General features: G+C 58.6%; 48 protein-coding genes and 1 pseudogene (1 of these 49 running past the window's edge). 22 read left to right on the top strand and 27 right to left on the bottom strand.

The window, feature by feature from the left end:
* On the bottom strand, positions 1-1,040 hold the 5' portion of the coding sequence (locus tag PHX60_RS09775) for a restriction endonuclease (RefSeq protein ID WP_300077088.1). It extends 19 nt beyond the left edge of the window; 1,040 of the gene's 1,059 nt are visible here — the first part of the coding sequence; its start codon is at positions 1,038-1,040; its stop codon lies beyond the left edge, outside the window.
* Positions 1,041-1,058: 18 nt separating this feature from the next.
* Positions 1,059-3,953 (bottom strand): DNA topoisomerase III, encoded by a 2,895-nt coding sequence (locus PHX60_RS09770; RefSeq protein ID WP_300077087.1) that lies wholly within the window; start codon positions 3,951-3,953, stop codon positions 1,059-1,061.
* A gap of 126 nt (positions 3,954-4,079) precedes the next feature.
* On the opposite strand from PHX60_RS09770, the gene PHX60_RS09765 reads away from it, so the two are divergent.
* The 3 genes from PHX60_RS09765 to PHX60_RS09755 are packed head-to-tail and all read left to right on the top strand — an operon-like array spanning position 4,080 to position 6,409.
* Positions 4,080-4,610: an SET domain-containing protein-lysine N-methyltransferase gene (locus tag PHX60_RS09765; RefSeq protein ID WP_300077086.1), complete on the top strand. Its 531-nt coding sequence runs from the start codon at positions 4,080-4,082 to the stop codon at positions 4,608-4,610.
* Positions 4,607-5,491, top strand: a complete 885-nt coding sequence (locus PHX60_RS09760) for a biotin--[acetyl-CoA-carboxylase] ligase (protein ID WP_300077085.1) — start codon at positions 4,607-4,609, stop codon at positions 5,489-5,491. The genes PHX60_RS09765 and PHX60_RS09760 overlap by 4 nt, the downstream gene beginning before the upstream one ends.
* 15 nt (positions 5,492-5,506) lie before the next feature.
* Positions 5,507-6,409, top strand: coding sequence for an SPOR domain-containing protein (locus PHX60_RS09755; RefSeq protein ID WP_300077084.1), 903 nt, complete (start codon positions 5,507-5,509; stop codon positions 6,407-6,409).
* Between the two features lie 68 nt (positions 6,410-6,477).
* Here PHX60_RS09755 and PHX60_RS09750 read toward each other — a convergent pair whose 3' ends face one another.
* Genes PHX60_RS09750 through PHX60_RS09730 form a run of 5 tightly spaced genes read right to left on the bottom strand, consistent with a single transcriptional unit; the run spans position 6,478 to position 11,632 of the window.
* Positions 6,478-6,792, bottom strand: coding sequence for a helix-turn-helix domain-containing protein (locus PHX60_RS09750; RefSeq protein ID WP_300077083.1), 315 nt, complete (start codon positions 6,790-6,792; stop codon positions 6,478-6,480).
* Positions 6,776-7,087 carry a type II toxin-antitoxin system RelE/ParE family toxin gene (locus PHX60_RS09745; RefSeq protein ID WP_300077082.1) on the bottom strand — a complete coding sequence of 104 codons (312 nt, stop codon included), beginning with the start codon at positions 7,085-7,087 and terminating at the stop codon, positions 6,776-6,778. The genes PHX60_RS09750 and PHX60_RS09745 overlap by 17 nt, the downstream gene beginning before the upstream one ends.
* Positions 7,088-7,141: 54 nt before the next feature.
* Positions 7,142-7,903 (bottom strand): 16S rRNA (adenine(1518)-N(6)/adenine(1519)-N(6))-dimethyltransferase RsmA, encoded by a 762-nt coding sequence (rsmA, locus tag PHX60_RS09740; protein ID WP_300077081.1) that lies wholly within the window; start codon positions 7,901-7,903, stop codon positions 7,142-7,144.
* 12 nt (positions 7,904-7,915) lie between these two features.
* A complete protein-coding gene (locus PHX60_RS09735; protein ID WP_300077080.1) occupies positions 7,916-9,304 on the bottom strand; it encodes a peptidylprolyl isomerase in 1,389 nt (462 codons plus the stop codon).
* Between the two features lie 15 nt (positions 9,305-9,319).
* Complete coding sequence (locus tag PHX60_RS09730) at positions 9,320-11,632, bottom strand: LPS-assembly protein LptD (protein WP_366144376.1); 2,313 nt, start codon at positions 11,630-11,632, stop codon at positions 9,320-9,322.
* A 320-nt stretch (positions 11,633-11,952) separates the two neighbouring features.
* Between PHX60_RS09730 and PHX60_RS09725 the strand changes: the two genes are divergently transcribed.
* Genes PHX60_RS09725 through PHX60_RS09715 form a run of 3 tightly spaced genes read left to right on the top strand, consistent with a single transcriptional unit; the run spans position 11,953 to position 14,182 of the window.
* Positions 11,953-12,225: a hypothetical protein gene (locus PHX60_RS09725; protein ID WP_300077079.1), complete on the top strand. Its 273-nt coding sequence runs from the start codon at positions 11,953-11,955 to the stop codon at positions 12,223-12,225.
* A 51-nt stretch (positions 12,226-12,276) separates the two neighbouring features.
* A complete protein-coding gene (locus tag PHX60_RS09720) occupies positions 12,277-13,401 on the top strand; it encodes a phosphotransferase (RefSeq protein WP_300077078.1) in 1,125 nt (374 codons plus the stop codon).
* Positions 13,402-13,438: 37 nt separating this feature from the next.
* Positions 13,439-14,182 carry a 16S rRNA (uracil(1498)-N(3))-methyltransferase gene (locus PHX60_RS09715; RefSeq protein WP_300077077.1) on the top strand — a complete coding sequence of 248 codons (744 nt, stop codon included), beginning with the start codon at positions 13,439-13,441 and terminating at the stop codon, positions 14,180-14,182.
* A 12-nt stretch (positions 14,183-14,194) separates the two neighbouring features.
* On the opposite strand, the gene PHX60_RS09710 is transcribed toward PHX60_RS09715, so the two are convergent.
* Complete coding sequence (locus PHX60_RS09710; RefSeq protein WP_300077076.1) at positions 14,195-14,344, bottom strand: DUF3149 domain-containing protein; 150 nt, start codon at positions 14,342-14,344, stop codon at positions 14,195-14,197.
* 17 nt (positions 14,345-14,361) lie between these two features.
* On the opposite strand from PHX60_RS09710, the gene PHX60_RS09705 reads away from it, so the two are divergent.
* The 7 genes from PHX60_RS09705 to PHX60_RS09675 all read left to right on the top strand — a co-directional run bounded on the left by PHX60_RS09705 (position 14,362) and on the right by PHX60_RS09675 (position 22,279).
* Entirely contained in the window at positions 14,362-14,544 is a 183-nt protein-coding gene (locus PHX60_RS09705) for a hypothetical protein (protein WP_300077075.1), read from the top strand.
* Between the two features lie 62 nt (positions 14,545-14,606).
* The gene (locus PHX60_RS09700) at positions 14,607-16,820 is read left to right on the top strand and encodes a malate synthase G (protein WP_300077074.1); all 2,214 of its coding nucleotides are present in this window, start codon (positions 14,607-14,609) and stop codon (positions 16,818-16,820) included.
* 94 nt (positions 16,821-16,914) lie between these two features.
* Positions 16,915-17,334, top strand: coding sequence for a hypothetical protein (locus PHX60_RS09695; RefSeq protein ID WP_300077073.1), 420 nt, complete (start codon positions 16,915-16,917; stop codon positions 17,332-17,334).
* Between the two features lie 42 nt (positions 17,335-17,376).
* Positions 17,377-19,086 (top strand): arginine--tRNA ligase, encoded by a 1,710-nt coding sequence (gene argS / locus PHX60_RS09690; protein WP_300077072.1) that lies wholly within the window; start codon positions 17,377-17,379, stop codon positions 19,084-19,086.
* A 334-nt stretch (positions 19,087-19,420) separates the two neighbouring features.
* Positions 19,421-20,857 (top strand): RNA-guided endonuclease IscB, encoded by a 1,437-nt coding sequence (gene iscB, locus PHX60_RS09685; protein ID WP_300077071.1) that lies wholly within the window; start codon positions 19,421-19,423, stop codon positions 20,855-20,857.
* A complete protein-coding gene (locus PHX60_RS09680; RefSeq protein ID WP_300077070.1) occupies positions 20,857-21,579 on the top strand; it encodes an SPOR domain-containing protein in 723 nt (240 codons plus the stop codon). The genes iscB and PHX60_RS09680 overlap by 1 nt, the downstream gene beginning before the upstream one ends.
* 58 nt (positions 21,580-21,637) lie before the next feature.
* Positions 21,638-22,279: a thiol:disulfide interchange protein DsbA/DsbL gene (locus tag PHX60_RS09675; protein ID WP_300077069.1), complete on the top strand. Its 642-nt coding sequence runs from the start codon at positions 21,638-21,640 to the stop codon at positions 22,277-22,279.
* A 33-nt stretch (positions 22,280-22,312) separates the two neighbouring features.
* Here PHX60_RS09675 and PHX60_RS09670 read toward each other — a convergent pair whose 3' ends face one another.
* The 8 genes from PHX60_RS09670 to PHX60_RS09635 all read right to left on the bottom strand — a co-directional run bounded on the left by PHX60_RS09670 (position 22,313) and on the right by PHX60_RS09635 (position 32,839).
* Positions 22,313-23,164 carry a protein-glutamate O-methyltransferase CheR gene (locus PHX60_RS09670; RefSeq protein WP_300077068.1) on the bottom strand — a complete coding sequence of 284 codons (852 nt, stop codon included), beginning with the start codon at positions 23,162-23,164 and terminating at the stop codon, positions 22,313-22,315.
* 8 nt (positions 23,165-23,172) lie between these two features.
* Complete coding sequence (locus PHX60_RS09665) at positions 23,173-23,730, bottom strand: chemotaxis protein CheW (RefSeq protein ID WP_300077067.1); 558 nt, start codon at positions 23,728-23,730, stop codon at positions 23,173-23,175.
* A gap of 23 nt (positions 23,731-23,753) precedes the next feature.
* A complete protein-coding gene (locus PHX60_RS09660) occupies positions 23,754-25,715 on the bottom strand; it encodes a methyl-accepting chemotaxis protein (RefSeq protein WP_300077066.1) in 1,962 nt (653 codons plus the stop codon).
* A 49-nt stretch (positions 25,716-25,764) separates the two neighbouring features.
* Positions 25,765-28,068, bottom strand: a complete 2,304-nt coding sequence (locus PHX60_RS09655) for a chemotaxis protein CheA (protein WP_300077065.1) — start codon at positions 28,066-28,068, stop codon at positions 25,765-25,767.
* A gap of 114 nt (positions 28,069-28,182) precedes the next feature.
* Positions 28,183-29,568: a DNA repair protein RadA gene (gene radA / locus PHX60_RS09650; RefSeq protein ID WP_300077064.1), complete on the bottom strand. Its 1,386-nt coding sequence runs from the start codon at positions 29,566-29,568 to the stop codon at positions 28,183-28,185.
* 64 nt (positions 29,569-29,632) lie between these two features.
* Positions 29,633-29,839 carry a hypothetical protein gene (locus PHX60_RS09645; protein WP_300077063.1) on the bottom strand — a complete coding sequence of 69 codons (207 nt, stop codon included), beginning with the start codon at positions 29,837-29,839 and terminating at the stop codon, positions 29,633-29,635.
* Positions 29,818-30,243 (bottom strand): barstar family protein, encoded by a 426-nt coding sequence (locus PHX60_RS09640; RefSeq protein ID WP_300077062.1) that lies wholly within the window; start codon positions 30,241-30,243, stop codon positions 29,818-29,820. Before PHX60_RS09640 ends, PHX60_RS09645 begins: the two co-directional genes overlap by 22 nt.
* 286 nt (positions 30,244-30,529) lie before the next feature.
* Positions 30,530-32,839 carry an NADP-dependent malic enzyme gene (locus PHX60_RS09635; RefSeq protein ID WP_300077061.1) on the bottom strand — a complete coding sequence of 770 codons (2,310 nt, stop codon included), beginning with the start codon at positions 32,837-32,839 and terminating at the stop codon, positions 30,530-30,532.
* Positions 32,840-33,076: 237 nt separating this feature from the next.
* On the opposite strand from PHX60_RS09635, the gene PHX60_RS09630 reads away from it, so the two are divergent.
* The 4 genes from PHX60_RS09630 (at position 33,077) to pap (ending at position 37,510) form a co-directional block, all read left to right on the top strand.
* The gene (locus tag PHX60_RS09630; protein WP_300077060.1) at positions 33,077-33,535 is read left to right on the top strand and encodes a cytochrome c; all 459 of its coding nucleotides are present in this window, start codon (positions 33,077-33,079) and stop codon (positions 33,533-33,535) included.
* A gap of 145 nt (positions 33,536-33,680) precedes the next feature.
* A complete protein-coding gene (locus PHX60_RS09625; protein ID WP_300077059.1) occupies positions 33,681-34,256 on the top strand; it encodes a cob(I)yrinic acid a,c-diamide adenosyltransferase in 576 nt (191 codons plus the stop codon).
* Complete coding sequence (locus tag PHX60_RS09620; protein ID WP_300077058.1) at positions 34,253-35,818, top strand: methyl-accepting chemotaxis protein; 1,566 nt, start codon at positions 34,253-34,255, stop codon at positions 35,816-35,818. Before PHX60_RS09625 ends, PHX60_RS09620 begins: the two co-directional genes overlap by 4 nt.
* 102 nt (positions 35,819-35,920) lie before the next feature.
* Entirely contained in the window at positions 35,921-37,510 is a 1,590-nt protein-coding gene (gene pap, locus PHX60_RS09615; protein ID WP_300077057.1) for a polyphosphate:AMP phosphotransferase, read from the top strand.
* Between the two features lie 134 nt (positions 37,511-37,644).
* On the opposite strand, the gene PHX60_RS09610 is transcribed toward pap, so the two are convergent.
* From PHX60_RS09610 to dnaN, 3 genes are all read right to left on the bottom strand, one after another.
* Positions 37,645-40,500 carry a DNA methyltransferase gene (locus PHX60_RS09610; protein ID WP_300077056.1) on the bottom strand — a complete coding sequence of 952 codons (2,856 nt, stop codon included), beginning with the start codon at positions 40,498-40,500 and terminating at the stop codon, positions 37,645-37,647.
* A 76-nt stretch (positions 40,501-40,576) separates the two neighbouring features.
* Complete coding sequence (locus PHX60_RS09605) at positions 40,577-44,920, bottom strand: DNA gyrase subunit B (protein ID WP_300077055.1); 4,344 nt, start codon at positions 44,918-44,920, stop codon at positions 40,577-40,579.
* An 87-nt stretch (positions 44,921-45,007) separates the two neighbouring features.
* Complete coding sequence (gene dnaN / locus PHX60_RS09600) at positions 45,008-46,117, bottom strand: DNA polymerase III subunit beta (RefSeq protein ID WP_300077054.1); 1,110 nt, start codon at positions 46,115-46,117, stop codon at positions 45,008-45,010.
* Between the two features lie 191 nt (positions 46,118-46,308).
* On the opposite strand from dnaN, the gene PHX60_RS09595 reads away from it, so the two are divergent.
* Complete coding sequence (locus PHX60_RS09595; protein WP_300077053.1) at positions 46,309-46,443, top strand: hypothetical protein; 135 nt, start codon at positions 46,309-46,311, stop codon at positions 46,441-46,443.
* A gap of 147 nt (positions 46,444-46,590) precedes the next feature.
* On the opposite strand, the gene trpD is transcribed toward PHX60_RS09595, so the two are convergent.
* Both trpD and queA read right to left on the bottom strand, forming a co-directional pair.
* Entirely contained in the window at positions 46,591-47,622 is a 1,032-nt protein-coding gene (trpD, locus tag PHX60_RS09590; RefSeq protein ID WP_300077052.1) for an anthranilate phosphoribosyltransferase, read from the bottom strand.
* A gap of 53 nt (positions 47,623-47,675) precedes the next feature.
* A complete protein-coding gene (gene queA / locus PHX60_RS09585; RefSeq protein ID WP_300077051.1) occupies positions 47,676-48,815 on the bottom strand; it encodes a tRNA preQ1(34) S-adenosylmethionine ribosyltransferase-isomerase QueA in 1,140 nt (379 codons plus the stop codon).
* Between the two features lie 179 nt (positions 48,816-48,994).
* Between queA and PHX60_RS09580 the strand changes: the two genes are divergently transcribed.
* From PHX60_RS09580 to PHX60_RS09570, 3 genes are all read left to right on the top strand, one after another.
* The gene (locus PHX60_RS09580; protein WP_300077050.1) at positions 48,995-49,780 is read left to right on the top strand and encodes a ParA family protein; all 786 of its coding nucleotides are present in this window, start codon (positions 48,995-48,997) and stop codon (positions 49,778-49,780) included.
* Between the two features lie 8 nt (positions 49,781-49,788).
* Positions 49,789-50,547: a 16S rRNA pseudouridine(516) synthase gene (locus tag PHX60_RS09575; protein ID WP_300077049.1), complete on the top strand. Its 759-nt coding sequence runs from the start codon at positions 49,789-49,791 to the stop codon at positions 50,545-50,547.
* Between the two features lie 101 nt (positions 50,548-50,648).
* A complete protein-coding gene (locus tag PHX60_RS09570; RefSeq protein WP_300077048.1) occupies positions 50,649-51,788 on the top strand; it encodes a diguanylate cyclase in 1,140 nt (379 codons plus the stop codon).
* A 31-nt stretch (positions 51,789-51,819) separates the two neighbouring features.
* Here the strand turns inward: PHX60_RS09570 and PHX60_RS09565 are convergent, their stop codons facing one another.
* From PHX60_RS09565 to PHX60_RS09545, 5 genes are read right to left on the bottom strand one after another with little or no spacing between them, the layout of a single operon-like run.
* The gene (locus PHX60_RS09565; protein ID WP_300077047.1) at positions 51,820-52,161 is read right to left on the bottom strand and encodes an STAS domain-containing protein; all 342 of its coding nucleotides are present in this window, start codon (positions 52,159-52,161) and stop codon (positions 51,820-51,822) included.
* A gap of 32 nt (positions 52,162-52,193) precedes the next feature.
* Complete coding sequence (locus tag PHX60_RS09560; RefSeq protein ID WP_300077046.1) at positions 52,194-52,643, bottom strand: ATP-binding protein; 450 nt, start codon at positions 52,641-52,643, stop codon at positions 52,194-52,196.
* 10 nt (positions 52,644-52,653) lie between these two features.
* Positions 52,654-54,624 carry a SpoIIE family protein phosphatase gene (locus PHX60_RS09555; protein WP_300077045.1) on the bottom strand — a complete coding sequence of 657 codons (1,971 nt, stop codon included), beginning with the start codon at positions 54,622-54,624 and terminating at the stop codon, positions 52,654-52,656.
* A gap of 6 nt (positions 54,625-54,630) precedes the next feature.
* A complete protein-coding gene (locus PHX60_RS09550) occupies positions 54,631-55,086 on the bottom strand; it encodes a phosphate ABC transporter substrate-binding protein (protein ID WP_300077044.1) in 456 nt (151 codons plus the stop codon).
* Between the two features lie 9 nt (positions 55,087-55,095).
* Complete coding sequence (locus tag PHX60_RS09545) at positions 55,096-56,484, bottom strand: hypothetical protein (RefSeq protein ID WP_300077043.1); 1,389 nt, start codon at positions 56,482-56,484, stop codon at positions 55,096-55,098.
* A 149-nt stretch (positions 56,485-56,633) separates the two neighbouring features.
* Between PHX60_RS09545 and PHX60_RS09540 the strand changes: the two genes are divergently transcribed.
* Entirely contained in the window at positions 56,634-57,344 is a 711-nt protein-coding gene (locus tag PHX60_RS09540) for a hypothetical protein (RefSeq protein WP_300077042.1), read from the top strand.
* 188 nt (positions 57,345-57,532) lie between these two features.
* Here the strand turns inward: PHX60_RS09540 and PHX60_RS09535 are convergent.
* Positions 57,533-57,671 (bottom strand): annotated as a pseudogene (locus tag PHX60_RS09535) (IS5/IS1182 family transposase); the annotation flags it as partial.

Genomic DNA, 57,671 nt, shown 5'->3' with positions numbered 1-57,671 from the left:
TTGCAGTCGGGATAATGGACGCAGCCCCAAAAGCGTTGGCCCGCCTGTGGCCCTTTGCGCGCCAAACGTAGCAACATCGGGGCAGCACAGACTGGACAGGTCGGTGCGCCTTGCGCCGCCGCTGGGGCGCGCGGTGGCTGGCTGGGGCGCTGGGGCGCGGTGCGCTCTGGGGCGGCTGGCGCTGGCCGTCGGGTTGGTAGCGCCACGGATGCGGGTGGCACGGGTGTGGTGGCGGCAGGGGTAGTACTAGGGGCCGCTGCGCGCCGGGGCGGAGTAGGCACCGCTGCCGGAGGCGTTTGCGCCACTGGCACCGTTTGCGCGGGTCGTTGTCGAAAAATCTCTTTGGCTTGGGTTTGGTGCAACCATTGCAGCAGCGCGGGGCCATCAATCAGCGACAGGTTGCGCCCTTGGGCAAACTCGATGGCCGGTTTGGTAAAGCGCCCTGAAGTGACGACAAAACCGCCATCGGCACCTTTGGCGGTCATCAGGCCGAACATTTCGCGCACTACCTCGACACTGACGCGAAAGGCTTTCCACTGTTTGCACTGCACCAAAAATTTTTCGCCATTGCGGCGCAAAATCAAATCAATGCCGCCATCGGCACCACCGCCGCCGGTTTCTTCGACTTGGTAGCCCAAGCGCCGAAAGACTTCGCCCACCAGCACTTCAAATTCTTGCCAGGTGATGTCATCGAGTGCATCAGCCGCCGGGTTGGCAGTGACTTGTTGCAGCAGCTCGGCGCGCTTGCGTTGCTCGCGCCAGGCCAACCAAGCCCCAGCCAAGCACAGTGCAGGCAGCAGATACTGCCCCAGCGTGGCCAGCCCACGCGCCAGCAAGGCCCCAGCGTGCTGGTACAAGCTGGCCAAGCTATGCACGTCGGGCTGGGGCTGGCTGGCAATGTAGTGCAGCCCGATATAAAACGCCAGCGCCAGCAATACCCCCAGCCACCACGGCAACCACGCGGCCACGCCAATGGCACTGCGCGTGATGGCTTGCAGCTCGCCCCAGGTGGTCGGGTCTTCTTGTTTGCGACGTGCCATCGCCCAGCCTCCGCCGCTTTAGCCCAGATGTTTGCTGACAATGCCCGCCAGCTCAAACATGCTAATTTGGGGTTTGCCAAACACCGGCAACAGTTTGGCATCGGCATTGATAAGCTGTTTGTTGCTGGCCTCTTGCAGTTGGTGTGTACGCACATAGTCCCAAATCTTTTTCGTGACATCAAGGCGGGCCATAGGTTCGGCACCAATCACGGCGGCCAGCGCAGCACTGGGCAGTTTGCCGGGAGTAGGGGCACGCGGGGTTTTGGCCGCTTTTTTGGCAGGCGCTTTTTTGGCTGGGGCGGCTTTGCTGGTTTTGGGGGCAGTGGCTGCCCCGGCCTTGGGGGGGTATTTGCTGACGCGCGGTTCAAATTCAAAATTCACTTTGCCTGCGGCCTTGTCCCAAACCAAGAAGGCCTTGAACGCGCGGCGGGTGCGCGGGCTGAAGAATTGCTCTAACAAGTCTGTTTTGCCACTGCTGAGCAATTTGTGCATCTGCTCGCGCGCCACGGCTTGTTGCAAGATGACGGTGCCACTCTTAAAGTTGCAGGTGGCTACCGGCTGGGCGGCGGTGGCTACGGCGCGGCTGCACACATAGTGGCTGCCGTGTTCATAGACGGGTGCGCCGCACTGCGGGCAAGCCCCCAAAGATTCTTGAGCGGCAAAGTCCACCAGCTCGCCGCTGTCGGCAGCGTTTTTGTCATCCCCAAAATCAAACTCTAGTTTGTAGTTGTGCGCTTCGTCGTCGTAGGTCAGGGCGATTTCGGCGGTGAAGGGCCAACCGGCCTTGGAGCGAAAACCCTCCAGTGGCCCCAAGCGGCGCTGCGCCAGCAGTTGCTCGGCCTCTTGCGGCTCAAAGGTGCGGCCAGCAGGTGATTTGCCAAACGAGAAGCCGCAGGGCTCGGCCCCCGGTTTGCCCACGCAGGCATAGCGGCGGTAGTTCTCTTTCACTGCGCCGCCACAGTTGGGGCAAGGGGCTTGCAATTGCACATAGTCGCCGGGGATGGTGTCGCGGTCGTACTCTTTGGCTTTTTTCACCATGCGCTCGGTCATGGCGGCAATTTCGGCCATGAAGCTGTCGCGGCTGAGTTGGCCTTTTTCCATCTGCGCTAACTTGTATTCCCATTCGCCCGTTAAGTCGGCGCGCGAGAGTTCTTTGACATCCAAGCCGCGCAGCAGCGTCATCAATTGGAAGGCTTTGGCCGTGGGGATGATTTCACGCCCTTCGCGCAGCATGTATTTTTCGGTCAGCAGTCCTTCGATGATGGCAGCGCGCGTGGCAGGCGTTCCTAAGCCTTTGTCGCGCATCGCCTCGCGCATGGTTTCGTCTTCCACCTGCTTGCCGGCGCTTTCCATCGCCCCCAGCAGGGTGGATTCGGAATAACGCGCTGGCGGGCGGGTTTTGAGGGCTTTGGGGTCCACTTGTTGCGCCAAGGGCTGCTCGCCTGCTTGCACCGGCACCAAATGTTGGCCTTTGTCGCCGTCTTTGGCATCGGCGGTTTCGCTGGCGGCATCTTTGCCGTAAATGGCCAACCAGCCCGGTTTGACCAATACTTTGCCCTCGGTTTTGAAGTGGTAGCTTTGTCCGGCCTGTTCTACTTTGCTGATGCGCGTAGTGACCAAGTATTCGGCACTGGGAAAGAACACCGCCATAAAGCGGCGCGCCACCAAATCGTAGAGTTTTTGTTCGGCCTCGCTCAAATCACCGGGGGCTTGCAAGGTCGGGATAATGGCAAAGTGGTCGGACACTTTGCTGTTGTCAAAAATGCGTTTGTTCAGGCGGATATAGCCTTGGTTGAGCGCGGTTTGGGCGTGCGCTGCCAAGTGGCCCATGCCGCTGCCCGCCAGCATGGCAAAGGTTTGCTGGGCCACGGGCAGGTAGTCTTCGGGCAGGGCGCGCGAGTCGGTACGCGGGTAGGTCAGGGCTTTGTGGCGCTCGTACAGGCTTTGCGCCAGCGCCAGCGTGGTTTTGGCCGAAAAGCCAAACTTGCTGTTGGCCTCGCGCTGCAAGCTGGTCAGGTCAAACAGCAGGGCGCTGGCTTGGGTGGCGGGCTTGCTCTCTTCTGTCACTTGGGCCGGGCGGCCACGCGCGGCAGCGGCAATCGCTTGCGCTTGCTGGGCCGACCAAACCCGGTCGGCGCGTTGCTCGGGGTCGTCGGTTTTTTTCCATTGGGGGTCAAACCAGCGGCCGGGGTAGTCGCCCGCTTGGGCGGCAAAGCTGGCATGGATTTCCCAATAATCGCGGCTGACAAATTTGCGGATTTTTTCTTCGCGTTCCACCACCAACGATAGCGTAGGCGTTTGCACCCGGCCCACCGTGGTTAAAAAGAAGCCGCCATCGCGCGAATTGAAAGCCGTCATGGCGCGCGTGCCGTTGATGCCGACCAGCCAATCGGCCTCGGAGCGGCTGCGCGCTGCATCGGCCAAGCCTTGCATTTGGGCGTTGCTACGCAACTGCTGAAAGCCATCGCGAATCGCTTGCGGGGTCATGGATTGCAACCACAAGCGCTGCACCGGCTTACCCAGCGGTTTGCTGCCGCCCGCGTATTGCTCAATCAGCCGGAAGATTAACTCGCCTTCGCGCCCGGCATCGCAGGCGTTAATCAGCTGCGTCACATCCTTGCGCTTGGCTTGTTTGACCACCGCATTCAGGCGTGCCTTGGTTTTTTCTACCGGCTTCAAATCAAAGTAGGGCGGAATGACGGGCAAATGGGCAAAGCTCCATTTGCCGCGCTTCACGTCAAACTCCTCGGGGGCTTGGATTTCGACCAAATGGCCCACTGCGCTGGTAACAACGTAGTGTTCGTTCTCAAAATGGTCATCGTGCTTGTCAAACTTGCCCGCTACGGGGGTCAGGGCGCGCACAATGTCTTGGGCTACCGAAGGTTTCTCGGCAATGACCAGGGTCTTGCTCATGGGCTAATTTCTCTCTATCGGAAAATGGAGGCACCGGCTATGTTGGCCGGGCGCTCCTACAATCTGGGTTTTCGCGCGTACACGCGCACGCGCATGTGTGCCCATTAAACTTAACAGAGTTTTGCTATGCCCCGCACCGCGCCTCCTATCAGCCCTTCTGCGCGCCGCCGCATCCAGACCCGCCGCTCGGGGGTGCATGGCAAAGGCGTATTTGCCCTGCAAGACATTGCACCGGGCGAAGTGATTATCGAATACACCGGCCAAATTATCAGCTGGGAGGAGGCGCAAAACCGCCACCCCCACGACCCGCTGCAACCCAACCACACCTTTTATTTTCACATTGACGAAGACCGGGTGATTGATGCCTTGGTGGGGGGCAACTCCGCGCGTTGGATTAACCACAGCTGCCAACCCAACTGCTACGCCGATGAGCGCGGTGGGCGTATTTTTATCACCGCCTTGCAAGCAATTGCGGCAGGCGAAGAGCTGAACTACGACTATGGCCTCATCATCGAGGAGCGCTACACCGCCAAACTCAAAGCCCAATACCCTTGCTACTGTGGCAGCAGTGTCTGCCGGGGCACCTTGCTGGCCCCCAAGCGCGGCTGGCGGCCCCCGATGCCTGGCAGTTTTCAGGAGCAAGGCGATAGCGTATGAGCCAGCAACCTCAAACCCAAACTCCACCCCTGCGCTGGCCCGCCGAAGCCCTGTGGGAGGCCATCGCGCCACAATGGCCGAGCTTTAGCGTCGAAGTGCTGCCGCGCATTGATTCGAGCAACTCCGAGCTGATGCGCCGCGCGCGCGCTGGCCAGTGCGAGCCGATTTTGCTGGTGGCCGAACAGCAAACCGCCGGGCGGGGGCGCTTGGGCCGCCAATGGCTGGGCCAGCTGGGCGATTCTTTGCTGTTCTCGCTGGGGTTGCCATTGGCACCACAAGACTGGTCGGGCTTGTCGCTGGCGGTGGGCGTGAGCGTGGCCGAGAGCCTGCAAGCCGTGTTGCCCCCTTTGGGCAGTGGCCAACCGCGCCTGTGCCTCAAATGGCCCAATGATTTGTGGCTGTGTGATGGCCGCAGTGACCGCAAATTGGGCGGCATTTTGGTCGAGACCGCCAATTTTGTGCCGATGCAAACCGATGCCCGCCACCCGACACGCCCAGCGGCCACCCGCTATGTGGTGATTGGTATCGGCCTGAACCTGCGTCCCCAAGACAGCACCGGGCTGTCTTTGCCAGCGGCTTGCCTGCAAGAAATTCATGCCGAGATGGATGCCCCTGGTGCTTTGCTGCAAGTCGTGCCCGCGCTGGTGGCGATGCTGCAATCTTTTGAAGCCTATGGTTTTGCCCCGATACAGGCACGGTTTGAGGTGCGTGATGCACTGCAAAACCGCAGCGTGGTGTTAAGCGATGGCCAAACCGGCAGCGCGCACGGCGTGGGCGAAGATGGGGCCTTGCGCGTCATGACGACCCAAGGAATGCAGCACATCACCAGCGCTGAAGTCAGTGTACGCCCGGCCTATGCTGCCGCCACTTTGTCCATCTGAGGCGTGTTTGTTGCCATGTTACGTTCTACCGTTTTAATTTTGGCGCTGGCCAATGCTGGCTACTACGCTTGGTCACATGGGCTGCTGCCGCTGGGCAACACCACGACAGCCACCGAGTCTGAGCCGCAGCGCGTGGCCCAGCAACTGCACCCCGAAGCCCTGCGTATCGTGCCTAAAGCAGGCGCGCTGGCCGCCAGCACCGAAGAAGAAGCTGTTGAACCGGATCCAGCGCTGGAGGCGCCCCCTGCAACGATAGAGCCACAGCTGCCTACGATTACCCCCCCCACAGAGCCAGCCACTGCGCCCGTGGCCGCCAGCGCCGCACCCGCAACGCCGCCTGCACCCTTGCCAGCACTGGCGGCGGCGGTGCCAGCAGCGGCAGCAGTCACAGCCGCAGCGGCAGCAGCGGCACCCGTGGCCAAAAAAGAAGTCAAGCAGGAAGTCAAGCCTGCTGCCCCCCCCACCATTTGTTTGCAAGCGGGTGCCTTCAACACGGCCCAAGCCGAAGTGCTGCGTAAAGCCTTGGGTGGATTGCCTGCGGGCAGTTGGAACCTTAGCAGCGCCACCTTGCCCGGACGCTGGATGGTCTATATGGGGCGCTTTCCGGACCTTGAATCGCTGAACAAAAAGCGCAAAGAGCTGCAAGAGCGCAACATCAGCTACGACCGCCCACGCATCGCCGCCCTGGAGCCGGGCCTGTCTTTGGGCCGCTACTCCAGCGAGGAGGCGGGCGAACGTGCCTTGGCTCAACTCAACGCCAAAGGCATACGCAGTGCCAAGGTGGTGCAAGAGCGCGCCGAAACCCCGGCTTTTGTGTTACGCCTACCCACCGTGGCCCCCGATGCCCGCCAGCGCATCGCCAGCACTTTGCGCCCGGCTTTGGCTGGCAAAACCTTGCGCCCCTGCGCGGGGGATTAACGAATCAAGGTAAGCGGCAGCTGGAGGCCGTCCGCTTGAGCGCCGGGTTAGGCACTGGTTATGCTGCGCTATTGACCTACAACGGCAAGCACGGCCTTGGGATTGGTGCTGGCAATTGCGAGCAAAGTGCGGGCTGCACCGCTAGGCTGCTTGCGTCCTTGCTCCCAACCTTGCAGCGTTCGTACGGAAACGCCCATGAGTGCTGCAAACTGGGATTGAGAAAGACCCGTCTTTTTGCGTGCTTCGATGACAGGTGAAGTCACCACATTGAGCTGACTAGACTTCATTTCGTAGATAGCCTGGAGCAGGTCTGCGGCAAGGTCACGTTCAGCTTCGTATGCAGCCAGTTCTTTGTCGGTGAGGGGCTTATTCTTCGAGGGCACGTCGAATCTCCTTGAGCTTGGGGCCTGTGAGGTTATCTGTTTTCGACTTGGCATAAAGCGTCAGTAAAACGACCTCACCATTTACTGTGCGAGTGAAGTAAATCACCCGCACACCACCAGATTTGCCCGAACCAGTCCGAGACCATCGCACCTTGCGAATACCACCAGATTCGGGCACAACATCTCCGGCAGTCGGGTGATCAGCAATGTAAGCGGCAAAAGCACCTCTCTCTTCCTCTGTCCAATAGAGCGGCCATTGCTTCTGAAAGAGCATCGTTTGAACGACTGTTAGCATGCGCGGACGATACTCCCTAGGAGTAGGATTGTCTAGTACTTCCGTCTGATAGGCCTAACTCAGGCTGGCCGCCAAGGCGACAAATTCGGCCACCGGCACTTCTTCGGCGCGGCGTTGCACATCAAACTGGCCGGTAAAGCCTTTTTCGTCCAGCCAGCGCCCCAAGGTGTGGCGCAAGAGTTTGCGCCGTTGGCTAAAGGCTACCTGCACCAGCGTTTCTAGCAATTTGGGGTTCAGGGCCACGGGCTGAGCGCGCGGCACCATGCGAACCACCGCGCTGTCTACACGCGGTGGCGGGTCAAAACTCTCGGGCGGGACAAACAGCACGTTTTCCATCGCATAACGCCATTGCAGCATCACCGAGAGGCGGCCATAGTCGCTGGTGGCGGGGTGGGCCACCATGCGGTCTATCACTTCCTTTTGCAGCATAAAGTGCTGGTCGGCAATCACATCCACAAAGGGCAGCAGGTGGAACAAAATCGGCGTAGAGATGTTGTAGGGCAGGTTGCCCACCACGCGGATTTGGGGCGCGGCCAGCGTTTGCGCTACTTGGGCAAAATCCACTTTCAGCACATCGGATTCAATCACGTTGAGCTGGCTGTGCAGGCGCAGGCGCAATGCCAAATCGCGGTCCAGCTCAATCACCGTCAGGCGGCCTAGGCGCTCGACCAAGGGCTGGGTCAGGGCAGCCAAGCCGGGGCCAATCTCTACCACCGACTGGCCCGGTTGCGGGTCTATGGCATCGACGATGGCATCAATGATGCCCCGGTCAGACAGAAAATGCTGACCGAAGCGTTTGCGGGGTATGTGTTTCATCAAGATGGGCGCTTAGGGGGCGTCGCGGTATTCAACATAGGCGCGGGCGCGCAGTTCTTGCGCCCACTGGCGGTAAGCGTCTTCGGTTTTTTTCTCGCGCAGGGCGTAGCGCGCCATTTCGCGTTGCTCACGCGGGCTGGGTTGCACTTGGCGGCGTTCCATCAGTTGGATAAGGTGGACACCAAAACGCGATGCCAAGGGCTGGCTGATTTCGCCCGGTTGCAGCGCATTGAGTACCGCTTCAAACTCGGGCACGTAGCGCCCCGGTGCGGCCCAACCCAAATCGCCGCCTTCTTTAGCGCTGCCATCTTGCGAGTGTTCGCGCGCCAAATCAGCGAAATCGGCCTGTCCGGCCAGCACGCGGCGGCGGTAATCGGCCAAACGCGCGGCAGCAGCGGCCTCGCTCAGTTGCGGTGTGGCGCGCAGCAAGATATGGCGCGCGCGGTTTTGCGTAATCGGCGGCAGTTTGCTGTTGCTGGCCTTGTCCACCACCTTCAGGATGTGGAAACCCGCCGCCGAACGCAGTGGTCCCGCCACGCCACCAATAGACAGGTTTTGCACCGCCTGAGCGAACAGTTCCGGGTAACGCTCCGCCGGGCGCAGCCCCATCAGGCCGCCTTGGGCGCGCTCGGGGCCAGCGGAATGCTCACGCGCCAGCGCTGCAAAATCTGCCCCAACGCGCGCTTGCTCGGCCACCTGTTGCGCCAAGGCTTGGCGCTGGGCCAGCCCTTCGGGGCTGGGGTTTTCGGGTACGGCTATCAGGATGTGACCTAGGTTGAGTTCTACGGCCAGCGCTTGGCCGCCGGTTTGTTCGCGCAGGAAGGCATCGGCCTCGACATCCGTCACGCGCACGCGCGCATCGACTTCGCGCTCGCGCAGGCGCTGTTGCAATAGCTGGCGGCGCAGGTCTTGGCGGAAACGCTCGGGTGTCACCCCATCTTGGGCCAAGCGGTGCAGCATTTCTTCGCGGCTAACGCTGTTTTGGCTGGCCACCAATTGCTCGGCTTGGGTCACGGCCAAGTCATCGACCTTGATGCCGTTTTGCTCAGCTTGCTGTAATTGGATTTTTTCCAAAATCAGGCGCTCTAGCACTTCGCGCTCTATCAGGGCGCGCGGTGGTGGGTTGGGTTGACCGGCCAGTTGTTGCAACACTCTGGCCAGCCGGGTTTGCAGCTCGTTGTAGGTGATAGGCTCCGAGTTGACCACGGCCACGATGTAATCGGCTTGGCGCACGGCAGGGCGGGCGGTGGCGGTGGGCAAGGCCAGCGGTGCAGACAAGGCGCGCGACAAACTGGGGCTGCTGCCACCAGCAGGCGCAGCGCGCAAGCCTTGTGCGTTGGCCCCCAAGGTGGCAAAAGAGGCCAAACAGGCCAGTCCCAAGGCAAAGACACGGTGGTTCATGGCAAAAAATTCTTCTCAGTCGTAGTTGCTGAAGCGGCTGGGCGTACTGACTTGTTCACGCAGATACTGGTAGCGTGGGATATTTTGTTTCAGGCTGGTGAGTGGGTTAGAACCCAGCGTCAGGCGCGAGAAGCCGATAAACTCTAGTTGAAACAGCAGCCGGGTGTTGCTGCTCTGGAGGGTGTTTTGCAGGCGCTCTAATACCACGCGGCCAATCCAGCAGCAGCTGTCGTACTCTAGCCCGACCACGGTATCGACCAATTTGCGGTCTTGCAGACTGTAATTGAGGCGGCCCACGCTGTACCAGCGGCCCCCACCTTGGCCACGGCCTGGCCCCAAATCTAGCCCCTTGTCGCCCCACAAATCATTGAGCGGCCATTGCCAGCCGACATCCAATTGCTCGCTGGTGCCGCGTTGCAGCCGGTAGGCGGCATTGACGGTGCGGTAATGGCTGGGGCTGTAACGCGCGCCCACCGTAGTACGAATGGACTGGCTGGTTTTGGGGTTGAACTGCACCGTCGAATCTAAGCCCCACTGCGGTGTCCATTGCACGCCAGCACCCAACAGCAAATCAGACAGGCGCTCGTCCAGCGCTGGTGCGCCCGGCAAGGTCACGTTTTGGTCCGAAAAGCGCAGGCGCTGGGCAATGCCAAAGCGCGCTGCCTCGGCCCCGGTGCTTGGGTCTAGCAGGCGGGTGGTCACGCCCAAAGTGAGCAGGTTGTTGTCGGCCAAGCGGTCGTGGCCGCCAAAGGCGTTTTCGGTGTAGATGGTGGCAAAGTTGAAATCGTTGGCGGCCGTGTCATAGACCGGCAACAGGCGCTGGTCGCGGTAGGGGGTATAGGTGTAAAAAGCGCGCGGCTCCAGCGTTTGCAGAAAGTTGCGCCCAAAATAGCTGGCATCGCGTTCAAACACCAAACCGCTATCCAAGCTGAAGGTGGGCAACACGCGGCTGTAAGAGCGGCGCGCATCGGCCAGTGGGCTGTCAAACTCGTATTGCGTGGCGTGCAGTTGCAGTTTGGGCACTAAAAACCCAGCAGCGGCCAGATAGGGGCGGCTGATTTGGGCCAAGGCATAGCTGCGGGTGGCATTGGGTTGGCCGGTCAGGCTGCGCTGCGCCTGAAAGCGCGTGGCATCAGCCTCTAGGTTGACATCGAACACGCCCCACTGTGGCGGCGCATAACGCCAGTGCAATTGCGGTAGCCGGTCGTAGGGCGGCACGATGGGGGCCGTCACATCCTGCAAGGTTTGCCATTTGAGGGTACGCAGTTGCAAGCCCATATCACCCGCATTCCAACTGAGTTGGGCATCTGCGGGCAATAAACGCTGGGTCAGTTGCGTACCCGCACGCGAGAAATCGCGCCAGTAGGCATCATCACTGACGCGCTCTAAATTCAGGTTCAGGCCGATACCGCCCAGAGGGCTAGGGATGCCCGCTTGGTGCTTGATGCCATAGCTCCAGCGGTCTCGGTGGCGTAGCCGGTCGGAGGGCAGAAACTCGCCATGCAGGGTGCCTTGGTAGCTTGGCTCTAGGTAGCGGAACTCGGCCCCGGCTTGCAAGCCACGCTTGGCCATAATGGCCGCGCGCAAGGTGGCATCGCGGTTGGGGGCGATGTTCCAGTAATAAGGTTGCTCGTACTCTAGGCCATTGATGCTGTTGATACCAATTGTGGGCGGCAACAGGCCCGATTTGCGTTTATCCGACAGCGGAAAGCTGATGTAGGGCAAGGGCAAAATCGGCACGCCCTGAAACTCCAGCACAGCGCCTTCGGCCCGGCCCACCTCTTCGGCCATATCAAGGTGGATATTGTCGGCGCGCAACATCCAGCCGGGCTTCCAAGTAGCCTCGTCGGTGCGCTGGCAGGTGGTGTAGGTGGCTTGGCGCACGATGGAGCGGTCACGGTCTAAAAAATCAACCCGTGCGGCCTCGCCGTGGGCGGCATTGCGTAAAAATTGGTAGCGGGCTTGGTCAAAAAAGCCTTCAAAGGCGTTCACGCGCAGTTCTAGCAGCGTGCCTTCATAGACATTGCCTGCCCGGTTGATACGCACTTGGCCCTGCGCCTGCAAAAAGTCTTCGGGCACGGTGTATTCCATGCGCTGGGCGCGAATCACGGTGTCGGCGCGGCGCAACTCGGCATCACCCTCCAGCACGGCGCGCACATCGGGCTGGCCTTCGAGATGCTCTGCCGAGACAAAGGCAGGCATCTGCGCGCGCACTGCGTCTGGAATGGTCTCTTGTAGCTGGCTGCTGGCGCGCAAAACCAAGGGCGCTGGCGTGGCGGGCTCCACGGGCGCATCCCCCTCTTGGGCCAAGGCCAAACAAGGCCACAAACACCAAACAGCCGCCCACTGCGGCACCGGTGCCCACAATAAACTGGGGGCGTTACGGGCAGAAAAACGCACCGATGAAAAGGGAGTGCGAAGCAGGTCGGGCAAGGGAATTCATCCAGAGGAAAGCAGCAGGGGTGCCGTTAAAACCAGCAACCACCCATTACCCGCACCAAACAGGCCGGGTTTGTAGGTGCCGATTATCCACATGCACACCACTAGATGCCCAAAAATAGGCCCAGCTGTTGTAGAGTCTGCGCCGAAACGGCAAAACTCAGGCCGTTGCCTCTTTTTTACCATTCCATCTACCAAGGAACGCCCACATGCCAGAACGCAAAACGATTGAAAGCTGCCTCAAGAGCTACGACGGTTATATTGATTTTTGGAGCGACGATGCCAACGATACCGAGCAACTCTACAAACTGCGCGACCACATCCATGACCGTCTGGGCGAACTCAACCCGGCACAACAAGCCGAGCTACGCAAAATAGACGACAAGCTGCTCAAGCTGGTCAACGACAACCGCGACAGCCAAAGCTGGGATGCGGTAATGTTGCGTAAGACCGGCGTGCTGGTCAAAGACGAGCGCTACTAAGCCGTACCAACACGGCATGGTGCAGGCTGGGTTTGTAGAATCCAGCCCGCCATGAGCCACCCCTCCTCCCCCACCCCCTTCGCCCTTTCTACCCCTTCTGCCACCAGCGTCACTTGGGCCGACAGCGCCCGACAGGCAGCCTGTGCCACTTGGCTGGCCGCACTGGCTGGCCCCCACCAGTTGCTGCCCGAAACCCTGCGCCCAGCTTCGGCCGATGCCAGCTTTCGGCGCTACCTGCGCCTAGACACGCGCAGCGGCCACAGTTGCATCGTCATGGATGCGCCACCCGATAAAGAAAACTGCCAGCCTTTTGTGCAAGTGCAAGCGCTGATGCAGCAAGCCGGTTTGCACGTGCCCGAGATTTTGGCCTGGAACGAAGCCGACGGCTTTATGCTGTTGAGCGATTTGGGCCAACACACCGCCATCGAACAGCTGGCCCCCGAGCGCCCGCAAGACGCCTACGCTTACTACCAGCAAGCCACCGACACCCTGCTGCAATGGCAATTGGCCTCGCGCCCCGACGTACTGCCTCCCTACGACGAGGCAGTATTGCGCCGCGAGCTGGCGCTGTTTCCCGAGTGGTACATCGCCCAACACCGCGCCCTGACGCTGGACGCGCAGCAACAAGCCATTTTGCAGCGTGCTTTTGATGACATCGTGGCCGAGAACCTCTCGGTGCCCAGCGTGTTTGTCCACCGTGACTTCATGATGCGAAACCTGATGACCCCCACCACGGCAGGCGGGCCATTGGGCGTGCTGGATTTTCAGGATGCGCTGTATGGCCCCATCACCTACGATATTGCCAGCTTGCTGCGCGATGCCTTTATCAGCTGGGAAGAAGGTTTCGTGATTGACATCACGGTGCGCTACTGGGAAAAAGCGCGCAAAGCCGGACTACTGGGGGCCAATAGCCCCAGCGGTTGGGGCGCTGATTTTGGCGAGTTTTACCGCAGTGTGGAGTGGATGGGCTTACAACGCCACTTCAAGGTGGCTGGTATTTTTGCCCGCCTGACGCTGCGCGATGGCAAACCCAAATACTTGGCCGATGCACCGCGCTTTATCCACTACATTCGCTCCACCAGCCAGCGCTACCGCGAGCTGCTGCCGCTCAGCCGCCTGATAGACCAGATTGAAGGCACGCCAGCCCCAGTAGGCTATGCCTTTGGTCGCGTCTAAGCCCACGCCACCGCCAGCCCGCCACAGGACTACCCCCATGCCACGTTTTTATTGCCCGGTTACGCTGTTGCCCGGCACCGAGATTGACCTGCCCGCTGGTGCGGCGCGCCATGTGCAAGTGTTGCGCCTGCAACCGGGCGACAGCATCACCCTGTTTCATGGCGGATTAGAAGGCACAGGCCCCGGCGGCGGCGAATTTACGGCCACCGTGCTACGCATGGGCCGCAGTGAGGTACAAGTACGCATCGACACCCACCACGCCATCGAGCGCGAAGCCCCACGTGCCATCCACCTGCTGGCTGGCATTACCGCCAACGAGCGCATGGATTGGTTGGTCGAAAAAGCCACCGAACTGGGCGCGGCCAGCATCACGCCGCTGCTGGCCGAACGCAGTGTGCTCAAACTCAAGGGCGAACGCGCCGAGAAAAAACTCGCCCACTGGCAAGCCGTGGCCGTGGCCGCCTGCGAGCAATGCGGACGCAACCGGGTGCCGCGCATCCATGCAGCCCAAACTTTGACCGATTGGCTGGGCCAGCACCCCAGCACCGAAGGCAGCGGGCAGCGGCGGGTGCTGTCTTTGCGCCCCGACAGCCAAGCGCTCACGTCACTGGCAACCAGTGCTGGGCCAGTGTGGTTTTTGTCTGGCCCCGAAGGCGGGCTAAGCGCCACCGAAGAGCAGCTGGCCTTAGCGCACGGCTTTATCCCCACCAGCTTGGGGCCACGGGTGCTGCGCGCCGAAACAGCCCCTCTGGCCGCCTTGGCGGCACTGGGCTGGTGCTAAACAAGCCAGAACTTAGCGCGACTTGTCGGTATCTTTGGGGTCGGCTTCAATTTTGCTTTTGAGTATAGAAACAAAAGCCACACTGGCCACCACCATGATGCCAATGCCAATGATGCTCATCAGGCCATAGTCCGTGGTAAAAAGGTCATTTAGTAGCTTCATCAGCAGCACCCCTCTGGTTGAAAATAAAAAACCATTGTAGGGGGCAAAACAGGCTGTATCTATGGCAAAAGATAGGCTTTGCGCTTTGGCTGCTGCTGCGCCAGACCTTGGTGCTGGGTCTCACCCAGTCGTTTGCCTGCACGCCGGGCTTGGCACTGCGTGTAAACCTTGATTTTTTGCCTATTTATCTGGGCAAATAATTCGATACAGTCGGTGGCAGCTCCATTTCGTTCTTTTCTTTTCATCCTTTGAGGTTTTCTGCATGACTGCACGTACCGCCATCCACCGCTTGCAAGTGGCCCAGAGCCTGCAACGCTTTATTGACGAGCAAGTGTTGCCCGGCACCGGCATTGACAGCGCCAAGTTTTGGCAAGGTTTTGATGCCATCGTGGCCGATTTGGCCCCACGCAACATCGCCCTGCTGGCCGAGCGCGACCGCCTGCAAGCCGAGTTGGACAAATGGCACACGGCCAACCCCGGCCCCATCACCAACATGGCGGCCTACCGCCAGTTCTTGGAAACCATTGGCTACTTGGTGCCCCAACCCGCCACCGCCCCCGCCAGCACCCGCAATGTCGATGATGAGCTGGCGATTCAAGCTGGCCCACAACTGGTGGTGCCGGTACTCAACGCCCGTTATGCCCTCAACGCGGCCAACGCGCGCTGGGGCAGTCTGTACGACGCGCTGTATGGCACCGATGCCATCCCCGAGACCGACGGTGCCGAAAAAGGCCAAGGCTACAACCCCGTGCGCGGCGCCAAGGTAATTGCCTTTGCCCGCAATGTGCTAGACCAAGCCGCGCCGCTGGCCGCTGGCTCGCACCAAGATGCTGCTGGCTACCGCATCGAGGGCGGCCAATTGCTGGTAACGCTCAAAGACGGCAGCAGCACCGGCCTGAAAGATGCCGCCCAACTGGCGGGCTTCCAAGGTGAAGCAGCGGCCCCCAGCTCGGTGTTGCTGGTCAACAATGGCCTGCATTTGGACATCATCATCAACCGTGCTACCCCGATTGGCCAATCGGACGCTGCCGGTGTGGCCGATGTGGTGCTAGAAGCAGCCCTGTCCACTATTTTGGATTTAGAAGACTCGGTGGCGGCCGTGGATGCCGAAGACAAAGTGCTGGGTTACAGCAACTGGCTCGGTATCCTCAAAGGCACGCTGACCGAATCGTTTGAAAAGGGTGGCAAGCAGCTCACGCGCGGCCTCAACCCCGACCGTGTTTACAGCGCACCCCAAGGCGGCGAAGTGCGCCTGCATGGCCGCAGCCTGATGTTTGTGCGCAACGTCGGCCATCTGATGACCAACCCGGCCATCCTCTACACCGCCGCCGATGGCAGCGTGAAAGAAATCCCAGAAGGCATCATGGATGCCGTGGTCACCACCACCATTGCCCTGCACGACCTGCAAGGCCACGGTGCCAACGGTATCCGCAACAGCCGCAAGGGCAGCGTGTATATCGTCAAGCCCAAAATGCACGGCCCGGCCGAAGTGGCATTTGCCGCCGATTTGTTCAGCCGCGTGGAGCAACTGCTCGGCCTGCCCGACAGCACCGTCAAGCTGGGCATCATGGACGAAGAGCGCCGCACCAGCGTCAACCTCAAGGCTTGTATCGCGGCTGCTGCCAGCCGCATCGCCTTTATCAACACCGGCTTTCTGGACCGCACCGGCGACGAAATGCACACGGCCATGCTGGCTGGCCCGATGATTCGCAAGGGCGACATGAAGACCAGCGCTTGGATTCAAGCCTACGAGCGCAGCAACGTGCTGGTCGGCCTGACGATGGGTCTGCGCGGCAAGGCGCAAATCGGCAAGGGCATGTGGGCCATGCCCGACCTGATGGCTGCCATGCTGGAACAAAAAATCGTCCACCCCAAGGCCGGTGCCAACACCGCTTGGGTGCCCAGCCCCACCGGCGCGACGCTGCACGCGCTGCACTACCACCAAGTCAAGGTGGCCGACATCCAAATCGAGCTGGAAAAAACCAGCGCCGATGCCGTGCGCGACGACCTGCTCACCGGACTGCTCACCATTCCGGTCAGCAGCAACCCCAACTGGAGCGATGTTGAAAAGCAGCAAGAGCTGGACAACAACATCCAAGGCATTTTGGGCTATGTAGTGCGCTGGGTGGACCAGGGCGTGGGCTGCTCCAAAGTGCCCGACATCAACGACATCGGCCTGATGGAAGACCGCGCCACGCTGCGTATCTCCAGCCAGCATGTGGCCAATTGGCTGCACCACGGCATCGTCACCGAGCAACAAGTGCGCGCCACCTTTGAACGCATGGCCGCCAAGGTGGACAAGCAAAACGCCGGTGATGCGCTGTACCAACCGATGGCCGGTCACTTTGAGACCAGCATGGCCTACCAAGCCGCGCTGGATTTGGTGTTCAAGGGCAAAGAGCAACCCAGTGGCTACACCGAACCGCTGCTGCACGCTTGGCGTTTGAAGGTCAAAGCGGCGCAACGCGCAGCCTAAGCCTAAAAAGCGGTGCCTTTGGGCGCCGCTTTGGGCGCTCAACCGAGGGCAGCGGTACTACACTGTGCCGCAACGCTGCAAGGAATGCCCTACCATGCCCAATGGATTGCCCGAAAAAGACGACCCCCTGTTCCAATGGTCACGGCGCATGACGCGCTCTTTGGCCGATGTGGACGCACGCATTGCCCGGTTGGCCTTATTTTTGGATGTGGATTTATCCTCGCACAATGAGGCGGTAATAGAGCAGCTGATTGAGCGCACCCACCCGCTGTTCCAACGCTACCAACACAACCCCGATGTGCCACTGACCGATGACCACGGGCGCGAACGCCACACGCTAGAAGAACTGCGCGGCCTGCTGGTGGTGCGCTGCAACATGATGGCCAATATGCTCAATGAACTCGGGCTAGAGTTAAGCACGCAAATTGCCTCCGCCGCCGAAGACCACTTAGACCGGCTAGGCTTTAAGCCGGGTGCCGATGGCTTCACCCTGCTGCCTCGGCGCAAGCCCTAAGCACCGGTGCAGGCTGGCAGCGCGGCCCCGTAAAATCGGCTTATGCTCTCTGCCAAACACGAACTGCTGGCCGCCTTAGCGGCTGAACTAGAACAACTCTCCCCCGGTGCTGGTGCCAAGGCGGCGTTTGAATCGCCCAAAGTGGCGGCGCATGGCGATTTTGCCTGCACGGCCGCCATGCAATTGGCCAAGCCGCTCAAGCTCCACCCGCGCGCCTTGGGTGAGCAACTCAAAGCAGCGCTAGAAGCCACGGCCGCCTTTCAGCGCTGGGTGGCCGCAATTGAAATTGCTGGCCCCGGCTTTTTGAACATCCGCCTACTGCCCGCCGCCAAGCAGCAAGTGGTGCAAGCCGTGTTGGCCCAAGGGCCACAATTTGGTGACCAACCCGCGCGTGGCGAAAAAATCTTGGTCGAGTTTGTCTCGGCCAACCCTACCGGCCCACTGCACGTCGGGCATGGTCGCCAAGCCGCCTTGGGCGATGCCATTTGCAACCTGTACGCCAGCCAAGGCTGGAGCGTGCAGCGCGAGTTTTATTACAACGATGCAGGTGTGCAAATCGACACCCTGACCAAAAGCACCCAACTGCGCGCCAAAGGCTTCAAACCCGGTGACGACTGCTGGCCGATAGACCCAGAAAACCCCGCCGCCAAAAATTTCTACAACGGCGATTACATCCAAGACATTGCAGCCGCCTTTTTGGCGAAGGCCACCGTCAAGGCCGATGACCGCGAATTTACCGCCAATGGCGATGTGGAAGACTACGACAACATCCGCCAGTTTGCCGTAGCCTACCTGCGTAACGAGCAAGACAAAGACTTGCAAGCCTTCCAGTTGCGCTTTGACGAGTATTACCTCGAATCGAGCCTCTACACCAACGGCCATGTCGAGGCCACGGTGCAGCGCCTGATTGCCAATGGCAAAACCTACGAGCAAGATGGCGCGTTGTGGCTCAAGTCCACCGACTACGGCGACGACAAAGACCGCGTTATGCGTAAGCAAGACGGCAATTACACCTACTTTGTGCCCGATGTGGCTTACCACATCCAAAAATTTAAGCGTGGCTTTACCAAAGTGGTCAACATCCAAGGCACCGACCACCACGGCACGATTGCGCGGGTGCGCGCCGGTTTGCAAGCGGCTGATGTGGGCATTCCGCAAGGCTACCCCGACTATGTGCTGCATACGATGGTGCGTGTGGTCAAGGGCGGCGAGGAAGTCAAAATCAGCAAGCGTGCTGGCAGTTATGTCACGCTGCGCGACCTGATTGAATGGACAAGCAAAGACGCGGTGCGCTTCTTTTTGCTCAGCCGCAAGCCCGATACTGAATACACCTTCGATGTCGATTTGGCTGTGGCGCAAAACAACGACAACCCGGTCTATTACGTGCAATATGCCCATGCGCGCATCTGCTCGGTGCTGCGCGCTTGGCAAGAGCAAGGCGGGGCGGGTGTAGCGGCACTGCAAAACGTCGATTTATCGGCGCTGCAAGGCCCACAAGCCCAAGCCCTGATGCTGCTGCTGGCCAAATACCCCGAAATGCTCACCGCAGCCGCTGCGGGCAACGCACCGCACGATGTCACCTTCTACCTGCGCGAGTTGGCCGCCAGTTACCACAGCTATTACGATGCCGAGCGCATCTTGGTAGAAGACGAGGCGGTGAAGCTGGCCCGGCTGGCGCTGGTGGCAGCCACCGCCCAAGTGCTGGCCAATGGCTTGGCCGTGTTGGGGGTATCAGCTCCCGAGCGCATGTAATCGGATAACAGGCATGGCCGTCAATTACCCCATCCTGAAGGATGGGGCTTGAAGCCGAAAGGATTTAAGCCAAGTTGACCAGGGAAAGCGGTAACCAGCCCGCTACGTTGACAACAGGTCGTTGAGACGCACCAGCAAATGCTTCCTCAGTTTGCTGCTCTGCAAGGTTTTGATCATGCTGGGCCAAGGTAAAAGCCCGAAGGTTGAAACCGCAGCTTGTAAAAGCTGGAGCCGGTTGTGGACATTCCCGAGGGGAGCGACATCGCAAGATGTCCGTCACTAGGCCCGTAAGGGCTGACTAGCTGGAAAGACAGCTGATTTTTTGGAGAGATACGTGGCAGTTTTTGTGTTGGATTCCCAAGGTAAGGCATTGATGCCCTGCACCGAAAAGCGCGCCCGGCTGCTGCTGGCGCGTGGTCGGGCGCGGGTGCATCGCCTTGTGCCGATGGTCATCCGACTCACAGACCGTGCAGCGGATACCTGCACTTTTCAGCCACTGCGTTTGAAACTCGACCCCGGCAGCAAAACTACCGGCTTGGCTTTGGTGCGCGATGCTGAAATCATTGACCAGCAAAGCGGCGAAGTGCAAGTTACTGCCGTGGTGCTGAACTTGATGGAGTTAATCCATCGTGGCAGACAAATTTCCGAAGCCTTAACCGCTCGCCGCCAGATGCGCCGTCGGCGTAGAAACCAGTTGCGCCACCGTGCGCCGCGTTTTCTCAATCGCGGCAACCAAAAAGAAGGTTGGCTGGCCCCCTCGTTGCAACACCGGGTCGATACCTGCATGGCGTGGGTGCGACGCATCCAACGCTGGGTACCACTTAAAGCCATCAGCTCTGAGCTGGTGCGCTTTGATATGCAAGCCCTGCAAAACCCGAAAATCTCGGGCATCGAATACCAGCAAGGCACTTTATTCGGCTACGAACTGCGCGAGTACCTGCTGGAAAAATGGGGCCGCCAGTGCGCGTATTGCGATGCCCAAGACGTTCCGTTGCAAATCGAACACATCCACCCCAAAGCGCAGGGCGGCAGCAATCGGGCTTCTAACTTAACGCTGGCTTGCGCCTGCTGCAACCAGAAAAAAGCCGCGCGTAGCATTGAAGATTTTTTGGCCAAAGACCCCAAGCGTCTGGCCAAAATACTGACACAGGCCAAACAGCCCTTGCGCGATGCAGCAGCCGTCAATGCTACCCGCTGGGCGCTGGCGAATGCGCTGCAAGCCACCGGCTTGCCGGTCGAACTGGCTTCGGGTGGTCAAACCAAATTCAACCGTTGTACGCTGGGTATCCCGAAAACCCATGCACTCGATGCTGCTTGCGTCGGGAAAATACAAGCCATCGAAAACTGGCAATGTCCCACCTTAACCCTCAAGGCCACAGGCCGAGGCAGTTACCAACGCACAAGGCTGAACAAATTTGGCTTTCCAAGGGGCTACCTCATGCGCCGTAAACGGGTGCATGGTTTTGGCACTGGCGACATGGTACGCGCCGAAGTGCCCTCGGGGGTCAAAGCTGGCATCCACATCGGTCGTGTGGCGATTCGAGCCAGTGGTTCTTTTAACATCCAAAGCTACCAAGACGGACAATCCGTCGTGGTGCAAGGCATCAGCCACAAACATTGTCGCGTGATTCAGCGTGGTGATGGCTATGGCTACTTCTTCAACCGGGCCAACAGCGCAAAACGTGAACCGGCAAGGCCCCAAGCCAGGAACGCTGTGCGTTCCGCGCTCTGCCTCCCCGGCATGAATGCCGAGGTTTCACGCGCACACTGATGAAACAACAGCAACAAGGCGGCACCATTCTGGGCTTTATTTTGGGCTTGGTGGTGGGTTTGGGGGCCGCCTTTGCGGTGGCCGTCTATGTCACCAAAGTACCGGTGCCCTTTTTGAACAAAGGTGCCGTGCGTGGCACGGGCCAAGATGCCGCCGAAGACGAAAAGAACAAAACTTGGGACCCCAATGCGCCCTTGTATGGCAAAAATCCGGCCCGCATCATCCCGGCCGAGCCTACCGAACCGGCCCCAGCGGCCAGCGCTGTAACAACCACCCCACCCGCAGCGGCCAGCACCGACACCAAAGCGGCCCATGCCAAACCAGAAGTCAAAACGGCTGAGAGCAAGCCGCCCACCGAGGCCAAGCCCGCCCCCACACCAGCGCCAGCCAGCGCCTCGGCTGCGGCCAGTGCCGACCCACTGGGCGATTTGGCCAAGAGCCGGATGCAAGCCAGCAATACGGCCAGCAACAGCACCGCAGAAGACCCCTTCACCTACTTCGTGCAAACTGGCTCCTTTGGCAGCCAAAACGATGCCGAAGCCCAACGCGCCAAACTGGCCATGCAAGGCTTAGAAGCACGCATCAGTGAGCGCGAACAAGGCGGGCGCACGGTGTTTCGGGTGCGTTTGGGGCCGTTTGGCAAACGCGGCGATGCCGAGCAACTCAAGGGGCGGCTCGATGGCTCAGGGGTGGATTCGGCCTTGGTGCGCGTGAACCGCTGAACTTTTGCCCCGCACTGACTCTCTGAACCTCATTCACTCTCCTTGGAGTATTTTTTTAATGAAACGCCGTGACTTCTCTCTGACTGCTGCCGTGGCCTTGGCCGCTCCCCTGCTGCCTTTATCAGCCCAAGCGCAGGCTGCCACGCCCAAAGAAGGCAAGGATTACCACAAGCTGACCAAGCCGGTCAATACCGATGCACCCGCTGGCAAAATCGAGGTGCTAGAGTTCTTTTGGTACAGCTGTGGCCACTGCCATACTTTTGAACCCCTGTTCAACAGTTGGAGCAAAGCAGCACCGGCCAATTTGGTGGTGCGCCGGGTGCCGGTGGCCTTCAATGCCAGCTTTGTACCCGCGCAAAAGCTCTACTACGCTTTAGAAGGCTTGGGCAAAGTCGAGCCGCTGCACGCGCGGGTGTTCCGTGCCATCCACGTTGAGAAGCAAAAGTTGGCCAAAGACGAGGACATCATGGCCTGGGTCGCCAAGCAGCCCGAGTTGGACCTGGCCAAGTTCAAAGAGATGTACCAATCCTTCACCGTAGCCAACCAAGTGCGCCGCGTCACGCAATTGCAAGAAGCCTACAACGTCGAGGGCACCCCCTCGATGGGGGTGGCCGGACGTTATTACACCGATGGCACCTTGGCTGGCAGCTTGCAAGCGATGTTGCAGGTGGTCAACCACCTTGCCAGCCTCAAGGCTTAACACCGGTCTAAGCCGGTTTAGCGGCCTTGCGCGCTACGGTTGGCCAGCCTGTACCCTGTACGCAGGCCGGTAAATGGTGGGGCGCTCGGCCACCAAAGCACTGCTGATGCCGTGCAAAGATTCTGAGTGGCCAATAATCAGATGCCCATCGCGCTTGAGATAGGGCAACAAATTGGCAATCACTTTTTGCTTGGTTTCTTGGTTAAAGTAAATCAGCACGTTGCGTAAAAAAATCACATCAAACAAACCGGGCACGCGCTGCGGTTGCAGCAGGTTGCAGTACATAAACTGCACCCGTTCGCGCAGTTGGCGTGCCACCAACAACATCCCTTGCTGGTCTAAGATACCCTTGAGGCAGTATTTTTTCAGCAACGCGGGCGGAATGCCATTGGTGCGTTCTAAAGAATACAGCCCCCGGTGCGCTGCCGATAATACTTTGGTGCTGATGTCCGTGCCCACAATCTCCCAGCTGCCTTGGCCCAAACCCAAGGTATCGGCCAACACCATCGCGGTGCTGTAAGCTTCTTCGCCGCTGGACGAGGCGGCACTCCAGACCCTAAAACCACCTTGGCGACCACAGCGCGCGGCTTTCTCGCGCAAAAAATCAAAATGCTGTGGCTCGCGGAAAAAATAAGTCTCGTTGGTGGTGATTAAATCCACCATCGTTTGGCGCTCCTGCGCTTGGGCCTCTTGGCTCAGGTGCTGAAAATACTCGCCAAAGCTGCGTAGCCCCAATGCGCGCAAGCGCTTGGCCAGCCGCCCGACCAGCAACACCTTTTTCGCCTCCGATAGACTGATGCCCGCAATATCAAAAATCAGCTTTTGAAACTGCGAGAACTCCCGGCTAGAAATAGAATCTTCGCCATACAACAGGAAGTCTTCCATAGTGGGCCTCACTCGGTTTGAAGAGATGAGCGCACAGCTATTTCGGGTAGCCACAAAATGCGGTCTATATCCAAGACCACGACAAATTGCTGCCTGATATGTGCCATGCCCTGAATAAAATCGCTACGCAGGTGGGTGCCAAACTCGGGTGCTGGCTCTATCGCTTGGGGTGCAATTTCTAGCACTTCAGACACAGCATCGACCACCACGCCCATTTTTTGCGGGCTGGTGTTTTCTAAAGCGGCATCATGGTGCTGGGTTTCGACCACCACAATGCAGGTGCGCTTACTGCTGGGCCGGGGTGTGCGCTCAAAGCGCACCGCCAAATCAACCACGGGTACCACGCTGCCGCGCAGATTAATCACGCCGCGAATCAAGGGCGGCACCAAGGGAACCTCGGTCAGGGCGTGGTACTCGATGATTTCGCGGATGGCCAAAATGCCCATCGCAAACATTTCCTCACCCACATAAAAGGTGAGGTATTGCTGTGGGTCAGTGCCTGCCGCCAGCAGCGCTTGTTGGGCTGCTGTGGGCGAGGCAAAACTGGGCAATTTTGGGCTGGTCATGGCCGCACCTCCGCCAAAAAGGACTAAAAACGCACGAAATGGGACTCGTCAGGGTGGTTGCTGATGCTGGCAGTGCTTGCCATGACAGGTTGTCGGTTCAGGCCGCCGATACGCAATGGGCTGGCAGGGGCTTTTTTGCCTGCATTCCAGCTGGCATTGGTATTGGTGCTGGCATTGCTGGCAGGTTTGGCGTTGCTGCGCCCTTGCTCGGCCACATAGAAGAACGACATGGTCTCTTGCAGGCTGATGGCCTGGGTGGACATCTCTTCTGCCGTGGCGGCCAGCTCTTCGGAGGCGCTGGCGTTTTGCTGCGTGATTTGGCTCAACTGGCTCATGGCGGTGTTGATTTGGTTCACGCCCACGGTTTGCTCTTCGGAGGCGGCGGTAATCTCTTGCACCACATCGGCGGTTTTTTGCGTGGCCGGCACGATTTCATCCAGCAGCTTGCCCGCTTTTTCGGCCATGCCCACGCTGTTGACGGCCAATTGGCCAATCTCTTGCGCCGCCACTTGGCTGCGCTCGGCCAGTTTGCGCACCTCGGCGGCTACCACGGCAAAGCCTTTGCCATGTTCACCGGCACGCGCGGCCTCAATGGCTGCATTGAGCGCCAGCAGATTGGTTTGGTAGGCGATGTCGTCGATGATGCCAATTTTCTTGGCAATTTGCTTCATGGCCAGCACGGTATCGTTGACGGCCTTGCCACCTTCGGCGGCTTTGCTGCTGCCCTGTGCCGACATGCCATCGGCAATTTTGGCGTTTTCGGTGTTTTGTTGGATGGATGAAGCCATCTCGTTGATGGAGGCCGAGGTCTCTTCGACCGAGGCGGCTTGCTCGCTGGCGGCTTGCGACAAAGATTGCGAGGTGGAAGACACTTGCGCCGTGGCCGAAGCCAAGGTTTCGGCGGTGGCACTGACATCGCTAATCGTTTGTGCCAGCTTGGTCACCATATTGTTCATGCTTTCTTTGACGGTTTTAATTTCGCCCTTGTAGTCGCCTTGCACGGTTTTGCTCAGGTCGCCGTTTTCCATCGCCGCAATCACGGTGACGATTTCATCGACTGGCTGCGTAATACCATCTAAGGTTTGGTTAATGCCATTGACCAAATTCTTAAAATCGCCTTGGTGTTTACTGGCATCGGAGCGCACATGCACCATGCCATTGGCTCCGGCTTGAATCAGTACATTGGTGTCGGCAATCACGGCCTCAATGGATTGCGTCATGCGCTGCATGGCCGCCATTAAACTGCTGCTGTCACCAGCATGTAGATTAATTTTGCTGCTTAAATCACCCACTGCAATCCGGTTGGCAATATCAACCGCTTCGTCGGGTTCGCCACCCAGCTGGCGCAATACCGAGCGCGTTACCACCCAACTGATGATGCCCACGGCAGTCAGGGTTAAAGCAGCAATCAACAAAGACAAGGTGAGCGCACGGTCTTTGGTGGCCACGGCATCTTCCATGCCTTTTTTACCCAAATTCACGTTGTAGGCAAAGAGTTCTTCAATTGCATTTTCAAGTTGGGCACCAATTACACTGGCCTGCACCGACATGGCTTTGGATTTTTCTACGCCTTCGGCACCATTGCGTACCTCTTTGATGACGGCAAACAACAGTGGCTCATATTCGGAAAAAATTTTACTGACCCGCTGTAATAAGACGCGGTCTTTGTCGTCCACGACGGTTTTTTCGTAGTCTTTTAGACCTTGCAACAGCGCTTCGCGGTTTTGACGCGCTGATTTTTCCAGGGCTATCAACTCTTCTTCTTGGTGCATCACCATCATGCGATTGGCACTCAGGCGCAGATTGAGGAAATCTTTTTGCACATGGGCCAAAATCACCAAAGCGGGCACGGTGTTTTCGCTGGTAAAGCTGGAAGCCTGAAAGACATGCTGCATGTCTTTTTGCGCCAAGCCGGTCAGCATGGCAATGCCAATCAAGGCCGACCCTGCCAAGAGGCTCATTTTTTTGGTCACGGTCAGTTTCATGGTACCTCCCTTTTTTGCTCAAAATAACGCGGGCCACCCATAGTCCTTGCTATGGTGCGGGCGCTTTGTGGCCGCTGCTGTGGTATTGGCGGCCATCGCGGTGTGTCACATATTGCACCAAACTGGGTACATCTATGATCAAGGCCACGCGGCCTGTGCCCAAAATCGTAAAGCCACTGATGCATGCAATGCCCTGAAACACGGCCCCCAAGGGGCGAATCACGGTTTGGTGTTCGCCTTGCAGGGTATCGACCACCAAGCCCGCCCGGCGGCCCGCGCAGTTGACCACCACCACGTTCTCGCGCAGCACGGGCTGCAATAAAAATGCCAGTTCGGGGTCTAGGTTGCTGAGGTCTTGCTCTGATGGGACCGGGGGCGGGGTATCGGCAATGGCAAACAACTGTTTCAGGCGGATAAAGGGCAGCAGCTCGCCACGCAAATTAAGCTGGTCGCGGCCTTGGGCGGCCTGCATTTCTTCGGTGGTCAGCTCGACACATTCATCCAGCATGTCCAGCGGAATCACAAACGAGGAGCCACCCACGCCGACCAAAAAGCCGTCAATAATGGCCAAGGTAAGCGGCAGGCGGATACGGATGGTGGTGCCCACGCCTTCGGTGCTGTCAATTTCGGTGCTGCCGCGCAGTGCGGTGATATTGCGCCGCACTACATCCATACCAACACCGCGCCCCGATAGGTTGTTGACTTGGTCGGCGGTAGAAAAGCCCGGCTCAAAAATCAGCTGGTGGATTTCGTTGTCGGACAGGGTTTGCTCGGGCTTGACCAAACCGCGCTCTATGGCTTTGGCCAAAATACGCTCTTTGGGCAGCCCCCCCCCATCGTCCGAGACTTCTATCACGATGCTGCCCGACTCGTGGTAAGCGTGCAAACGCAGCGTGCCTTGGGCTGGCTTGCCGCGTGCCAAGCGCACGTCTGCTGGCTCAATGCCGTGGTCTATGGAGTTGCGTACCAGATGCGTCAGGGGGTCACTGATTTTCTCAACGACGGTTTTATCCAGCTCAGTCTCCGCGCCGCTGATTTCCAAGGCAATGTCTTTGCCGATTTCTTTAGAGACATCGCGCACCACGCGCTGAAATTTGTTAAAGGTGGCCCCAATTTGCACCATACGCAGCTGCAAAGCAGAATCGCGCACGTTTTCTACCAGCCGGTTCATGACCGAGGCGGCCTCTAGCAGCTCGGGGCTGGCGCTTTTGAGCGCGCACAGGTTGACACTGGCACTGGCAATGATGAGTTCGCCCACCAAGTTGATATGTTCATCCAAGGTTTGCGCGTTGACGCGAATCAGACCAGCATCGGGGCTGCTTTTGTTCTCTTTAGGGCGTGCCGGGGCCAGTACGGCGGTGCTGGAGCTGCTGGAGCTACTGGTGGCCGCTGGCGCTGGTGGCGGCGGTGCAGGGGCTGCTGTGGCGGTTGTGGCGACTGCTGGGTCAGCCTCGGTGCTAAGGTGGGCGCGCAGATACGCCTCGGCCTCGGTGCGGGTCAGGCTGGCGCATTCCACCAAGCGCTGGCTGTGTTGCTGCTGGGCTTGGGCAGAGCCATCGTGGCCGATGAAGTAATCAGCCAGTGGGCTGTGCGGCGGCAAGATGCGAATCTGGGCATCGTGGCGCACAAACTCAAACACGTTCTCAATCGCGGCTTGGTCGGCTTGGCTGTCGTAGCAGATTTCAAAACCGAGGTAGCAGTCTTCGGGGTTCATCTCCTCGGGGTTGGGGATAGCCTCACTGAGGGTGACGATATGGATGATTTGCCCCAGCGTGCCCAAGTATTGCAAAAAGGCTACCGGGTCCATGCCATCGCGCAGCACCTGCGGCCCAAAGCGCAACGAGATATGCCAATGGCTGGTGGTGGCGCAATCGCTGGCGTTGTCCGGCGCTGCTGGGCTGGTTGCCACAGCGGCGGGGGCGGGCGCAGCTTGTTCAGGTTCAGCGCTAGGGGGAGTGGCGCAGGCATGGGCGCTGAGTTGAATGCGCTCCATCAGGGTTTGGCTGTGCTGGTGAACCTCGGAGCCGGGCGCTTGCTTCTGCGCTACCAACTCAATCAGGGTGCCGATATGGTCGCACACTTCTAGCAACAGGGCCACCAACTCGCGCGTGATTTGCAACTCGGCAGCACGCAGTTTATCGAGCAGGTTCTCGGCGCTGTGGGTAAACACCACCAGATGGTCAATGCCAAACAGCCCAGCTGAGCCTTTGATGGTGTGCGCGGCCCGAAAGATGGCATTGACCAAATCGCTGTCGTGCGGGGCTTGTTCAATCCGCAGCAGCGCCTGCTCCATGTTGTCAAGGAGTTCACGGCTTTCGCTGATAAACGTTTGCAGAGCGTCGTCCAGATTCATGCAACGGCCCTCGGGGTTGAGTACAGACAGCTATAGGTGACCACTATCAAGCATAAAGACCATGTTGTCTATACTAACAATGGCATGGGGATATAGCCGTTACATCTACTTATGCTAAGAATTTATGTTACGCACCACGGCCATTGCTTCATCCACCCGCTCCACCGCATGGATGGTCAGGCCCTCTATCGGTTTTTTGGGTGCGTTGGCTTTGGGCACCACCGCCACGCTAAAACCCAGTTTGGCCGCTTCTTTCAGGCGCTCTTGACCGCGTGGTGCCGGGCGCACTTCACCGGCCAGCCCCACCTCGCCAAAGGCCAAAAAGCCCTTGGGCAGTGGTTTACCGCGCAAGCTGGAGCTAATGGCCAACATGACGGCCAAATCAGCCGCTGGCTCGCTGATACGCACGCCGCCCACGGCATTGACAAACACATCTTGGTCGGCACAGGCCACACCGGCATGGCGGTGCAGCACCGCCAGCAGCATGGCCAAGCGGTCCCGGTCTAGGCCCACCGACAAACGCCGAGGGCTGGGGCCACCGCCATCGACCAAGGCTTGGATTTCTACCAGCAAGGGGCGTGAACCTTCTAGCGTCACCAGCACACAGCTGCCGGGCACCGGCTCGCTGTGTTGGCTTAAAAAAATGGCGCTGGGGTTCGTCACGCCTTTCAGACCCTTTTCGGTCATGGCAAACACGCCAATTTCGTTGACCGCGCCAAAGCGGTTTTTGATGGCGCGCACCAAGCGGAAGCTGCTGTGCGTATCGCCCTCAAAGTAAAGTACCGTGTCCACCATGTGTTCTAGCACCCGTGGGCCAGCCAATGCGCCTTCTTTGGTCACATGGCCCACCAGCACCACCGTGACCCCAGAGGATTTGGCCATGCGCGTCAGGTGGGCCGCGCATTCGCGCACTTGGGCGACCGAGCCGGGGGCCGAACTCAATTGGTCTGAATACACGGTTTGAATCGAGTCAATCACTGCCACCGCTGGTTGCACTGCCTCAATGGTGGCCAGGATTTTTTCTAGCTGAATCTCGGCCAGCACCTGCACTTGGCTTTGATGCACCCCTAGCCGCCGCGCACGCAGGGCTACTTGGGCACCGCTTTCTTCGCCCGTCACATACAAGGTGGGTAGGCCGGTGCGTTGCAGCGCATCCAAGGCTTGTAACAGCAAAGTGGATTTGCCAATGCCGGGGTCGCCGCCTATCAGCACCACGCCGCCCTCGACAATGCCGCCGCCCAACACGCGGTCTAGCTCCTCAATGCCGCTGGGCGTGCGCGCCATGTCGGTGGCCTCTAGGGCGGCCAGCGGTGTGACCGGTTGGGCAGCAGCCAGCCCCACATGTTGGCTGGCGCTATAACGGTTTTTAGACGGCACGGCACTGGCCGCCAGCGATTCGGTCAGGGTGTTCCAAGCGCCACAGGCAGGGCATTTGCCCAACCAGCGTGTGCTGGTGCCGCCACACTCGTTGCAGGTAAAAATGGTTTTTTCTTTGGCCATGTGGCCCCCCAAAAAAAGAAACCCGCCACCAGGGCGGGTTAAGGACACGGTTGCAGTGCAAAAATCAGGCAGCAGCTAACCAGTAGCCCGCATTGAAGGGGCTGCTCATACGCAGTGCCAGCGGCGAAATATCTACCAGCTTGTCGGTGGGCAGTGCCTCATCGACTGGCAGCTCGACACCCAACGCCAGAGCGGGGGCATCAGTGGCCTCAACGGCCCGTTCTACTTGGCCAAGGGATGCAGAACGGGCTACAGAAAAGAATAGAAGCAACGGAAGGCAATTTTGCGCTCGGCCCAATAATCGGCGGCATCGCGGAAAATATCCAGCAGTTGTTCGCGCGCTTCTTTATCAAACTTGGCAGTGATAGGAATTTGCTCTAGTGCCACGACAAAACCGGGCTGCGGCCCCGAGCGGTGCAGCGGGTCGGTCATGCCGTCGTACAGGGCATCAAAATTTTTGCCGTGCTGTGCCGGAAAGGTAAATTGTTGGGCGATTAAATCCAGCACATCTTGCTTAGACTGTGCATGGGCGAGGTTGGCATAAAGAAAATGGTGTCCCAGTGCTACGGCGGCCTCTTGCAAGTCCTGTACGCGGAAGGCGCGAATGGATTGCACAATATTGGCGCGCACACGCTGCAATGGGTTGTCCTGATCTTTACGAAGTGGCATGTCCATCTCCGCTTCTCTTTCTTAAAGTCCAAAAACTGGGGAGGCCCCAACCCACTGCAACGGGTGGCGTCGGGAAAGATGGCTTACATAAACCAAGTCCGCGCAGACGGCGGGTTGGCAGACAAACGGGTAAAAAAACACACTCAAAATACGGGTTTACCCGAAAAAATCAAGCCGCTAGTGTGACGCAAACCCCCCTAAAAAGCAAGGGCCTGCCCAATATTTAGGCAGGCCCTAAGGGCAAAAAAATGGGGCGGCGCACCGCCCCCAGCTGCATGGATTTAGCGTTGCACTAGCGCTGCACGTTGGCGTCGGCCACGGTCAAGGCCGTCATATTGACGATGCGGCGCACAGTGGCGCTGGCCGTCAAAATATGCACCGGCTGCGCTGCGCCTAGCAGCACCGGGCCAATGGCAATATTGCCACCAGCAGCGGTTTTGAGCAGGTTGTACGAGATATTGGCCGCATCAATATTGGGCAACACCAGCAAGTTGGCATCGCCCAACAAGCTGCTGTGGGGCATCAGGGCAGCGCGGGCTTTGCCATCCAAAGCCACATCGCCGTGCATTTCGCCATCCACCTCTAACCACGGGGCTTGCACTTGCAGCAGCGCCAGCGTCTCGCGCATTTTGACAGCGCTGGGTTGGTTGCTAGAGCCAAAGTTAGAGTGGCTGAGCAGCGCTACCTTGGGCTTGATACCAAAGCGCATCATCTCTTCGGCAGCCATGATGGTGATTTCGGTCAGTTGCTCGGCGGTGGGGTCGTAGTTGACGTGGGTATCGACCAAAAATACTTGGCGGTCGGGCAGCAGCAGGCCATTCATGCAGGCATAGGTGTTGCAACCGGCGCGCTTGCCAATCACTTGGTCAATGTAGTTCAGGTGCATCGGGTTGGTGCCCCAAGTGCCGCAAATCAGGCCATCGACTTCGCCTTTGTGCAACAGCATGGCCCCAATTAGCGACAGGCGACGGCGCAGCTCAATTTTGGCAATCGGCACGGTGATGCCTTTGCGCTCGGTCATGCGGTGGTAGGTTTGCCAGAAGTCGTGGTAGCGGTGGTCGTTTTCGACGTTCACCACATCGTAATCTTGGCCTTCCTTGAGGCGCAGGCCAAATTTTTCGATGCGCTGGGCAATCACGGGTGGGCGACCAATCAGGGTCGGGCGGGCCAGGTGTTCGTCCACCACAATTTGCGCGGCGCGCAGTACGCGCTCTTCTTCGCCCTCGGCGTAGGCCACGCGCTTGCGCTGGGCTTTTTTGGCCGCTTGAAAAATCGGCTTCATGGTGGTGCCCGAAGCATAGACAAAGCTCTCTAGCTGCTCGCCGTAGGCCACCATATCGGCAATCGGGCGCTGGGCTACGCCACTGGCAGCGGCAGCTTGGGCCACGGCGGGCGCAATTTTCATCATCAAGCGCGGGTCAAATGGCTTGGGGATGAGGTAATTGGGGCCAAAGGCCAGCGGCTCGCCCGCATAGGCAGCGGCCACTACTTCGCTTTGCTCGGCCTGCGCCAACTCGGCAATCGCATGGACGGCGGCAATTTCCATCTCCACTGTGATGGTGGTGGCACCGCAATCCAAGGCTCCCCGGAAGATGTAGGGGAAGCACAGCACGTTGTTGACTTGGTTCGGGTAGTCCGAGCGCCCCGTGGCCATGATGGCATCTTGGCGCACTGCCCAAACATCTTCGGGCTGGATTTCGGGGTTGGGGTTGGCCAAGGCAAAAATTAGCGGCTGGGGGGCCATTTTGGCCACCATGTCTTTTTTCAGTACGCCACCAGCAGACAGGCCCAAGAACACATCGGCGCCTTCAATCACCTCGCTCAGGGTACGTTGCTCGGTTTTTTGGGCAAAGACGATTTTGTCTTCGTCCATCAGTTCGGTGCGGCCTTGATACACCACACCGGCCAAATCCGTCACCCAGATGTTCTCACGTGGGATGCCCAATTTGACCAGCAGCCCCAAGCAAGCCAACGCAGCCGCGCCTGCACCTGAAGTGACCAGCTTGATTTTTTTCGGGTCTTTGCCCGCCACTTTCAGGCCGTTCAGGATGGCCGCGCCCACCACAATCGCGGTGCCGTGCTGATCATCGTGAAAGACCGGAATTTTCATGCGCTCGCGCAGTTTGCGCTCAACATAGAAACAATCGGGCGCTTTGATGTCTTCTAAGTTGATGCCACCAAAGGTAGGCTCTAGCGCGGCAATGATTTCGACCAGCTTTTCCGGGTCTTTTTCGTTGATTTCGATGTCAAACACATCAATGCCCGAGAACTTTTTGAACAGTACCGCTTTGCCCTCCATCACCGGCTTGCCTGCCAGCGGGCCAATGTCGCCCAAGCCCAGCACCGCCGTGCCATTGGTGACGACACCCACCAAGTTACCCCGGCTGGTGTACTTGAAAGCGGCTGCTGGGTCTTTAACGATTTCTTCGCACGGCGAGGCCACGCCGGGCGAGTAGGCCAGCGCCAAATCGTGCTGGTTGACCATCTGCTTAGTGGCAGCAATGGCAATTTTGCCGGGCTTGGGAAACTCGTGGTATTCCAAGGCAGCGCGGCGCAATTGGGCTTTTTTATCGGGCGTATTGGCCGAGGTGGATTCAGGCATCGTGCTTTTCCAACGGGTGGTGGAGCAGCGGTGCGCTGATGGACATCCAAGGAGGCACCGGTGACTCCTATCAAGGGGAGGCTGATTGTAGACCTGTGTATGCTACCTGCTGGTATTGCAGCCATAGAGGGCTTATAGCAAGGGTGGTTTGTAAGATAAAAAAGTTCGGGGTTTAATACCGTCGGTCACCAGCCAGACTGGAGGCCCTCTTTGTTTGAACCCCTAAAGGAATTTACGATGAAAAAAACCCTTGCCCTGTTGGCCTTGGCTGCTGCCGGTGCCGTTACTTCTTTGCCTGCTGCGGCCCAGTTTGCCAAGGCCGAAGATGCCATCAAATACCGCCAATCGAGCTTTTTTGTGTTGGGCCAACACTTCAGCCGCATTGGTGCGATGGCCAATGGCAAAGCCCCCTTTGATGCCAAAGTAGCCCAAGAAAACGCCGAACTGGTCGCTATGCTGGCCAAGTTGCCCGGTGCAGGTTTTGGCCCCGGCACCGACAAAGGTGCGCCCACCAAGGCCAAGCCCGAAATCTGGACGGAGCAAGCCAAATTTAAGGAACACGCCGAGAAGTTCCTGACCGAAACCACCAAGCTGGCCGCCGCCTCCAAGACCGGTGATTTGGCCCAACTCAAGGCCGCTTTTGGCCCCGCCGCGCAAACCTGCAAGGCTTGCCATGACGCCTTTAAGGACAAATAAACTCTTGGGCTGTACGCTAATCCCATCTCCGGACAATAGGGGCCTCTAGCGGCCACCACCGAGGCCGCAACCCTTGCCGGGTTGGGCCTTTTTAGCGTGCCGAACGCCAGACCAGCCACCACCGACCAGAGAGACACAATTTATCATGGGCAATCGTCTAACCGCCATCGCTACCCGCACGGGGGACAACGGCACCACGGGCTTGGGCAACAACCAGCGCGTTTCTAAAAACAGCCTGCGTATCCATGCGCTGGGGGATGTGGATGAGTTGAACTCCCACATTGGTTTGCTACTGTGCGAAACACTGCCGCAAGACATGCGCGAGTTGCTGATTGACGTGCAACACCAATTGTTCAATTTGGGGGGCGAGTTGTCGATTCCGGGCTATCAATTGCTCCAACCCGAGGCGGTGCTGCAACTAGACCAAGCACTGGCCAACTACAACGAAATGCTGCCACGTCTGCTAGAGTTTATTTTGCCCGCTGGCAAACGCGCCGCTTGCCAAGCGCACATTTGCCGCACCGTAGCCCGCCGTGCCGAACGCGCCGTAGTAGCGCTGGGCAACGAAGAATCTCTGCACGACACGCCGCGCCACTACCTTAATCGCCTGTCCGACCTGATGTTTGTGCTGGCGCGCGCCCTCAACCATGTCGATGGGGGCGATGATGTCTATTGGCACAGCAGCCGCTTGGCACAACTCACCGAAAGCGCTACGCCATGAATGCCTTGCTGGCCCGCTTGCGTATTGGTGTACGCCTCAAACTAGGCTTTGGTGTGCTGATGGCCATGATGTTGCTCATGGCAGCCATTGCCATCTTGCAAATGAATCGGGTGGCCGATACCAACCACCAATTGGTGCATGAAGAATGGGTCAAGGCCGAAGCCAGCAGCGTGATTGAAGCCCTGACACGCGCCAATGCCCGCCACACAATGGAGCTGGTGCTGTTTATTGACGATGCCTCTTTGGCGCGCAACAAAGAAAAAATTGAGGCCAACCGCTTGGCCATTAACCAAGCCTTGGCCACCCTAGAGCGGCTGATTGACAGCAGCGAAGGCAAAGATTTGCTGGCCCAAGTGCAAGAAGCACGGGGGCGTTATGTGCAATCGTTTAGCAATGTGCGCGCTTTGGTAGAAAGCGGTGACCACGCCAAGGCTTTACAGTTATTACAAACAGAAACCTTGCCTACCTTGGATGCGCTGCAAGTCAAAGTCGGTGCGCTCAATGCCCTAGAAAAGCAGCGCGTGGACAATGGCGGACGTTACATTTTGGAAGAAATTGGCAGTGCGCGCTGGTGGCTGCTGGCGCAAGCCTTGGCCGGTTTGGTGCTGGGCACGGTGTTGTCGCTGTGGATTACGCGCTCCATTGTGGCACCACTCAAACAGGCGTTGCAGGTGGCCCAACAAGTGGCTGCGGGGCGTTTGGGCAACCCAATTCAGGCCCAAGGCCAAGATGAAACCGCCGACTTGTTGCGCGCCTTGCACCACATGGACGATAGCCTGATTCACATCGTGACCCAAGTGCGCTTGGGCACCGAGAGCATGGCCAGCGCTACCCAGCAAATTGCAGCGGGCAATATTGATTTGTCCTCCCGCACCGAAGAAGAAGCCAGCGCGCTAGAGCAAACCGTGGCCTCCATCCACGAGCTGACCAGCACCGTCAAACAGAATTTTGAACACAGCAAAATAGCCAACCAAATTGCCGATGCCGCCTCTCAAGTGGCGGCCAAAGGCGGTGAAGTGGTGGGTCAAGTGGTGCATACGATGGACGATATCAATGTATCGTCGCGCAAAATTGCCGACATCATCAGCGTGATTGATGGCATTGCCTTCCAAACCAACATTCTGGCCCTGAACGCAGCGGTAGAAGCAGCCCGTGCGGGCGAGCAAGGGCGCGGCTTTGCCGTGGTGGCCTCAGAGGTGCGGAACTTGGCGGGCCGTGCTGCCAGTGCAGCCAAAGAAATCAAAGGGCTGATTGATGCCTCGGTGAACAACGTCACGGCAGGCTGTACCCATGTCGAGCGCGCCGGGGCCACGATGGATGAAATTGTGGTCAATGTGCGCCGCGTGGCCGACATCATGGGCGACATTGCCCGCGACAGCCAAGACCAAAGCACCAGCATCGACCAAATCAACCAAGCCATGACGCAGATGGACCAGGTCACGCAATCCAACGCGGCACTGGTGGAGCAGGCCGCAGCGGCCGCCCAATCTTTAGAGCAGCAAGCGCAAAGTTTGCTACAAGCCGTGAGCGTATTCCACTTGCCGCCCCAGCGCCAAGGCTAGGCAGGCCAGCTGGGCAGCAGCACCATGTTGCCCGGCACAAACTCTCTGCCCAAATGGCGCGCTAAAGGCTATATTGGCTGCTTCCTGTGCTGGAGGCCCGCTATGTTTGAATCCGCAGAAATTGCCCACAAGGTCAAAAAATCCGTCTATAAAAAAGCCGTCCCGGCCTTGCGCGCCGCCTTGCTAGAGGCGCAAATTGACCTGTACGAGGGCAAAAAAATCCCAGTGGTGCTGCTCATCAGCGGCCAAGATGGCGCAGGTAAAAGCGAGACCATCAACCTGCTGTACGAGTGGATGGACCCGCGCTTTTTGTCCACGCTGGCCTTTTCTCCGCCCAGCGAAGAAGAACGCGAACGCCCCCCCATGTGGCGCTACTGGCACGCCTTGCCGCCCAAGGGGCGCGTGGGTATTTTTGCCGGTTCTTGGTACTCGGACACCATCCGCGAGCGCATTTTGGGCAATATCTCCTTGCAAGAGGTGGATGCCCACGCCGACCAAATCAACCGCTTTGAGGCCATGTTGGTCAACGAAGGGGCGTTGGTCCTCAAATTTTGGTTTCACCTCACGCGCGACGCGCAAAAAAAACGCCTCAAAGACCTAGAGAGTGACCCACACACCGCTTGGCGCGTCACCAAATGGCACTGGGAGCGCCTAAAAACCCACGACAAACTACAAGAAGTAGCTGGGCATTTCTTGCGTATGACCAACACCCCCTGGGCACCGTGGGTGGTGGTGGATGGCAGTGATGATTGCTACCGCTCTTTAACCGTAGGTCAAACTTTGCTGGCAGCGATGCGCGCGCGCCTAGACCGTCCGGCCATCTTGCCGACCACCACCGTGGCCCCTTTGGTACGCACCGATATTGACGGGCGCAACGTGTTGTCGGTGCTGAACCAGCAACTGTCTTTAACCCAAGACCACTACGAGAACGAGCTGGCACACTGGCAAGGCCGTTTGGCGGAGTTGTCGCGCGCGCCAGCGTTCAAGCACCGCGCAGTGGTATGCGCTTTTGAAGGCTCGGATGCTGCGGGCAAGGGCGGAGCCATTCGGCGCGTTTGTGCCGCCCTGGATGCCCGTTTGTACCAAGTGGTACCGATTGCCGCCCCCACGGAAGAAGAACGCGCCCAGCCGCACCTGTGGCGTTTTTGGCGGCATCTGCCACGCCACGGCCATGTCACCATTTTTGACCGCACTTGGTATGGGCGGGTGTTGGTCGAGCGGGTGGAGGGCTTTTGCAGCGAACACGATTGGCTACGCGCTTACACCGAAATCAATGATTTTGAACACGAGCTGGCCGAGGCAGGCACCATCGTGGTCAAATTTTGGTTGCAAATCAGCCAAGACGAACAACTGCGCCGCTTTAAAGAGCGCGAAGAGATTGCCTTTAAGCGTTTCAAAATCACCCAAGAAGACTGGCGCAACCGCGAACAATGGAACGCTTACCAGCAAGCGGTCTGCGATATGGTGGACCGCACCAGCACCGGAACGGCACCTTGGACGCTGGTAGAGGCCAACGACAAAAAGTATGCACGCATCAAAATTTTGCGTACCCTGTGCGAACGCCTAGAGGCCGAGTTGCAAACCCCACCCAGCAAACACAGCCTAGAGCGCCTGAAAAAATTAACCAAGCCAGAGGCCCACACCAGCAAAGGCAAGGATAAAGACAAGGGCAAAGAGAAAAAAGCCTCGTAGGTTGGGTTGCGTGCAACCCAACATTGCTTAATCCAACATTGCTTAACCCAACACCAAACGGCAATTGCATCACTCCTTTGGGGATAAGGTGGTGGTTCGGGTTGGGGGATGTTGGGTTACATGCGTAACCCAACCTACGCTTTGCGCCGTTTGGGTCGGCTGGCGCTGACGGGGGCGGTGGCTGCTGTCAGGGCTTGGTAACGGGCAAACAAAAAGGCAACGCGGGCGGTATCGTCGGGTGGGCCTTGGTAGCCATAGGCGGCATCGACGGCTTTGTCTAATTGTTGGTGGGCTTTGCTTAGTTGCACCGGCATGGTTAATGGGTCGTACAGGTCAGCCAAGGTGCTATCTGCAAATTGGGCGCGGGCATCCAGCACGGCTTGGGCGGCAGCGGCGATGGCTAGGCGGCGTTTTTGTACCGGAGCTGGCGCTGGCTGCTGCGGGGTGTCTTCTGGCAAATCGGGCCAAGGGAAGTTGTTGTAAACGATGTCTTTGGAGTAGCGGTAATCGCTTTTTAGGCGACCACAGACGGCACGCATCCAAGCGTTGTGCATGGTGCTGCACAGAATACCAAAGTGGTACAGGGTTGCCCCGGCAGCTATTTTGACCAAATTGCTGCACAACGTTTCTGGCTGCTCAAATCCGAAGGGCACGAAGGCCCGGCGCTCCGACGACACCTCGGGCAGTACCAAATAAGGCTGGTCTGGGATGTTTTCTACATGAAACCGCGTTGGAGTTTCAGCCAGTTTGCGCGTGGGCGCACTTTTGCTCGCCAATCGCAATGCTTTCACAGCCTGTATGCGTTCCAAGCACTTGGGCAAGTGGCGTAGTTCATTCGGGCTGGCTTGGCCCAGCCACAGACACCAGCGTTCGTAACCGTTCAAAAATTCATCGGCCCCCAGCCAGCGGCGGAAGAATTTGGCCGCGCTAGGTTCTTGCTGAAGGAAGGCTTCTTTTTCTTCAGTGGTAAATAAATAATGGCCGCCATCAATCGGCTTGTTGCCAATACCTATCTCGGGCACGTTACAAAGTGGCGTGCTACGGCGTGGCAACACCACATCGGGCGCATCCACCAAATAAGGGTTGATATTCTGTGCCGATACAGCCACCGGCTCCCCGCGAATATCCGGGTAGTGGTAAATCAGATTGTCCGTGCGCTCCTCTAAGCCAAAACCCACAATCACGCAATGCACAGCGGCCACGCCCTTGGCATCGTTGCTCCATTGGAAGGTGCGGTGGGCAAATTGGATTTTTATCCCTTGGGCCAACATCCAGCCCCAAAGCACCCCCACCTGTTCACCTTGGGTAATGCTGTTGGTGGACACAAACGCACAACGCACCCTCCCCGCAGAACTATCGCCGCGCAGATAGCGCGCCGCCTTCACATACCAAGCGGCCACCAAGTCCAACAAACCAGCATTGTTGACATCGGCCAACACCCGGCGCGTGTCTTCACGCTGGGCATCGCTCATAAACTTGGCCCCGACAAACGGCGGGTTGCCAATCACATAACTGCACTGCGTGGGCGGCAGCACCTCGGCCCAATCCAGCGTCAAGGCGTTGCCCTGCACAATGTTGGCCTTACGCACCAGCGGCAAGCGGTTAAAGTGGCCGCCCAATGCTTGGCTGGCGCGCAGGTTTTCTTGGTGGTCGGTCAACCACAGCGCCACCGTGGCAATGTGGGCCGCGCTGGCTTCAATCTCAATACCGTGGCATTGGTGGACATCGCACTGAATTTGCTCAAACTCCTTGGCATCCAAGGTGCCACTGACAGTGCGTTGGCGTTGCTCTAGTTCGAGCAAAGCCTCGACGGCATCCAACTCCAAACGCCGAATTTCGCGGTAGGCCAATACCAAAAAATTGCCACAGCCACAGGCTGGGTCAAAAAAATGCAGGCCGCGCAAACGCGCTAAAAAAGCCTTGAGCCGGGCTTTGCTGCCGCGTGCAGTTTTGAGGTCTGCTTGCAAAGCGTGCAAAAACAGCGGGCCAATCACGCGCAAAATGTTGATTTCGCTGGTGTAGTGTGCGCCCAGTTCGCGCCGCTTGCTGCTCTTGGCCGTCACGCCCTCGTCATCGTGGTGAATCACCGCCTGAAACAAGGAGCCAAAAATGGCCGGGCTGATTTGTGACCAATCAAATTGTTCGGCGCAGTGGAGCAGCACACTGCGCGCGGTGCTGTCAAAGTAACACCGCTCTAACTGTCCAGCAAACACGCTGCCATTGATATACGGAAAACCGCGCAACTCGTGCGGCAGGTTTTTGGGCCGCTGGTTGGGGGCGCGGTTCAGGGTGTCAAACAGGTTTTGCAGCGCACCGTCCAAATCACTGCCATCTTCGCGCGTGTGTTGGCGCACATAGCGGCTGAACGCGCCGGGGCTGTCAAAAATGGCGGTGTCTTCGGCAAACAAGCAAAACAGCAGGCGCACCAAATAGCGCTCTAAATCGGCCCCGTGGTAGCCGCCATCGCGCATGGCATCGTGCAACTGGGCAATGTTGCGCGCGGCGCTTTCGTTGACGCTGATTTGCTCGGCGCGCGCTTGGGTTTCAAAACCGGCCAAAAACAAATAGGCATCTATTTGCTGCGGAAACTCGGCCAGCGTATGGCACAGCGGCGCGCTGCCATCGCCGCGCCGGTACAGGTGCAGATGCTCAAAATCACTCACCAAAATGTAAGCGGGCAATTCGGCATCTTGCAGGCCGGGCAGGTAATCTAGCGCCTGCTGGTAGGCGGCTTGCAAGTCTGCGCCGCGCGATTTCATCTCTATCAGCAATTTGCCGGGATAGAAACCATCCATGCGCCCACTGCTGCCGCCGGATTTTTTAACACGCTGCTCAAAACTGACCAAGCGTTTGGCCGAAAAGCCGAACACCTCGCACAAATCCCGGATAAAGTTTTGCGCCTGGCCCATTTCGTAGCTGGCGCTGGCGTAGTCTTTGGCGAAGGCGTAGGCGCGGTGCAGAACTTCTGCTTTGTTCAGGGTAACGGTCATGGCCACATTTTGAGCGCAAAAGACGCATCAAACGTAACCCAGCGCACCCGTGTGTACGCTGGGACTGCGCTGCGCCTTAAACGTCGATATTGCCCGCGCGCAGCGCGTTGGTTTCGATAAAGTCGCGCCGTGGCTCGACTTCATCGCCCATGAGCATGGTAAACACGCGGTCGGCCTCGATGGCATCTTCGATTTGCACGCGCAACAGGCGGCGCACTGCCGGGTCCATCGTGGTCTCCCAGAGTTGCGCCGGGTTCATTTCGCCCAAGCCTTTGTAACGCTGGCGCGCCGTGGTGCGCTCGGCTTCCGAAATCAGCCAGCGCATGGCTTGGCGGAAATCGGCCACTTTTTCTTCTTTTTGCCGTTCGCCCTCGCCGCGTAGCACCTTGGCCCCCTCGCCCAGCAAGTCCCTAAAGGTAGCTGCTGCTTCGGCCAGTGCGGCATAGTCGGCCCCCAAGACAAAATCTTGCGTGATGGTGCTGCTTTTGACGTTGCCGTGGTGCTGGCGGCTGATGCGTAGCAGCGGTTTGTCGCTACGCACGTCAAACTCGCCCGCCACCGTGGCCGGGGTGCCGGAGGTGTTGAGTTCGCGCAGCTGGGCCTCTAGTGCGGCGGCGCTGGCCTGCGCTTCGGCCAAGGTGTCTAAATTGAGCGCCACGCCATCGGCCACGGCGCGCAGGGCTTCGGCATCCATAAAACCCGACAGGCGGGCAATCACGCCCTCGGCCACTTGGTGCTGGCGTGCCAGTTCGGCCAAGGTGTCGCCGCTGAGGGTTTGCGGCGTTGCGCCGCCAGTCAATACGCTGGCATCTTTGAGCGCAATACGCAGCAAAAAGCTGTCTAGCGCGGCGGCATCTTTCAGGTACAGCTCTTCTTTGCCGGCTTTGACTTTGTAGAGCGGTGGCTGGGCGATGTAGATATGGCCGCGCTCGACCAGCTCGGGCATTTGGCGGTAGAAGAAGGTGAGCAACAGGGTGCGGATGTGCGCGCCGTCAACGTCGGCATCGGTGTTGTGGCAGCACAGGCCACCCATGCCAGCAACAAAGTTCTCGTCGTCTTGCACCGAAAAATCGTACACCATGCCGTTGCTGGCCTGCACTGGCTCAATGCTGGTGATGGGCAAGGCAATCAGGTCGCCATCGAGGCGCTCAAAGCGGCGGTTTTTCTCGTTGCTGACCCCGCAGGCCAGCGTGGCGCGCAAAGCATCGGCTTGGGCGTGGTCGGCCCAGACGGATTCCAGGCGGCGCAGGTCGTTCTGGGTGCAGACGCTGATGGTCCAGTACGGTTGGCGCGTGATGCAAGGCTCACCACGGATGCTGCGTTCTACGCCATCGGGCTGGAGGTGCGACAGCGAGGCCACCACGCCCAGCGAACTGAGCAGGTACATCAAGCCGCTGGCTAAATCGTAAGAGGCCGTAGTAAACGAGATTTTCTGCTTTGAAACCGTGCCATCGCCCAGCAAATAACCACGCAAAAATGCCAGCCGCAGTGGCTCACTGACATTGAACACCAGATCAGGAATGCACTTGCTCGACGACACCGTGCCCTCGACAAAACCAAACAGGTGCTGCCATGCCAGTGCCGCCACCCGGTTGACCAGCTTGAGTTCGGCGGCGCGCTCGGCCTGTTGGTACAGCACCGGGCTGTGACCAAATAAATGGCTGAAATGGCCAACCATCTCGCTGGCAAAACCCTGATTGTTTTGGCCAATCGACAGGCGCACGCCATTGCGCGCCGAGCAAGAGCCTTCGGCCAGATAAAAGCCCAGCAAGGTGAGCAACGAGGCATCGACGGGCAGCTGGCGTTGCAAACCGTGGCCGGCGTGATGCTCGGGGGTCAATTCCAAATCAGTACGTTGGGCCAACCAAGCCACATCTTCAGCATTTAGCTCGGACAAACGCACTTGGTCACGCACCGCGTTATGGCCGGAGGGCGTGCCAGCTTGCTGCCACTGGGTTTGCAGGCGACTGGGACCGACATTGGCGCGTTGCAGGAACACTTCTTCATTGGCCCCAACGGCGCGCAGATAGGCGGTGTAATGCTGCATAGTGGGGCGTGAGCTGCCGTTCTCCCAAGCGTAGAACGTGACCGGCTGGCGGATACCCACAGCGGCACATAACTCGGCATTGCTCAGGCCACTGGCACGTCGCCGTTGCGCTAGTTCGGCGCGCACATCCTCGGGCAAATCAACACGTGGGCTGCCCCAGTCGTCATCGGCATGGCGCGCCAAGACTTGGGCGCGGCTCCAGTCTTCGATAGCCGGGCCGCGTAGCCAAATTTGCTGCGCGGCGGTGGGCACCGCCCACAGGCGTTCTAGCAAATCCAGCTGCTGTGGGGCCTGCACTGGCAAACGCAAAGTACCGGGGGCCACTACCTTGTCGCCCACGCGCAAGGCATCGCCGCGCTTGAGTTGGATGGCACCGTTTTCATGCACAAACACGCTGTGGCTGGACGTGACACGCACGGTGCGGCCATAGGCGGTACGCACGGCGTACAAAGTTTCGTCCAGCGGGTGGCGAATTACCGCTTTAATCGGCTTGAAGCGCACGTCATGGGCATCGACACCAAAACACAGCACCTCGCCCAAATCTGCGCCTTGCACTTTGGCGACACCGTCGGCGTTTTCTAGCGCGCCATGCTGCTGCAAAGCCGCATCAATGAAAGCACCAATCCGCACCATGCGTGCGCCCTGTGTGCCAGCACGCACAAACACATGGTCATCGCCATCCACACTCATGATGATGATGCGGTGGTAGCGCAGTTTGTCGATATTAAAGTCGTCCGCCCCGGCTTTGCTGCCTTCTCCTTCGCTGGCAGTTTTGCCAATGCCGGTGCCCAAGGCGGTAATCAGCGTCAAAATTTCATTGCTGGTGAGCAGTTTTTCATAGCGCGCTTTTTCGACGTTCAAAATTTTGCCGCGCAAGGGCAAAATGGCTTGGAACTTGCGGTCGCGGCCCTGCTTGGCGCTGCCACCGGCAGAGTCCCCCTCGACAATATAAATTTCGCACAGCGCTGGGTCTTTTTCTTGGCAGTCGGCCAGTTTGCCCGGCAGGCCCATGCCGTCCAATACGCCCTTGCGGCGCGTCATTTCGCGCGCTTTGCGTGCTGCCTCGCGCGCGCGGGCCGCTTCGACAATTTTGCCGCAAATGATTTTGGCATCGACTGGGCGCTCTTGCAGAAAATCGGTCAACAGTTTGCCGACGATGTCTTCCACCGGAGCGCGCACTTCGCTGGATACCAGCTTGTCTTTGGTTTGGCTGCTGAATTTAGGCTCGGGCACTTTGACACTCAGCACGCAGCACAGCCCTTCGCGCATGTCGTCGCCGGTCACTTCGACCTTGGCCTTCTTGGCAAAATCGTTTTCTTCGATGTATTTGTTGATGACGCGCGTCATGGCGGCGCGCAGGCCGGTAAGGTGCGTACCACCATCGCGCTGTGGGATGTTGTTGGTAAAGCACAGCACCTGCTCGCTGTAACTGCTGTTCCACTGCATGGACACTTCGACGCCAATGTGCGTGCCAGGAATGCCGCCGTAAGTCTCTGCCGGGCGCTCGCCAGCGGCATAAAAGGAGGTGGGGTGCAATACCGTTTTGCCCTTGTTGATAAATTCGACAAAGCCGCGCACGCCACCAGCGCCCGAAAAATCATCTTCCTTGCCGCTGCGCTCGTCTTTGAGGCGGATACGCACACCATTGTTCAAGAACGACAACTCGCGCAGGCGCTTGGCCAAAATCTCGTAGTGGAACTCGTTGTTCTCTTTGAAGATGTCGGTATCGGGCAAAAAATGCACTTCGGTGCCGCGCTTGTCGGTCTCTCCCACCACCTTCATGGGCGAAACCTCGGCCCCTTCTACGTTGTAGGTGATGCGGTTTTGTACAAAACCTCGGCTAAAGTCTAATACGTGTACTTTGCCTTCGCGGCGCACCGTGAGGCGCAGTTTTTTGCTCAGGGCGTTCACGCAGGATACGCCCACGCCGTGCAGCCCGCCCGAGACTTTGTAGCTGTTTTGGTTGAACTTGCCGCCCGCGTGCAGTTCGGTCAGGGCGATTTCGGCGGCACTGCGTTTAGGCTCGTGCTTGTCGTCCATTTTTACGCCGGTAGGAATACCGCGCCCGTTGTCGGTCACGCTGATGGAGTTGTCCGAGTGGATGGTCACCACGATGTCATCGCAGTGCCCGGCCAAGGCTTCGTCGATGGAGTTGTCCACCACCTCAAACACCAGATGGTGCAGGCCGGTGCCGTCCGAGGTGTCGCCGATGTACATGCCGGGGCGTTTGCGTACCGCCTCTAAGCCTTCCAAAATCGTAATCGCCCCCTCGCCATAGCCCTCGCTGGCCCCAGCCTGATGGGCATCAATTTTGGTCACGGGCGCGGGGGTGTTGCCGTTGTCTTCGGGCAGGGAGTGTTCAGCAGCGGTCATGGAGTCAGGCCTTGGCAATGCGGGGGAAACCGAAAAATACACAAAAAAATCAAAGCGCTGCCCAGAGGGAAGGGCAGCGCCAGCAGCTTAAATACGCATTGGCATGACCACGTATTTGAAACTCTCGTTTTCGGGGATGGTCAGCAGCGCCGAGCTGTTGCCATCTTGCAGCTGCAACTTGACCATGTCTTGGCCCATGCTGGCCAAGGCATCAATCAGGTAGGTGACGTTAAAGCCAATTTCGATGCTGTCGCCGTTGTAATCAATATCGAGTTCATCCACCGCTTCTTCTTGCTCGGCGTTGTTGCTGGCCACGCGCAGCACGCCGGGGTCTAGGTTGAGGCGCACGCCCTTGAACTTCTCGCTGGTCATGATGGCGGTGCGTTGCAAGCAAGCCAGCAGCGGGGCGCGGCCTAGCGTGACTTCGTTTTTGTGGTTGCGCGGAATGACGCGGTTGTAATCCGGGAACTTGCCTTCGACCAGCTTGGTGACAAACTCCATCACGCCAAAATTAAACTTGGCTTGGTTGTGGGCAAAGCACATCTGCAAGGGGGTGTCGGTGTCGCTGAGCAGGCGCTGCAATTCAAGCACGGTTTTGCGCGGCAAAATGACTTCTTGCTTGTTCGGTACTTCAATGTCCAGCGTAGCGCTGGCAAAGGCCAAGCGGTGGCCGTCGGTGGCGACCAAACTAAGCTGCTTGCCTTCGGCCACAAACAAAATGCCGTTGAGGTAGTAGCGAATGTCTTGCACTGCCATCGCAAAGGCGACTTGACCGATCAAGTTCTTGAGGGTTTTCTGTGGCACGCTGAAGGTGGGGCCAAAGCTGGCCGCCTCTTGCACCACCGGAAAATCCTCGGCGGGCAGGGCTTGCAGGGTGAAACGGCTTTTACCGCCCTTGAGCAGCAGCTTGCTTTGGCTGTTCTCTATTGCCACGGTTTGGTCGTTGGGCATGGTACGCAAAATTTCAATCAGCTTGCGCGCATTGACGGTGGTGGCAAAGTCGCCGGTGTCGCCACCCAAATCGGCGGTGGTACGAATCTGAATTTCCAAGTCGCTGGTGGTCAGTTGCAGGGCGTTGCCGGTTTTGCGTAGCAGCACATTGGCCAAAATAGGCAGGGTATTGCGGCGCTCGACAATGCCCGCTACCGACTGCAATACCGCCAGTAATTTGTCTTGGGGAGCTTTGAGGACAATCATGGATAAAAACCTTTGGATGATAGAGGGGGCTGCTGCTAGAGCGAACCACAGGGGCAGGAGCGCAGTCCAGCCAAACCCGCCATTTTGCCCGTTTGCAGCGGCAGTCGGACAAAAGCACAGGGGGTGCAGCAATTCTCAATTTGACCAAACGGGAGCAAACTCGGGGCTGGACACAGCAAGGGGAGGCTGTGATGGTTGCCATCGTGAAGGACAAGGGGCTTGATTTTGCCCGGTTAATGCACCGAGTACGCGAAGTGCTGGAGCAACTGCCCGATGTCCGTCAGGGCAAGAACCGGCACTACCGCATGGGGTCGATGCGGGCCTGAGCGCGTTTTCGGTCTTCTTCATATCCTCTCCGGGCTAAACCCCAGAACCTTACCCGCATCTTTGTAACTACTTGATTTGCATAGACTTTTTCAGTAACCACTTCCCTGAATACACTCTCTATTGGATATATAGCGCTGGCCTAGCGTTTAAGCCGCCCTCTGTTGGCTATAAGCCACCAGCGCTTCTAGCTTGGCTTGGGCTGCCCCGCTGTCAATCGCTTGTTGCGCCAGCGCCAGCCCAGCGGCAATGCTGGGGGCGACATTGGCGGCATACAAAGCCGCACCTGCATTGAGGCAAACAATATCGCGTGCGGGGCCGGGTTGACCTGCCAGCACGTCCAACACCATGCTGCGCGATTGCTCAGGCGTTTCTACGCGCAATTGGCGCGTGCTAACCATCGGCAGGCCAAAATCTTCCGGGTGGATTTCGTACTCGGTAATTTGGCCGTCTTTGAGTTCACCCACCCAAGTGCTGGCCCCTAAACTGATTTCATCCAAACCATCGCGGCCATAAATCACCAGTGCATGTTCAGCGCCCAAGCGTTGCAGAGCGCGCACTTGGATACCGACCAAATCCTCATGGAACACGCCCATCAAAATGTTGGGTGCGCTGGCCGGATTGGTCAGTGGCCCCAAAATGTTGAAGAGGGTACGCACGCCCAATTCTTTACGCACCGGGGCCACGTTTTTCATGGCGGGGTGGTGGTTGGGGGCGAACATAAAGCCAATACCCACCTCGGCAATGCACTGGGCAATTTGTTCAGCAGACAGGTTGATGTGTACCCCGAGGGCTTCCATCGCGTCGGCGCTGCCGCTTTTGCTACTGACACTGCGTCCGCCGTGCTTGCTGACTTTACCGCCCGCAGCGGCAATCACAAAGGTGGCGCAGGTAGAGATGTTGAAGGTGTTGGCCCCGTCACCGCCGGTGCCCACAATATCCACCAAATGACGGCTGTCGGCCACCTGCACTTTGTGCGAGAACTCGCGCATCACTTGGGCGGCGGCAGTGATTTCGCCGATGGTTTCTTTTTTTACCCGCAGGCCGGTGATGATGGCGGCGGTCATCACCGGCGACAACTCGCCGCGCATGATGAGCCGCATCAGGTGCAGCATTTCGTCGTGAAAAATCTCGCGGTGTTCAATCGTGCGCTGGAGCGCCTGCTGGGGGGTGATGGACATGGTGGTAAAGCGATAAAAAAGAAGGGCGATTGGCCGTGGCCTGAGTCTATGCGCTATGGGGCACGATGGGCCAATGTCGTCGCGCTGGGCATGGCCGCGCAGCGCTCCAACAGCATGGCATCGCCATAGCTAAAAAAACGGTAATTGCGCTTCATGGCGTAGTGGTACAAGCCCATCACCGGCGCATAACCGGCAAAGGCGCTCACCAGCATCATCAGCGTGCTTTTGGGCAGATGAAAATTGGTCAGCAGCAAATTAACCACTTGGAACTCAAACCCCGGCGTGATAAAGATATTGGTCTCGCCCGTGGTCTGGCCGCTGCGCGCCCAAGACTCTAAAGTACGCACCGTGGTCGTGCCCACCGCCACCACGCGCCCGCCGCGCTGGCGGCAGCGCTCTAAGGCGGCCAAGGTGGCCAGCGGCACTTCGTACCATTCGCTGTGCATTTGGTGTTCGGCCAAGTTCTCGGTTTTGACTGGCTGAAAGGTGCCTGCGCCCACATGCAGCGTCACGCTGGCGCACTCGATGCCTTGCGCGGCCAAATTGGCCAGTACCTCTTCGTCAAAATGCAGTGCCGCAGTGGGGGCGGCTACGGCACCGGGAGCGCGCGCAAATACGGTTTGGTAGCGCTGGGTGTCTTCGGCGGCGTTAGGGTCGTGGGCTTGGTTTTGTTGGCGCTCGATATACGGCGGCAAGGGCAAGTGGCCGTGGCGCTCCATCAGCTGCCAAGCGCTTTCTTGGGCCGGGCCATGCAGCGCGAAGCGGAACAGCGGGCCGTGTTCGTCCGGGTAGCGCCCCAGCAGCACGGCATCAAAGCCACCGCCGTGGCGGCCCCCGGCCATGTGCAAGGTGGCACCAGGCTGCGGTTTTTTACTCACCTTCATGTGCGCTACCACTTCGTGGTCGCTCAAGACGCGCTCAATCAGCAGTTCTAGTTTGCCGCCACTGGATTTTTCGCCAAAAATGCGCGCTTTAAGCACACGGGTATCGTTGAACACCAGCAAATCACCAGCACGCAGTAGGCCGGGCAGGTCGCGGAAGATGCGGTTGACGGGTTGCGCGCCCCGGCCATCGAGCAAGCGCGAAGCACTGCGCTGCGGCGTAGGATGTTGGGCAATCTGCTCGGGCGGCAGAACAAAATCAAAGTCACTCAGGGTGAAGGCGGTAGAAACGGCAGCAGCAAAATCGGGCATGGGGCTTGAGGGCCGAACAGGCCCGTACCAAGGATAAATAAGCGCAGATTGTCCCATGCCCACCTGTCCCATAATCGCTGCGCTGCGGGTGTGGTTCTGCCATGCCTGCGGTGTCGTGCCGCCGTACCCTGAATGCTGGGCGGTGGTGTGCCTGTTTAGCGTCTAAGGAATCCATCGCCATGCCTCTTGTCGTGTTCAACCAGAAAGGTGGAGTGGGCAAATCCACCATCACCTGCAATCTGGCTGCCATCAGCGCCAGCCAAGGGCTACGCACCTTGGTGATAGACCTGGACGCGCAAGGCAACTCCAGCGCCTATCTCTTGGGCCATGCGCCCGCACCAGAGCAACCGGGCATCGCGCATTTTTTTGAGCAAACCTTGGGTTTTAGCTTTCATCCGCTGCCGCCCAGTCACTTTATCCAGCGCACACCATTTGCCCAGTTGGATTTGCTGGCCTCTAGCCCACGCTTGGATGAGTTGCAAACCAAGCTCGAGTCGCGGCACAAAATCTACAAACTGCGCGAAGCGCTGCAAGCCTTGGCATCAGATTACGACCGCATCTACATTGACACTCCGCCAGCGCTCAATTTTTATACGCGCTCGGCCTTGATGGGTGCAGCAGCTTGCCTGATTCCGTTTGACTGTGATGATTTTTCGCGCCAAGCGCTTTATACCCTGCTGGCCAATGTGCAAGAAATCCGCGCCGACCACAACGCCAGCTTGCAAGTGCGCGGCATTGTGGTGAACCAGTTTCAGGCGCGCGCCAGCTTGCCCCAGCGCTTGGTGCAAGAGTTGTTGGATGAAGGGCTGCCGGTGTTGCAACCCTACCTGCCGCAATCTATCAAGGTGCGCGAATCGCACCAACAAGCCACGCCCATGATTTACCTCGACCCCCGGCACAAGCTCACCCAAGCCTTTGTCGCCCTGCACCAATCTTTGGCGGCTACGCCTGCTGCCAGCACTTAAATTTGCCCATGCAATTACAAGATATTCTGTATTCTCAAGGTTTTGGCACACGCCGTGTCTGCGCGGGTTTGGTACAACAGGGCTGGGTAGAAGTCTATGCCGCTGGCCCAGAGCAAGCACCAGTGCAGTGCCTCGATGCCACGGCCCAGTTTACGCCAGAGGGGCTGCGCTTTCGGGTGCAGGGTGTGGATTGGGCCTACTTTGCCCATGCCTATGTGATGCTGCACAAACCCGCAGGCACCGAATGCTCGCAAAAGCCCTCCACCTATCCCAGCATCTACACCCTGCTGCCCGCACCTTTGCGCCAAAGGCCCGTTAAAAGCGCCATCCAGGGCGTGCAAGCCGTCGGCAGGTTAGACCAAGACACCACCGGCCTGTTGCTGCTCAGTGACGATGGCCAGTTTATCCACCGCATGAGTTCGCCCAAAAAGCATGTGCCCAAAATTTACCGCATCACGGCCAAACACGCGATAACACCCGCGCAAATAGAACGCCTGCTGGCCGGTGTGGTGCTAGACGATGACCCCAAACCCGTGCGCGCTGCCGCTTGCAGCTTGGTGGATGAACACACTTTAGATTTAACCCTGACCGAAGGCAAATACCACCAAGTCAAGCGCATGTTGGCCGCCGTGGGCAACCGGGTCGAGGGTTTGCACCGCCGCCAAATTGGCCAGTTAGCGTTACCAGCAGATTTAGCCCCCGGCCAGTGGCGTTGGTTAAGCGCACAAGATTTGCAGCGTTTAAGCGCCGTTGCGGCCAGTGCGTAGTTAAACCGTCTTGGTCGCGCGCCATAATAAGAGACATACTTCTTCCGTGCCCCAGTGGCCCGCCCTTTTCCCACCACTTGCCCGAAAACGAGTCCGCCGCTATGGATACCTTTGTCTGGGATCAAAATTTTGTCACCGGCTTGCCCGATGTCGATAAACAGCACCATGCTTTGGTAGATTTGTTTAACGAACTCAGCAGCTCGCTTTTTCTGACCGACGATTCCCGCGAGGCCGTAATGAGCGAGATTTTTGACCGCTTGGTGGCCTATACCCATTACCACTTCAGTGATGAAGAGTTGCTCATGGAGGCCGAGGGGGTTGACCAGCGCCATGTGCTGGCACACAAAAGCTTGCACCAGCAATTTGTGGCCCAAGTGCATAGCATGTGGCAGCAGCGCGGCCTGATGGGGGACCCGGCAGAGACTTTTGTCGGTTTCTTGACCTCGTGGTTGGGAATGCACATTTTGGGCATAGACCAATCTTTGGCACGGCAAATTACCCTGATTCGCCAAGGCATGTCACCCGCCCAAGCCTTTGAGCAAGAAAACTCGGCCTACGATAACGGCACGCAAGCCTTGCTAAAAATGATTGGCAAGCTCTACCATGTGCTATCGGCGCAAAACACCGAGTTGGCCCAAGCCAACCAGCGCCTAGAAGAGCGGGTGGCCCGGCGCACGCGCGAGTTGGCCTTGACCAACGAGGAGCTGCAACAGGCCAATTTGCGCTTAGAAGCCTTTTCGCGCACCGATGGGCTGCTGCAAATTGCCAACCGAGGTTATTTTAACGACCGCCTGGCCCAAGCCTGTGCCAGCGCCGCCCGGCGCCAAGAGCCGGTGGGCCTGTTGATGATTGATGTCGATTTTTTCAAGCGCTACAACGATACCTACGGCCACCAAGCGGGCGATGCTTGCCTGAAAGCCATTGCCAAAGCCGTGCAAAGCGCCACCCAGCGCACCACCGATTTGGTCGCCCGCTACGGTGGCGAGGAGTTGGCCGTGATTTTGCCCGACACCGATGAGCAGGGCACTGCCGAAGTCGCCCGGCGCGTGGTGGCTGCCGTGCTGGCGCTAGAGCGCGAACACAAAGCCTCGGATGCGGCCCCTTTTGTCACGGTCAGTGTGGGGGCAGCTTGCCAAATACCAGAAGGTGTAGCCGGAGACAAAAATCTGCTCAGCAGCGCCGATGCCGCCCTGTACCGCGCCAAAGAGGCCGGACGCAACTGCTGGCTGCTATCGGTTTAAGTGGTTGCGTAAAGCGTAAAGCTTGAAGCGCTTAGGCCAACATGGCTTGGGCAGCAGCTTGGTCGGCGGCTACTTCTAAAATTTTCAAGAAGCCGCTGATTTCAAACACCTCGCGCACATGGGGGGCCATACCGCACAACACCAAGCGGGCTTGGGCCTGTTTGGCGCGCTTGGCCGACATCAGCACAATCCGCAGACCCGCACTAGAGATGTAATCCAACGCTGTAAAATCAATAATGGCGTGGCGGCCAGGGGTGTCAAACAGCGGTGTGAGGGATTTTTCTAATGCGCCTGCGGTGGCGCTATCCACCCGACCCATAATGCAGGCCACACGCGCCGCGCCCAGTTCTGAAATCGTACATTCGAGAGCCATTTTTTTCTTTCTAGCAGAGAAGCAATAACAACTTAGTCGTCTTTACGCAGGGTTTTGAGCAGCACAATCAGATTGCCACTGCCATCGTAATAGGTGCGGGCATCGTCCATCAGGGTTTTGACCAAATGTACGCCCAAACCGCCCACTTGGCGCTCGTCTAAATCCATATCGAGGTCGGGTTCTGGAACCTCGACAAACGGGTCAAACTGCGGCGCATCGTCTTTGATGATGATTTCTAGCCAATCATCCGAGATGCTCATCCGCACCCGAATCATGCGCCCCTCGGCCCCCTTGAGGCCGTGCAGCACGGTGTTGGTAATCAGTTCATCTAAACATAAATTGGCAGAGAATGCCAAATCTGGCCGCTCGGGCAGGGCATCTTCTACGGCAGTGGCCAGTTTTTCTAGCTCTTCTAATTGGGCTGGCAAGGAATAATCCAGCAGCAATGTCTTTTGGCGCAGTTCGGGCAGTGGGCTATCCATCAGGAGCTCCTTACTTTCTACAGAGAATCAGACAGGTCAGGTCGTCCGAAGCCTCGGCACCATTGACGAATTGTTCCACATCTTGCACCAAGGCCGCCACCAAGGCCGCTGGGCCTTGGGCCGGTTGGGTTTGGGCCAGCCAGCGATGCAGGCGCTCGTCGCCATAGGCTTCATCTTCGGGGGAGAAGGCTTCGGTGACACCATCGGTGTACAGCACCAAAGTGTCGCCGGGGGCCAGTGTGGTGCGCTGGTCTAGGTAATCCATGCCAGGAAATACGGCCAGTGCCAAATCGTGGGTGCTGAGCAGTTCGCGCACTTGGCCATCGGCTTGGCGCAGCAACGGTGGGTGGTGCCCAGCGCTGGCGTAGCACAGGCTGCCGTCGCGCGGGTCAAAAATACCGTAGCAGGCAGTGACGAACAAGTCCATTGGGTTGCGCTCGCACAGCAGGTCATTGGCTTGGGCCAACACTTGGTGTGGTGGCTGGCCGCTCATGGCCAAATCCAACAACACGGTGCGCGAGACGGCCATAAAAAACGCTGCCCCTACGCCCTTGCCAGACACATCGGCCACCAAGAGGCCATAGCGCCCATCGGGCAACAGGAAGCCATCGTAAAAATCACCGCCCAACTCGCGTGCCGGGAACATGGCCGCATGGACGGCCCAACCCGGTTCATTGGGAAACTGCTGCGGCAAGATGGCCAATTGCATGGCGCGCGCCAAGTTGAGTTCTTCTTGTACCCGGTCGCCCACGGCGCGCAGTTGCTCGTTTTTTTCGGCCAGCTCGGCAGTGCGTGCTTGCACTTGGGTTTCGAGTTCGCGTTCGCGTGATTCGTTTTGCTCGCGAATCACCTCCAGCAAGCGGCCAAACTCTACCGCCACGGTGTTGAAGTTGCGCGCTACCAGCACCAGCTCATCTTGGGTGTCAATTTGGATGCGGGTGTCTAAGCGCCCAGCGCAAAAGGCATCGGTGCCGTCTGACAGGCTACGCAAGGAGCGCAGGGTGGACAGGTAAATACCGACAAACAGGTAGGCAATGGCGGCCAACGCTCCCACCAACAGGGCGGCAATCGTCCATTGGGTGTATTGCAAGTGGCTGATGCGCGCTTGCAAGTGGGTGTCGGCCAGACGGGTCACGGCTTGCAGCAGGGCGCGCGCGCGCTGTTGGTTGTCATTGGCCAGCAGGCGCAATTCGTCCAAGGCTTGCGGGTCATCCAGGGTTTTATCGGCCGCATCTTGTTGCGCCACAATGCCCACCAGCAGGGCTTGCAGTTGGGTTTGCAGGGTTTGGGCTTGTGGGTGGTGTTCGAGCAATTGGGCCACACCGGCTTTCAGGCCGGGCATGGACTCACTAAGCACCACTTGCGCGCCCAAGGCATAAGAGGCCATATCGCCGGTATTCAGGGCCAGTGCGTCTTGCTGCTTGCCCAAAGTGTCCAGCACCAAGGGCAGGCGGCTGGTGAGCAGTTCAAAGGTGGCATCGAGTTCGGAGTCCACATTAAGCCGGTAGGTGCGCGCACTGGCCTGCAACAGCCCCAGCATGGCGTTGATAGCCCCATTGAGCACCGCAAAGCGCCGCTGTGCAGGCGCGCTGGCATCGAGTTGCTGCACCTGCTGCCAGCGCTGTTGCAGTTGCGTCCAAGCGGCATCTGGGCTATCGGTGGATGCGGGGGTCAAGGCGGCCAAGGCTTGGCTGGCTTGGGGCAGGGCATCGGGTGCCGGGCCGCGCACGGCTTGGTCACGCAGTTGCACCATGTGCGCCAACGCCTCGGCCTGCAAGGCAAAAGCGCGCAGGCCGGCGCGTTCGGTGTCGGCACTGTGGCGCGCTTGGCGCACTTGCTGCCACAGCGGCATACTGAGCGAGGCCAAGGCCACCAACACTACCACGCCAATCAGCAGGTATTTGCGCGAAAAGCTCAAGCGCCCCGAGAGCCAAATGGCCGGGGCAAACCAACGTAACACTCTGTCCGAAAAAACTGACACCGGCGCTTAGGGGGTGGGGTTGCTGGAATCGAGCAGCACCTTGACCCCTGCATCGGCATTTTTGCGGTCCAGGTAGCCAATCGCACCGGGGGTGGTTTGCACCACTTTGTTGACATCGGCGGCAGTGGCCACCTCGCGCGGCGGAAAACCCATGCCAGTAAAGGCTTGCCGCGCCCAATAGGAGCGCAATTGACCCGGACTGCGCCCAGTAATCTTGCTGTAAAACTCCATGCGTAAGGGCGCACCTTCTTTGATGTCAATCGGTTGAATCGGCTTGCCATCGGGCCAAGTTTGTACCTGTTTCAGAAAAATTTGCGTGGCTTGGCTGGGGTCAATTTTTTCAACCGGCACGGCACGGTTGGCAATCACCACCACCGAACCAGCGGGTGCCGAAGTTTGTGCCCAAGTTGATACAGGGGCCGTTAAGGCCACTCCCAACAGCAGCATAGGAAAGGATTTCATTGCCAGACCTTAGAAAACGACATCCAACACCACACTGACCAGATGGACACGGTTGTCGATAGGCAGTGGCTTGAAGTTGGCAAACGGCCCGGGATGGTAAGGGCTGGGGGTTTTGAAGCGGTCATATTGCACTTTGAGTGCCATATTGTCTGCAAAATCCCAGCGCACGCCCACCGTAGCCGAATGGGACGATTTGTTGGTGCCGGTGGCGGCATCATCGAGCGCCCCTTTGAGCTGCGCCAGCCCGCCATCGAGCTGGGGATTCAGGCCGGTAGGCCCCAAGCCACTGGTGTCCAAGGCGGGCGTTTTGCGCTGCTGGCGGGCTAAGCCGATGTAGGGGGTGAAGTTGCCCACACTGCGCCCCAGCGTCAAGTGGTAGCTATCGGCGCTGCCCAACATGCCCGAGCCAGAGGCAAAACGCGCCCATTCACCCAGCATCGTCCAGCCGTCCCAGTTGGCGTTAAAACCTACGCTGGTGTAGATGGGGGTGCTGTCAAAGGGGTTGATGTAGCCCAAGGTGGCTTGTGCTTTGCTGCCCAAACCTGCGCGCAAAGCGCCGGGCAGCATCGGATTGGCGGCCAAGGCCGATAAGCCGCCTGCCATTTGTGCCAAGCCAGCATTGAGCCGGTCCACTTGGGACGAGCGCAAGGTGGTGCTATCGACCCACGTGCGCGAAGCACGCAGCGTGACATGCGGCAGCGCTACGCTGGCCGCCAAGCCTTTGAGGCCGGTCACCTCGTTGTCCGATGCAATCACCGGGTTCATGCTGTTGAAGCGGATTTTGTAACTGCTGCTGCCTGCATAGGCTTGCAACAACCAAGCGGCGTTGCCTGTATGGTGGCGCCATTGCACATCGGCACCATCAATCGCAATCACGCTGTTGGCAATCCAATACACCGGCAGCGGCGGGCGCACCGTCATGTTGGCATAGCCAATTTCGGTCACATCTGAATCAAAATACAGCGGACTGCGGTAGCGCCCTACGCGCACCGCGACGTCTGGCCCCCATTGTTGGCGCAGGTAGCCCATACGCAGTTTGGGGTCCATGTTCTCGCCAGCGCGCCCCACCATTTGCAGCACCGCCGAGGTGGACTCGCCCGCTTGCCAGTTCAGTTGCAGCCCCAGCACCGAGTCAAGGTTGCCCGAAACCCCACTGCGCGCCAACGATTTTTGGTCAAACGAGAACACCATCCCGGCATCATCGTTGTGGTGGTGCGTCAGGCCCAAAGTGGCAAACCCCGACATTTTGAAAGCGGGTGGCGGCGGGTTGGAGGCCCAATCCGTCTCTTGCGCCTGCACTGGGCACCACACCAGCAGCGACCACAACAAAGCGCCCAGAGGCAAACCAGGCACACAGGGCGGGGAGGATGATGGCGATGGCGCAGAGGCTTCCTGCATAGGCATTTTCGGTAAAAGGGAGCGAAAAATAAACTGAATGACCGGCAACGATAGCAAACGGCTCAAAATATACGGGGCTACCTGAAACTTGGCCAGCATAATTTAGCCAAGTTACTTTGTTTACACTTTATCTGCCGGAGGTGTGTGCCATGCGTTTTTCTGTTGCTGTGCGCCAAATTTTGACTACGGTCGGACTGTGTGCGGCCGCGCTGCCCGTGCTATCCCAAGTGGTGATTAGCGATCCACCTGCCGAACACCACTTCGGCAAGATACCGTTGGGGGCAGATTATGCAGCGCAGTATTTTTCGGTCTTTAACCAAGGCCGCAGCCCGGTAACCCTAGGGCAAGCCCGCATTGATGGCCGCATGGCGGTTTGCATGGCCTTGGGCTGCCCCAGTGTGGCCCCAGAAGACTTCACCATGGATGGCGCTGATGGTTGCAGTGGCCAAACCTTGCAACCGGGGCAAGGCTGCTCTACCTTGGTGGGCTTTGTACCCACTGCTATCGGCACGCGGGTGGCCCGTTTGGTTTTTACACTGGCCAATGGCAGCGAAGTAGAGCGCATCATCAGCGGCATGGGTATTTCGCAGCCGCTAGAGTGCGTGCTAGATTGGGCCGAACGCACCTACCCTGATTTGTTGTTGCAACCCACCCCCACCCAAGTAGATAGCCCATATATTGGTCGCTGCTACCAAGGGGGCGCTTTGTGTCTGGGGGCCGATGTGGCGGTGCCCACCTTTGCCCCAGCCAGTCTGTATTATTTGCTTCAGGGGCAGATGGGGGTGTTGGGCCAGCTAAGCGATATTGCGGCCACGGCCACGCAACTGCCGCCCGCTACGGCGCGCTGCAACCAGCTTTAACTGCGAATTACGACTTCCGAATTGCGCGGTGTGTTGACCTGCCATTAGGGCAACCACTGGGGTTGCCAACAGTTAACAAAAACATAGACAAATGAGGACTTTCATGTTAGATTGCTGACCGTTGATCTTCAATGGGCTTTGTTGCACAAATCTGAAAAAAGACGGCATTCCCCTTACCCCAGACGGATTTATGCCACAGCCACCGTCACAGGACGGCCCATTTGCGTGAAGCGGTTGAGCAAAGCGACGCGCACTTGCAGCTCCACCACCTGACGCTCAAACGTGCGCGCCATCACCCGCTCGCCCAAGCGTTTAAAGCAGTGCATC

This window comes from Giesbergeria sp., assembly GCF_028686475.1.
Taxonomy (GTDB): domain Bacteria; phylum Pseudomonadota; class Gammaproteobacteria; order Burkholderiales; family Burkholderiaceae_C; genus Simplicispira.
The sequence above is the reverse complement of the archived record's forward strand: the minus strand, read 5'-3'. Positions and strand labels throughout refer to the sequence as shown.

What these genes read in the sequence shown, in the direction of transcription:
- PHX60_RS09770 (WP_300077087.1), bottom strand. Translation starts at nt 3,953, where the DNA reads ATGAGCAAGACCCTGGTCATTGCCGAGAAACCTTCGGTAGCCCAAGAC.
- PHX60_RS09765 (WP_300077086.1), top strand. Translation starts at nt 4,080, where the DNA reads ATGCCCCGCACCGCGCCTCCTATCAGCCCTTCTGCGCGCCGCCGCATC.
- PHX60_RS09760 (WP_300077085.1), top strand. Translation starts at nt 4,607, where the DNA reads ATGAGCCAGCAACCTCAAACCCAAACTCCACCCCTGCGCTGGCCCGCC.
- PHX60_RS09755 (WP_300077084.1), top strand. Translation starts at nt 5,507, where the DNA reads ATGTTACGTTCTACCGTTTTAATTTTGGCGCTGGCCAATGCTGGCTAC.
- PHX60_RS09745 (WP_300077082.1), bottom strand. Translation starts at nt 7,087, where the DNA reads ATGCTAACAGTCGTTCAAACGATGCTCTTTCAGAAGCAATGGCCGCTC.
- rsmA (WP_300077081.1), bottom strand. Translation starts at nt 7,903, where the DNA reads ATGAAACACATACCCCGCAAACGCTTCGGTCAGCATTTTCTGTCTGAC.
- PHX60_RS09735 (WP_300077080.1), bottom strand. Translation starts at nt 9,304, where the DNA reads ATGAACCACCGTGTCTTTGCCTTGGGACTGGCCTGTTTGGCCTCTTTT.
- PHX60_RS09725 (WP_300077079.1), top strand. Translation starts at nt 11,953, where the DNA reads ATGCCAGAACGCAAAACGATTGAAAGCTGCCTCAAGAGCTACGACGGT.
- PHX60_RS09720 (WP_300077078.1), top strand. Translation starts at nt 12,277, where the DNA reads ATGAGCCACCCCTCCTCCCCCACCCCCTTCGCCCTTTCTACCCCTTCT.
- PHX60_RS09715 (WP_300077077.1), top strand. Translation starts at nt 13,439, where the DNA reads ATGCCACGTTTTTATTGCCCGGTTACGCTGTTGCCCGGCACCGAGATT.
- PHX60_RS09710 (WP_300077076.1), bottom strand. Translation starts at nt 14,344, where the DNA reads ATGAAGCTACTAAATGACCTTTTTACCACGGACTATGGCCTGATGAGC.
- PHX60_RS09700 (WP_300077074.1), top strand. Translation starts at nt 14,607, where the DNA reads ATGACTGCACGTACCGCCATCCACCGCTTGCAAGTGGCCCAGAGCCTG.
- PHX60_RS09695 (WP_300077073.1), top strand. Translation starts at nt 16,915, where the DNA reads ATGCCCAATGGATTGCCCGAAAAAGACGACCCCCTGTTCCAATGGTCA.
- argS (WP_300077072.1), top strand. Translation starts at nt 17,377, where the DNA reads ATGCTCTCTGCCAAACACGAACTGCTGGCCGCCTTAGCGGCTGAACTA.
- PHX60_RS09680 (WP_300077070.1), top strand. Translation starts at nt 20,857, where the DNA reads ATGAAACAACAGCAACAAGGCGGCACCATTCTGGGCTTTATTTTGGGC.
- PHX60_RS09675 (WP_300077069.1), top strand. Translation starts at nt 21,638, where the DNA reads ATGAAACGCCGTGACTTCTCTCTGACTGCTGCCGTGGCCTTGGCCGCT.
- PHX60_RS09670 (WP_300077068.1), bottom strand. Translation starts at nt 23,164, where the DNA reads ATGGAAGACTTCCTGTTGTATGGCGAAGATTCTATTTCTAGCCGGGAG.
- PHX60_RS09665 (WP_300077067.1), bottom strand. Translation starts at nt 23,730, where the DNA reads ATGACCAGCCCAAAATTGCCCAGTTTTGCCTCGCCCACAGCAGCCCAA.
- PHX60_RS09660 (WP_300077066.1), bottom strand. Translation starts at nt 25,715, where the DNA reads ATGAAACTGACCGTGACCAAAAAAATGAGCCTCTTGGCAGGGTCGGCC.
- PHX60_RS09655 (WP_300077065.1), bottom strand. Translation starts at nt 28,068, where the DNA reads ATGAATCTGGACGACGCTCTGCAAACGTTTATCAGCGAAAGCCGTGAA.
- radA (WP_300077064.1), bottom strand. Translation starts at nt 29,568, where the DNA reads ATGGCCAAAGAAAAAACCATTTTTACCTGCAACGAGTGTGGCGGCACC.
- PHX60_RS09640 (WP_300077062.1), bottom strand. Translation starts at nt 30,243, where the DNA reads ATGGACATGCCACTTCGTAAAGATCAGGACAACCCATTGCAGCGTGTG.
- PHX60_RS09635 (WP_300077061.1), bottom strand. Translation starts at nt 32,839, where the DNA reads ATGCCTGAATCCACCTCGGCCAATACGCCCGATAAAAAAGCCCAATTG.
- PHX60_RS09630 (WP_300077060.1), top strand. Translation starts at nt 33,077, where the DNA reads ATGAAAAAAACCCTTGCCCTGTTGGCCTTGGCTGCTGCCGGTGCCGTT.
- PHX60_RS09625 (WP_300077059.1), top strand. Translation starts at nt 33,681, where the DNA reads ATGGGCAATCGTCTAACCGCCATCGCTACCCGCACGGGGGACAACGGC.
- PHX60_RS09620 (WP_300077058.1), top strand. Translation starts at nt 34,253, where the DNA reads ATGAATGCCTTGCTGGCCCGCTTGCGTATTGGTGTACGCCTCAAACTA.
- pap (WP_300077057.1), top strand. Translation starts at nt 35,921, where the DNA reads ATGTTTGAATCCGCAGAAATTGCCCACAAGGTCAAAAAATCCGTCTAT.
- PHX60_RS09610 (WP_300077056.1), bottom strand. Translation starts at nt 40,500, where the DNA reads ATGACCGTTACCCTGAACAAAGCAGAAGTTCTGCACCGCGCCTACGCC.
- PHX60_RS09605 (WP_300077055.1), bottom strand. Translation starts at nt 44,920, where the DNA reads ATGACCGCTGCTGAACACTCCCTGCCCGAAGACAACGGCAACACCCCC.
- dnaN (WP_300077054.1), bottom strand. Translation starts at nt 46,117, where the DNA reads ATGATTGTCCTCAAAGCTCCCCAAGACAAATTACTGGCGGTATTGCAG.
- PHX60_RS09595 (WP_300077053.1), top strand. Translation starts at nt 46,309, where the DNA reads ATGGTTGCCATCGTGAAGGACAAGGGGCTTGATTTTGCCCGGTTAATG.
- trpD (WP_300077052.1), bottom strand. Translation starts at nt 47,622, where the DNA reads ATGTCCATCACCCCCCAGCAGGCGCTCCAGCGCACGATTGAACACCGC.
- queA (WP_300077051.1), bottom strand. Translation starts at nt 48,815, where the DNA reads ATGCCCGATTTTGCTGCTGCCGTTTCTACCGCCTTCACCCTGAGTGAC.
- PHX60_RS09580 (WP_300077050.1), top strand. Translation starts at nt 48,995, where the DNA reads ATGCCTCTTGTCGTGTTCAACCAGAAAGGTGGAGTGGGCAAATCCACC.
- PHX60_RS09575 (WP_300077049.1), top strand. Translation starts at nt 49,789, where the DNA reads ATGCAATTACAAGATATTCTGTATTCTCAAGGTTTTGGCACACGCCGT.
- PHX60_RS09570 (WP_300077048.1), top strand. Translation starts at nt 50,649, where the DNA reads ATGGATACCTTTGTCTGGGATCAAAATTTTGTCACCGGCTTGCCCGAT.
- PHX60_RS09565 (WP_300077047.1), bottom strand. Translation starts at nt 52,161, where the DNA reads ATGGCTCTCGAATGTACGATTTCAGAACTGGGCGCGGCGCGTGTGGCC.
- PHX60_RS09560 (WP_300077046.1), bottom strand. Translation starts at nt 52,643, where the DNA reads ATGGATAGCCCACTGCCCGAACTGCGCCAAAAGACATTGCTGCTGGAT.
- PHX60_RS09550 (WP_300077044.1), bottom strand. Translation starts at nt 55,086, where the DNA reads ATGAAATCCTTTCCTATGCTGCTGTTGGGAGTGGCCTTAACGGCCCCT.
- PHX60_RS09545 (WP_300077043.1), bottom strand. Translation starts at nt 56,484, where the DNA reads ATGCAGGAAGCCTCTGCGCCATCGCCATCATCCTCCCCGCCCTGTGTG.
- PHX60_RS09540 (WP_300077042.1), top strand. Translation starts at nt 56,634, where the DNA reads ATGCGTTTTTCTGTTGCTGTGCGCCAAATTTTGACTACGGTCGGACTG.